At 68.5% G+C, this 57671-nt stretch carries 39 protein-coding genes (2 of these 39 only partly in view); 25 read left to right on the top strand and 14 right to left on the bottom strand.

Translation table 11 applies throughout. The features are described from left to right. The 6 genes from CD928_RS09775 to CD928_RS09800 all read right to left on the bottom strand — a co-directional run. Positions 1 to 361, bottom strand: the 5' end (the start) of a protein-coding gene (locus tag CD928_RS09775; RefSeq protein ID WP_255247099.1) for a TonB-dependent receptor. Its footprint begins 2489 nt before the window's first position; the window shows 361 of its 2850 coding nt (coding positions 1-361); its start codon is at positions 359 to 361; the stop codon falls past the left edge of the window. Between the two features lie 122 nt (positions 362 to 483). Continuing rightward, complete coding sequence (locus tag CD928_RS09780; protein WP_095386891.1) at positions 484 to 1326, bottom strand: rhamnogalacturonan acetylesterase; 843 nt, start codon at positions 1324 to 1326, stop codon at positions 484 to 486. A gap of 13 nt (positions 1327 to 1339) precedes the next feature. Beyond that, complete coding sequence (locus CD928_RS09785; RefSeq protein WP_095386892.1) at positions 1340 to 2092, bottom strand: SDR family NAD(P)-dependent oxidoreductase; 753 nt, start codon at positions 2090 to 2092, stop codon at positions 1340 to 1342. 13 nt (positions 2093 to 2105) lie between these two features. Beyond that, a complete protein-coding gene (locus CD928_RS09790; RefSeq protein ID WP_095386893.1) occupies positions 2106 to 3380 on the bottom strand; it encodes an MFS transporter in 1275 nt (424 codons plus the stop codon). Next, a complete protein-coding gene (locus CD928_RS09795; protein ID WP_095386894.1) occupies positions 3377 to 5536 on the bottom strand; it encodes a heparinase II/III family protein in 2160 nt (719 codons plus the stop codon). Before CD928_RS09795 ends, CD928_RS09790 begins: the two co-directional genes overlap by 4 nt. Then, positions 5533 to 7755, bottom strand: a complete 2223-nt coding sequence (locus tag CD928_RS09800; RefSeq protein WP_255247100.1) for a polysaccharide lyase 6 family protein — start codon at positions 7753 to 7755, stop codon at positions 5533 to 5535. Before CD928_RS09800 ends, CD928_RS09795 begins: the two co-directional genes overlap by 4 nt. Positions 7756 to 7996: 241 nt before the next feature. Between CD928_RS09800 and CD928_RS09805 the strand changes: the two genes are divergently transcribed. The 6 genes from CD928_RS09805 to CD928_RS09830 all read left to right on the top strand — a co-directional run bounded on the left by CD928_RS09805 (position 7997) and on the right by CD928_RS09830 (position 16960). Next, positions 7997 to 10276, top strand: a complete 2280-nt coding sequence (locus CD928_RS09805) for a TonB-dependent receptor (RefSeq protein ID WP_095386895.1) — start codon at positions 7997 to 7999, stop codon at positions 10274 to 10276. Between the two features lie 16 nt (positions 10277 to 10292). Continuing rightward, on the top strand, positions 10293 to 11930 hold the full coding sequence (locus CD928_RS09810; protein WP_095386896.1) for a carboxylesterase/lipase family protein: 1638 nt from the start codon (positions 10293 to 10295) through the stop codon (positions 11928 to 11930). Further along, a complete protein-coding gene (locus CD928_RS09815) occupies positions 11927 to 13486 on the top strand; it encodes an AMP-binding protein (RefSeq protein WP_095386897.1) in 1560 nt (519 codons plus the stop codon). Before CD928_RS09810 ends, CD928_RS09815 begins: the two co-directional genes overlap by 4 nt. A 52-nt stretch (positions 13487 to 13538) precedes the next feature. Beyond that, a complete protein-coding gene (locus tag CD928_RS09820) occupies positions 13539 to 14231 on the top strand; it encodes a TetR/AcrR family transcriptional regulator (protein ID WP_255247101.1) in 693 nt (230 codons plus the stop codon). Between the two features lie 101 nt (positions 14232 to 14332). Beyond that, positions 14333 to 15226 carry an SDR family NAD(P)-dependent oxidoreductase gene (locus CD928_RS09825; protein WP_095386899.1) on the top strand — a complete coding sequence of 298 codons (894 nt, stop codon included), beginning with the start codon at positions 14333 to 14335 and terminating at the stop codon, positions 15224 to 15226. A 69-nt stretch (positions 15227 to 15295) separates the two neighbouring features. Next, positions 15296 to 16960: an MFS transporter gene (locus CD928_RS09830; protein WP_095386900.1), complete on the top strand. Its 1665-nt coding sequence runs from the start codon at positions 15296 to 15298 to the stop codon at positions 16958 to 16960. An 18-nt stretch (positions 16961 to 16978) separates the two neighbouring features. Here the strand turns inward: CD928_RS09830 and CD928_RS09835 are convergent, their stop codons facing one another. Further along, the gene (locus tag CD928_RS09835; protein ID WP_255247102.1) at positions 16979 to 18277 is read right to left on the bottom strand and encodes a hypothetical protein; all 1299 of its coding nucleotides are present in this window, start codon (positions 18275 to 18277) and stop codon (positions 16979 to 16981) included. Positions 18278 to 18373: 96 nt separating this feature from the next. On the opposite strand from CD928_RS09835, the gene CD928_RS09840 reads away from it, so the two are divergent. The 5 genes from CD928_RS09840 to CD928_RS09860 all read left to right on the top strand — a co-directional run bounded on the left by CD928_RS09840 (position 18374) and on the right by CD928_RS09860 (position 27101). Continuing rightward, positions 18374 to 20014: a carboxylesterase/lipase family protein gene (locus tag CD928_RS09840; RefSeq protein ID WP_095386902.1), complete on the top strand. Its 1641-nt coding sequence runs from the start codon at positions 18374 to 18376 to the stop codon at positions 20012 to 20014. Between the two features lie 35 nt (positions 20015 to 20049). Further along, on the top strand, positions 20050 to 20661 hold the full coding sequence (locus tag CD928_RS09845; protein ID WP_095386903.1) for a TetR/AcrR family transcriptional regulator: 612 nt from the start codon (positions 20050 to 20052) through the stop codon (positions 20659 to 20661). 406 nt (positions 20662 to 21067) lie between these two features. Further along, entirely contained in the window at positions 21068 to 22336 is a 1269-nt protein-coding gene (locus CD928_RS09850) for an efflux RND transporter periplasmic adaptor subunit (RefSeq protein ID WP_095386904.1), read from the top strand. Between the two features lie 158 nt (positions 22337 to 22494). After that, the gene (locus tag CD928_RS09855) at positions 22495 to 25683 is read left to right on the top strand and encodes an efflux RND transporter permease subunit (RefSeq protein ID WP_095386905.1); all 3189 of its coding nucleotides are present in this window, start codon (positions 22495 to 22497) and stop codon (positions 25681 to 25683) included. Positions 25684 to 25694: 11 nt separating this feature from the next. Beyond that, on the top strand, positions 25695 to 27101 hold the full coding sequence (locus CD928_RS09860; protein ID WP_095386906.1) for an efflux transporter outer membrane subunit: 1407 nt from the start codon (positions 25695 to 25697) through the stop codon (positions 27099 to 27101). Here the strand turns inward: CD928_RS09860 and CD928_RS09865 are convergent. Both CD928_RS09865 and CD928_RS09870 read right to left on the bottom strand, forming a co-directional pair. Then, a complete protein-coding gene (locus CD928_RS09865) occupies positions 27098 to 28606 on the bottom strand; it encodes an MFS transporter (RefSeq protein WP_095386907.1) in 1509 nt (502 codons plus the stop codon). The genes CD928_RS09860 and CD928_RS09865 overlap by 4 nt on opposite strands. A gap of 276 nt (positions 28607 to 28882) precedes the next feature. Beyond that, complete coding sequence (locus tag CD928_RS09870) at positions 28883 to 29917, bottom strand: LacI family DNA-binding transcriptional regulator (RefSeq protein ID WP_095386908.1); 1035 nt, start codon at positions 29915 to 29917, stop codon at positions 28883 to 28885. A gap of 309 nt (positions 29918 to 30226) precedes the next feature. On the opposite strand from CD928_RS09870, the gene CD928_RS09875 reads away from it, so the two are divergent. From CD928_RS09875 to CD928_RS09895, 5 genes are all read left to right on the top strand, one after another. Beyond that, positions 30227 to 32980 carry a TonB-dependent receptor gene (locus CD928_RS09875; protein WP_095387368.1) on the top strand — a complete coding sequence of 918 codons (2754 nt, stop codon included), beginning with the start codon at positions 30227 to 30229 and terminating at the stop codon, positions 32978 to 32980. Between the two features lie 80 nt (positions 32981 to 33060). Continuing rightward, positions 33061 to 34578 carry a tryptophan halogenase family protein gene (locus CD928_RS09880; RefSeq protein WP_217983750.1) on the top strand — a complete coding sequence of 506 codons (1518 nt, stop codon included), beginning with the start codon at positions 33061 to 33063 and terminating at the stop codon, positions 34576 to 34578. Then, positions 34575 to 36371, top strand: coding sequence for an alpha-amylase family glycosyl hydrolase (locus tag CD928_RS09885; RefSeq protein ID WP_095386910.1), 1797 nt, complete (start codon positions 34575 to 34577; stop codon positions 36369 to 36371). The genes CD928_RS09880 and CD928_RS09885 overlap by 4 nt, the downstream gene beginning before the upstream one ends. Continuing rightward, the gene (locus CD928_RS09890) at positions 36368 to 37999 is read left to right on the top strand and encodes an alpha-amylase family glycosyl hydrolase (RefSeq protein WP_095386911.1); all 1632 of its coding nucleotides are present in this window, start codon (positions 36368 to 36370) and stop codon (positions 37997 to 37999) included. Before CD928_RS09885 ends, CD928_RS09890 begins: the two co-directional genes overlap by 4 nt. A gap of 5 nt (positions 38000 to 38004) precedes the next feature. Continuing rightward, complete coding sequence (locus tag CD928_RS09895) at positions 38005 to 40059, top strand: glycoside hydrolase family 97 protein (protein ID WP_095387369.1); 2055 nt, start codon at positions 38005 to 38007, stop codon at positions 40057 to 40059. Positions 40060 to 40068: 9 nt separating this feature from the next. Here the strand turns inward: CD928_RS09895 and CD928_RS09900 are convergent, their stop codons facing one another. Further along, positions 40069 to 42789 carry a winged helix-turn-helix domain-containing protein gene (locus CD928_RS09900; RefSeq protein WP_095386912.1) on the bottom strand — a complete coding sequence of 907 codons (2721 nt, stop codon included), beginning with the start codon at positions 42787 to 42789 and terminating at the stop codon, positions 40069 to 40071. Between the two features lie 127 nt (positions 42790 to 42916). On the opposite strand from CD928_RS09900, the gene CD928_RS09905 reads away from it, so the two are divergent. From CD928_RS09905 to CD928_RS09940, 8 genes are all read left to right on the top strand, one after another. Beyond that, positions 42917 to 43297, top strand: coding sequence for a hypothetical protein (locus CD928_RS09905; RefSeq protein ID WP_095386913.1), 381 nt, complete (start codon positions 42917 to 42919; stop codon positions 43295 to 43297). Between the two features lie 14 nt (positions 43298 to 43311). Next, on the top strand, positions 43312 to 44064 hold the full coding sequence (locus CD928_RS09910; protein WP_095386914.1) for a hypothetical protein: 753 nt from the start codon (positions 43312 to 43314) through the stop codon (positions 44062 to 44064). A gap of 28 nt (positions 44065 to 44092) precedes the next feature. Further along, complete coding sequence (locus CD928_RS09915) at positions 44093 to 44854, top strand: hypothetical protein (RefSeq protein ID WP_095386915.1); 762 nt, start codon at positions 44093 to 44095, stop codon at positions 44852 to 44854. 2 nt (positions 44855 to 44856) lie between these two features. Next, positions 44857 to 46200, top strand: a complete 1344-nt coding sequence (locus CD928_RS09920) for a hypothetical protein (RefSeq protein WP_095386916.1) — start codon at positions 44857 to 44859, stop codon at positions 46198 to 46200. Between the two features lie 252 nt (positions 46201 to 46452). Then, a complete protein-coding gene (locus CD928_RS09925; protein WP_095386917.1) occupies positions 46453 to 47778 on the top strand; it encodes a hypothetical protein in 1326 nt (441 codons plus the stop codon). A 168-nt stretch (positions 47779 to 47946) separates the two neighbouring features. Beyond that, positions 47947 to 52650 carry an NAD-glutamate dehydrogenase domain-containing protein gene (locus tag CD928_RS09930; protein WP_095386918.1) on the top strand — a complete coding sequence of 1568 codons (4704 nt, stop codon included), beginning with the start codon at positions 47947 to 47949 and terminating at the stop codon, positions 52648 to 52650. Between the two features lie 112 nt (positions 52651 to 52762). Beyond that, the gene (locus CD928_RS09935; protein WP_095386919.1) at positions 52763 to 53035 is read left to right on the top strand and encodes a hypothetical protein; all 273 of its coding nucleotides are present in this window, start codon (positions 52763 to 52765) and stop codon (positions 53033 to 53035) included. Positions 53036 to 53083: 48 nt separating this feature from the next. After that, positions 53084 to 53947: a RimK family alpha-L-glutamate ligase gene (locus tag CD928_RS09940; RefSeq protein ID WP_095386920.1), complete on the top strand. Its 864-nt coding sequence runs from the start codon at positions 53084 to 53086 to the stop codon at positions 53945 to 53947. On the opposite strand, the gene CD928_RS23010 is transcribed toward CD928_RS09940, so the two are convergent. Both CD928_RS23010 and CD928_RS09945 read right to left on the bottom strand, forming a co-directional pair. Continuing rightward, positions 53944 to 54153, bottom strand: a complete 210-nt coding sequence (locus tag CD928_RS23010) for a hypothetical protein (protein ID WP_141237130.1) — start codon at positions 54151 to 54153, stop codon at positions 53944 to 53946. The two genes, CD928_RS09940 and CD928_RS23010, sit on opposite strands and share 4 nt — an antisense overlap. Continuing rightward, positions 54135 to 54377, bottom strand: a complete 243-nt coding sequence (locus tag CD928_RS09945) for a ribbon-helix-helix domain-containing protein (protein ID WP_095386921.1) — start codon at positions 54375 to 54377, stop codon at positions 54135 to 54137. Before CD928_RS09945 ends, CD928_RS23010 begins: the two co-directional genes overlap by 19 nt. Before the next feature lie 115 nt (positions 54378 to 54492). Here CD928_RS09945 and CD928_RS09950 point away from each other — a divergent pair, with 115 nt between their 5' ends. Then, positions 54493 to 55233, top strand: a complete 741-nt coding sequence (locus CD928_RS09950; RefSeq protein ID WP_095386922.1) for a DUF4019 domain-containing protein — start codon at positions 54493 to 54495, stop codon at positions 55231 to 55233. 75 nt (positions 55234 to 55308) lie between these two features. Here the strand turns inward: CD928_RS09950 and phbB are convergent, their stop codons facing one another. Both phbB and CD928_RS09960 read right to left on the bottom strand, forming a co-directional pair. After that, the gene (gene phbB, locus CD928_RS09955; RefSeq protein ID WP_095386923.1) at positions 55309 to 56031 is read right to left on the bottom strand and encodes an acetoacetyl-CoA reductase; all 723 of its coding nucleotides are present in this window, start codon (positions 56029 to 56031) and stop codon (positions 55309 to 55311) included. Between the two features lie 110 nt (positions 56032 to 56141). After that, positions 56142 to 57671: the 3' portion of a DUF1963 domain-containing protein gene (locus CD928_RS09960; protein ID WP_095386924.1), read on the bottom strand. Its footprint extends 27 nt past the window's final position; 1530 of the gene's 1557 nt are visible here — the last part of the coding sequence; its start codon lies beyond the right edge, outside the window; its stop codon occupies positions 56142 to 56144.

Here is a 57671-nt window from a genome sequence, read left to right on the forward strand (position 1 = left end):
TGAAGGTCGCGTTCGACAGGAAGGGGCCAAGCCCGCGCAGCGCGATTTCGGAGGCATCGCCCTTTTCGCGGTGCGTCGTCGCGCCGGTGATCGTCTGGATCGCCTGGCCGACCGAGATGGCGGGAATGTCGCCGATGTCGTCGGCCTCCAGCGTGTCGACGATCGCGGTCTCGCGACGCTTCGCCTCGATCGAGCTCTGGATCGTTTCGCGAATGCCGGAGACGACGATCGCATCGGCATCGTCCTGCGTGGCGGCGCTGTCCTGCGCCGCGGCGGGCATGGCGAGCAGCAGCACGGGGCCGGTGCCGGCGAGAAGGGCGGCGCGGAGCGCGCGCGCGCGGATCGGATTGCGAGAATTCACTGTGTCTCTCCCCTTGGGCATGTCGAGTCTGTTCTGACCGGCTAAGTCGAACATGCAGACCAAATTGTCAACCATTGTGTCTATCAGATTGGACTAACCAGTAAGCAGGTCCAATCGCGGCTCTAGCGGACGAGCTGGCTCCGAAGATCGGGAACCGCCTGTGCCAGCGCCTGCGTAACGAGCTTTGCCACCACCTCCGCCCCGACGTCGCCGAGGTGGGTGTAATCGAACTTGCGCGTCACCTGGCCGCGCGCGCCCTGACCCTCGATCGGGGGCGGGGGCGGGGGGGCGGGGCGCGCCTTCAGCGTCGTCCCGGCCTTGGCGGCGGCGAGCTCCTCTGCCGTTGGCGGCTCCTGCGCGAGCTGGGTCGCGGTTTCGGCGCCCATCTTCTGCGTCTGCGCGGCGCTCAGCGCGTTGAGATCGACGAGCGCCACGCCCTCGGCCTTGGCGACCGCGCGCACCTGATCCGACCAGCTGGCGAGCGTGTTGTGGAGCTTGCCGTCCCGGAACTCGCGGCGGGTCAGCGGCGTGACGAGCACCGGAGTCGCGCCCGCGGCGCGCACCTCGGCGACGAAGCGCTTGAGGTTCGCCGGGAACTCGGTGGTCTCCTCGGTCCAGCGTTCGGACTTACTCGACTGGTCGTTGTGCCCGAACTGGATCAGCACCCAGGTGCCGCGATAGCCGGGGACCTTCGCCTCGGCGAGCGCGATGGCCCACGACCCTTCCTGGCGAAAGCTGCGCGTGCTGCGCCCGCCGCGCCCGGTGTTGAGGCAGGCGACCGACGATTTGACGTGCTTCGCGCAAAAGGCGCCGCCCCAGCCGCTGTGCGGCGCCATCGTCGAATCGCCGACAAGGATGATCTTGTAAGGCAGCAGCGGCGGCGCGTCGGTCCGCTCGCGGTCGGCCGCCTGCGCCCCGCCCGCGAGGGCGGTAGCGGCGATGAGAGTGGTGATCAGCCGGCGCATGTCGGTCTCCCGGTTACGAAAAGGCGAGGCCGCCGTTGATGTCGAGGCACACGCCGGTGAGGAAGCTCGCGGCGGGCGAGGCGAGATAGGCGATGGTGTCGGCAACCTCGTCGGGATGACCCTCGCGGCGGAGCGGGGTATTGCCAGCAGTCGCGGCGCGCCCCTCGGGCTTCGAGAAAATGTCGTGAAAGCTGGTGCCGATCAGGCCCGGGCAGACCGCGTTGACGCGGATGCCCTGCGGCCCGAGTTCCTTCGCCATCGACCGTGTCCACGTCATCATCGCGCCCTTCGCGGTCGCATAGACCGACGCGCCGGGCCCGCCGCCGTCGCGTCCCGCGAGGCTCGACACGTTCACCACCGCCGAACCTTCGCCGAGGAAGGGCAGTGCCCCGTGGAGGACGAGGAAGGCCGATTTGAGGTTGAGCGTCATCACATGGTCGAAGAAGGCCTCGTCCATCTCGCCGAGCGTCTTGCGCGCGACCATGCCGCCCGCGAGGTTGACGAGGATGTCGAGCCGCCCGCTGAACGCGATCCCGACCTCGTCGAGCATCGCCGCGACGGCGCCGCTGTCGGTGACGTCGGCCTGGATCAGGAAGGCTTCGCCGCCGGCGGCCTCGATGGCGGCGAGCGTGTCTTCGGCGGCTTCGCGGCCGCTGTTGTAATTGATCGCGACGCGCGCGCCGGCGCGGGCGAGAGCGATCGAGACCGATCGGCCGATGTCGCGGCCGCCGCCGGTGACGAGCGCGGTTTTGCCCTGGAGAGTCATGGGATTCTATTCCTTATTCTTGGGTGGATTGGGGTTGGGTGGCGACCGGTTCGACGCGGCCGCCGACCAGCCGGAAGGCCAGAAAGGAGAGCGGCACGATCGCCGCCGAAAGCGCGAAGATCGGCGCGTAGCTGGTCTTGGTCAGCACCGGCACGAGCCAGGTGGTGATCAGCGTGCCCGCGACCGCGGCGGTGCCGCTGATCCCGGCGAGGCTGCCGACCGCGCCGCCGCCGAACCAGTCGCTGGGCAGCGTCTGGATGTTGCCGATCGCCATCTGGAAGCCGAAGAGGATGCACGCGATCAGCAGCACTGCGGTCAGCGGATCGGCGGCGCGGATCGTGAAGAGCAAGGCGGGGAGCATGATCGCGCAGCCGATGCCGATCGCCAGCGTGCGCGCCTTGTGGACGCTGCCGCCGCGATCGATGATCCGCCCGGCGAACCAGCCGCCGAACAGGCTGCCGAGCATCGCGCCGACATAGGGCACCCAGGCGAAGAGGCCGATCTGCTTGACGTCGAAGCCGAAGGTTTCGGCGAGATAGATCGGCAGCCACGACACGAACAGCCACCAGACGGGGTCGAGGAAGAAGCGCGACAGGATGACCGCCCAGCTCTGGCGGTAGCGCAGCAGCTCGCCGAGCGGCATGCGGCGGTCGTCGCTCGCCCCCGTCTCGCTGCGCCCGGAGAGGATATAGGCGCGCTCTTCGGCGCCGAGGCGCGGGTTGGTTTCGGGATCGGCCTTGTAGAACCAGAGCCACGGAACGAGCCAGATGAAGCCCAAAATGCCGACGAAGAGGAAGGTGCCGCGCCAGCCGAACTGGATGAAGAGCAGCGCGACGAGCGGCGCCGAGACGATGCCGCCGAGTGACGCGCCGGCGTTGAAGATGCCCTGTGCCAGCGCGCGCTCGCGCGAGGGGAACCACAGCGCGTTGGCCTTGGCGGCGCCGGGCCAGTTGCCCGCCTCGCTGACGCCGAGGGTGGCGCGCAGGAAGCCGAGCAGCGGCATCGAGCGGACCAGCGCATGCGCGGCGATCGACAGCGACCAGAAGAAGATCGAGACGGTGAAGCCCATTCGCGTCCCGATCGCGTCGAACACACGCCCGAACAGCGACTGGCCGAAGGCGTAGGCGATCATGAAGATCGTCACCAGCAGCGCATAATCTTCCTTGGTCGCGCCGATATCCTTCGACACTTCGGGCCACATCACCGCGAGCGCGTTGCGGTCGATATAGTTGATCACGGTGGCGAGGCCGATCAGGCCGATCACGCACCAGCGCAAATGCCCTTTCATTGAGCGTCTCCCTTGGCGAGGTCGAGGCGGCCGACGGGGCCGGTCCAGGTGAAGCTGCGGCCGGCGACGGTCGCGCGATGGGTGGCGCCCGCGGCGGTGTCGCCCGCGACCGCGACCGCGAGGCGGCGGCCGTCGACGAAGGTCACCAGCACGATATCGGCATCGCCGTCACGCCGATGCTCGAGCGAGGCGATGCGCGAGCTGCTCGCGACGACGGCCTCGGATGAGGCGTCGTAGCGGCCGTGCGGTTCGAGCAGGCTGACGAAGGTCGCCGCACTCGCGCCGTCGACGCGCTGGATCAGCGCAGGTTCGCGGCGGAGGTTGAACTCGGGATCGTTCGCGCCGCTTTCGGCGAGGATGAAGCGCGCGCCCGCGGACGGCGCCATATGATAGGAATAGAAGCGGCTGCCCTGCATGAAGGTGAAGCGCGCCGGGCCGCTCCTGGTCCCTTCGCCGTCGACCCAAAGATGCTGGTAGCCGTTCGCCGTCCCCAGCACCGGCCGTTCGGCGAGATGCTGGTCGAACGCGATGTCGCTGTCGATGACATGTCCCGAAAAATGCAGCGGCAGGTCATAGCGATGCCTGCCGCTGCCAGTCCCGTGGAGGATGTCGAGGATCAGCGGATTCGAAAGGCCGTCGACGTCGAGCATGACGAGCGCGCGGCGGATGGAAACGTTCGGATAGGCGCCGTCGACTTCGGCGATCGACCAGCGGGTCGGGGCGTCGAGCCCGGCCGAAAGCTGGCGCGTCGGGATTTTCTCGCCGGCTTTCCAGTCGCCGCCGAACTGGCTTTGCTCGTCGACGACCAGCGTGTTGTGCGCGATGGTCGCGCTCGCCCAGCTGTCGTTTTCGGGAAGGTAACGCCCGCCGTGCTTCGCCTCGACGTTGAGGAAGCGCGCGGCGCCATAGTCGGTGACGACCGCGCCGGTCTCGTCATAATAGAGCCAGTTCAGCCGGTCGAAATGGCCGTGGCCCATGCCCTGCACTGTGTTCTTGGCGACGAGCAGCGGGCCGTCGGGATCGCTTCCTTCGCGGAGCAGGACGAGCGCGCCCTGCTTGCCGTCGGGGCCGTCGCCGAGCAGGCGCGATTCGAAGGGCCAGGGCTTCGCCTTGCCCGCGGCGACATCGGCGGCGAGCGCCTGTCCCGCCGGGGTCAGCACCGTATGGCCTTGCCACTTCGCGATCGACAGGAAGGCGGGATCGTGCGTCGCGCCATAGGCGATCGCGACCGCGTGATAGAGTTCCTCGGTGCGCAGACTCTTGTCGGGCATCGCATCGTTGATCGGGATGAAATATCCCGAATGGGTGACGTCGATCGCGGTGCGGATCGCCTTGAGCACGATGCCGCCCCGATAGTCGAAGATTTTGCGCTGCGGCTCGTGGGCGTCGATCGCGGCGGCGAAGACGACGAAGGGCTGGAGCGCGTAGCGCTGATAATAGGGCCCCTCGGCATAATAGCCGTCGGGCGAGAAGAGCAGGTCGAGCTGGCGCAGGAAGCCTGACTTGCCGCTCTTGTCGAGCCCCATCAGCGCCTTGTCGACCAGGTCGCGGTCGCCGAGCAGATAGCCCGCGAGCCCGACCCCGGCGCACGCCCAGGTCGCGTGATTGTGGATGCGATTGATCACCTGCGGCGAGCCGTCCGACAGGAAATGCGCCATCGGGCGGATCACGTCATCGTCGATGCGGCGGCGATCGGCGGCGGAGAGAGCATCGCGGATCTCGGCGTAGCCCTGCACCGCGTTGACGAGGAAGACGCTGTCGTTGAGGCTTTGCCAGAACAATCGGCCCGGAACCTGGTTCGCGGCGGCGGGGTGGGGGCCAAGCTTCGGATAGAGGTCGGCATAGGCGAGCAGCATGTCGCGGACATGATCGAGATAGCGGCGGTCGCCGGTGAGCCGGTAGAGCTGGCCGCCCTCGAAGATGATCCGGTAATTGCGCTTATGCTGCTCGTGGGTGAAGCCGCCACCCGGATCCTTGGGCACCGGCACGTTGATTCCGGCACGGATCGAGGCGTCGAGGTCGCGCTTCGCTTGCGTGACCTCGGCGGCGAAGAGCGGCGCATAGGCCGGCTCGGTCGACGCGGGCTGGGCGAGGGCGGGGACGACGGAAAGGGGCAGGGCGCTCGCTGCGAGGAGCAGCGCGAGGGTGCGGGTCATGGACGGCCTTCCGTGAAATTGCCCGCGAGCTTTGCGCGCGGCGGCCCCTTGTAGCTCAGTTCCTCGACGCGCGGCGCCGGGGTGGCGCGGAAGGCGTTGCCGACGATCCGCGTCTCGGGCTTGCCGACCGAATGGATGACGACGAGCGGCGCCGAATTTTCGAAGCTGTTGCCGAAAATCTCGCTGTGCTGGGCGCCCGAGAGGCGGAGCGAGGCGTCGCCCGCGCCGCTGTCCGACACGCTCGACCCGGTCATCGAGACATAGGGGCCGAAGGTGCTTTCGTCGGTGCCCTTGCGCAGGAGGTCGGCGACGAGGCCGACGCGGATGAAGCTGCTCCCCGCGATCTCGAGCCGTTCGACCGGATACCAGCCCTTGGGCTGCTGTTCGCCGGTGCCGAGGACGACCGCGCCGCTCATGTCGGCGAAGCTGCTGCCGAGCAGTTCGATCGCGTTCGCGAAGGTGCCGGGCGCCATGACGACGCCGTCGAGCCGCGCCGCCTGGCCGGGGCCGCGCACCGACACGCCCTTCATCTCGATCTCGTAATTGGGCGCGGCGCCCGCGCCGACCGCGATCAGCGCCGCGTCGGCGGCGGCCTTGCGCGCGTCGAGCGTCAGGTCGGCGAGGCGCAGTCCGCCGCCCGCCTCGATCCGCGCGAAGGCGCCGCTCGCGACATGGACGACCGGCGCGGCGCCCGCCTGCGCGGCGATCGTCAGCCGGTGGTGGATCGCGACCGGCGCCGCGACCTCGTAGGCGCCGGCAGCGAGCGCGATGGTGTCGCCGGCGCGCGAGGCACCGACCGCGTCGGCGAGCGACGCGCCCGCCGCGAGTTCGACGGTGCGCCCGGCGCCGAACGCCGCTTCGGCGGCGTCGGGGCGATACCAGGGCGCGCCGACCTCTTCACGCTTCACGGGGACGAGGTCGCGCGGCGCGCCGACTTCGGCGAGCGCGGGATCGGTGGGGTAGAGGAGGCCGTTGGCGGCGCGTTCGAGCTGGAGATCGCGCTGTGCGACGCCGTTCGTCAGCAGCGGTTGTTCGACCGCCGCCTCGACATTGCCCGCGAAGGCGATGCCGCCGATATCGTCCTCGGCGCGGAAGGGATCGGTGCCCTTGGCGCCGCTGACGAGGTTGCCCGTGAATTTGCTGGCGACCGGCGGCGCCGAGCGTTCGGCGTCGGCGCCCGCGGCGAGGGTGATGCGCGCGCTGTCCAGGATCGAGTTGCGCTCGATCACCGCGTTCGACACCTGATGATAGCGGTTGATCACCGAATTGGGCACGCCGTTCATCACGGTGATCGCGCTCTTGAAATCCTTGCCCGCGAGCCCTTCCATATAGTTGAAGCGCACGATCTGGTCGCGGTTGATGATGCGGACGCCGCCGCTGTCGGGCACATGGTTGCCGAGGAAGATGTTGCGCTCGACCAGATTGCCGTTGCCGTGGCGCAGCACGAAGGCGCCCTGCGACGACAGCACCAGATTCTCGCGGACGATATTGCCCCCCGACTTGACCGAGACGATCTCGACCTCGCCGCTGGTGCGGTCGAAGATGTTGCGCTCGACGACCGTGTGGCTGTCGGAGAGCGATTCCTCGCTGGTGCCGATGCGGATCGTCTCGCCGCCGTTCGAGCCCAAGGGCGGACGCGGGCCGAAATAATTATGGTCGATGCGGTGGCGGTTATCGAGCGGATCGCCCGCCTTGCGAATCACCGCGAGCGTGACGCCGGCGTTGGTCTTGCCCTCGAAATGCGAATGGTCGACGCGGTTGTTCGTGCCGTAGAGCGCGACCCAGATGTCCTCGGCACGGCGGTCGGGCTTGCTGAAGCCGTCGATGACGATTTCGGTGACGCGGGTGTCGCTCGCGAGCGTCTTCGAATCGCGGCGGAAGCTGATGACCTCGCGCGTCGGGCTGGCGCCGCGCTTGAAGACGAGCCCCGAGACCACGAGGTGGCTGCCGCCGAGGCGGAGGTTCGAGGCGCCGGTGAGCAGCACCTTGCCTTTGGTCTGGGCGGTGAGGGTGATCGGCGCGTCGGCGGTGCCGGCGCCGGTGAAAACGAGCTGGGCGTCGCGCCATTCGCCGTCGCGAAGGACGATCGAGTCGCCGGGCTTCGCGGCCTTGACCGCCGCCTTATATTCGACCTGGTCGGCGACCAATATATCGCGGGCCTGCGCGGCCTGCGCCGCCGAAACCCCGATCGCCCCCATCAAAACAGCCCGCAGCAGCATCGCGCCCTCTCTCCCGGTTCGTCTCTTGTGCGGATATTGGACTATACAACTGGTATGACGATTTCAACCCTCTTTGGCTGTCAATCTGTCAAACCACCTGATCGCGCCAGAAAGCGCCATGTTTCGAGCATGGATAAAGATATTCACGCTCGTGATAGTGAATATTGACTCGCGAGCGAATTCGACTCATACAAGGGGCGAAGGCGGCGCCGGAGAGCGACCGCCCGGGAGGGAGAGTCATATGAAGGTTCAGCTTCTCGCGTCCGCGTCGGCGGCCGCCCTGTTCGCGCTACCCGTTTCCGCCCTCGCGCAGACGAGCGAGGCCGATGCACCGGCCGGCACCGCCGCGCAGGATGCGCCCCGCGACAGCCACGACATCATCGTCACCGCGACGCGCCGCACCGCGCGGCTGCAGGACGTGCCGCTCAGCGTCACCGCCTTCGGGCAGGAGCAGCTCGATGACCTCGGCATCGTCGGCTATGAGGGCATCGCCCAGAACACGCCGGGCATCGTCGTCAACCGGCCGACGCAGAATTTCAACAATTTCACGGCGCGCGGCATCAACACCAACGGCTATAGCGCGGGGCTGCAGAGCGCGGTCGCCATCTATGTCGACGAGCTGCCGATCTCGGCGAACGGCAATTCGACGATCCTCGACCCCAATCTCTACGATGTCGAGCGCGTCGAATTCCTGCGCGGACCGCAGGGGACCCTGTTCGGGTCGAACTCGCTCGCCGGCGCGATGCGGATCATCACGAAAAGCCCCGACCTCGACGAGTTCGAGGCGTCGGCGAGCGCCGATCTCGGCCTCACCGGCTCGCATGCGCTGCGCCAGCGCTACAATGCGATGGTCAACGTGCCGATCATGACCGACGAACTGGGGCTGCGCGTCACCGGCTATTACCGCAACGAGGACGGCTGGGTCGACAATATCGGCACCGGCATCAAGGATTCGAACAGCATGGAGGCCTATGGCGGCCGCGCGATCCTGCTGATGCGGCCGAGCGACCGGATGACGGTGAAGCTGCTCGCCTCCTACGAGAACAGCAAGCCCGCCGATTCGGCGCTGACCAACCCCGCGCTCGGCAAATTCGTGCGCAATTCGGACCGCCCCGACCTGTTCCAGGGCAAGCTCACCAATTACAACGTCACGGTCAATTACGAGTTCGACTTCGCCGAGCTGATCAGCTCGACGACGCTGTCGGACTATGACGCCTCCTTCTACGTCGACCTCGCGGGGACCTTCGCGCAGGCCATTCCCTTCGCGCTCGACGCCTATGGCTATGACGATCTGTTCGTCCAGGAGACGCGGCTCGTCTCGCGCACCTCGGGGCCGATCGACTGGGTCGCGGGCTTCTTCTACTACGACAAGCGGCGCACGGTCGATTTCGCCTATCGCTCGACGCAGGAATTCCTCGACGCGCGCGGGCTGACCGGGCTGCCCGACGAATATTATCAGCGTTTCAACAGCTATACCGACCAGAAGGAAATCGCGGGCTTCGGCGAGGTGACCGCGCATCTCAGCGACAGCTTCTGGGTCACCGGCGGGCTGCGCTACGGCAGCACCGAGGTGCAGAGCTTCACGCGCGGCGGCGGCTACAATAGCAATTATCTGACCTTCGCGCTCTTCGGCGTGCAGAACGCCCCGCTGACGGTGACCGAGATACCCTATGCCGCGGGGCTGAAGGTCAAGGACGACCGGCTGTCGTGGAAGGCCAGCGTGTCGTGGAAGCCGGTGCCCGAGCTCACCACCTATGCGACGGTGTCGACGGGGTTCCGCACCCCGGTGGTCAACGCGCGCGCCGGGCTGGTCAGCGCGATCGATCCCAACGACCTCGTCATCCCCGACGGCGCGCGGTCGGACAGCGTGACCAACTACGAGGTCGGGCTGAAGGGGCGCTGGCTCGACGGGGACCTCACCGCCAATGTCGCGGCCTATTACATCGACTGGAAGAATATCCAGGTGCAGGCGAACCGCGTCTCGGATTCGATCCAGTTCGCGACCAACATCGGCGCGGCGGAGAGCTATGGCCTCGAATTCGAGTTCGTCGCGCGGCCGGTCGATGGGCTGAGCCTCGCGCTCAACGGGTCGTTCAATCGCGCCAAGGTGACCGACCTCACCGACAGCGAGGCGGCGATCTCGGGCGCCGAGCTCGGCACCCGGCTTGCTTCGCCGCATTTCCAGGGGTCGGGGACGCTGCGTTACGATTTCCCGATCGGCGACGGCAAGACCGCCTTCGCCTCGGTCAACGTGTCGCACGCCGGTTCCTTCCCGAACCAGTTCCCCAACGTGCCCGGCAACCCCAATGCGGTGAGCCCGACCTACGACTATACGCAGGCCTGGACCAACACGAACCTCTACGCCGGGACGAAGCTCGGGGCGCTGAACCTCACCGCCTATGTCGAGAATCTCTTCGATTCGAGCAAGATCACCTACGTCCATCCCGAAGCCTTCCTCGACGGCCGCTATGCGCGGATGCGGCCGCGGACGATCGGCCTGCGCGCCGATTATCGCTTCTGATCGGAAAGCCTGCCCGATGACCGCACGCTCCCCGCTCTTCGCCCTGATTCTGGCGGCGCTGCTTCCAGCGCCGACCGCCGCCGCACCGGGACCGGTGGTCGCGGCGCCGGCGGGCGAGGTGCGCGGCGAGGCGGCGGACGGCATCCGCGCCTTCAAGGGCATTCCCTATGCCGCGCCGCCGGTCGGCGCGGCGCGCTGGACCCCGCCGCGGCCGGCGCCCGAATGGCAGGGAGTGCGCGACGCGCGCGATTTCGGCCCCGCGTGCATGCAGCCGAAGCCGCGCGCCGCGAGCATCTACAGCTGGGACCTGCCGGCGATGAGCGAAGATTGCCTGTCGCTCAACGTCTGGGCACCCGAGGGGGCGAAGGATCTGCCGGTGTTCGTCTGGATCCACGGCGGCTCGCTGGTGAGCGGATCGGGGGGCGATCCGCTCTACGATGGCAGCGCGCTCGCGAAGCGCGGGATGATCGTCGTGTCGATCAACTACCGGCTCGGCATGTTCGGCTGGTTCGCGCATCCGGCACTCAGCGCCGAATCGCCCGACCGTCTGTCGGGCAATTACGGGCTGCTCGACCAGATCGCGGCGCTCGGGTGGGTGAAGCGCAATATCGGCGCCTTCGGCGGCAACGCGAAGAATGTGACGATCGCGGGCGAATCGGCGGGCGCGCTCAGCGTGATGTATCTGATGGCGGCGCCGCAGGCGCGCGGGCTGTTCGCCAAGGCGATCGCCGAGAGCGCCTATATGGTCTCCGCCCCCGGCCTTCGCGAACCGCTGAACGGCATGGTGCCCGCCGAGCAGCAGGGGGTGGCGCTCGCCGAAAAGCTCGGCGCGACCGACCTCGCGGCGCTGCGCGCGATGCCCGCCGAGGCGATCGCGGACAAGCCGCCGGTGGCCGGCTATTTCCCCTTCCCGGCGATCGACGGCAAGATCGTGCCGCGGCAGCTTGTCGAGACGTTCGACCGCGGCGAGCAGGCGCCCGTGCCGATCCTTGCGGGCTTCAACAGCGGCGAAATCCGGTCGCTCCGCTTCCTGCTGCCCAAGCCGCCCGCCGACGCGGCCGCCTATGAGGCGACGATCCGCGCCCAATATGGCGAGTTCGCCGACGCCTTCCTCGCGCGCTATCCGGCGAAGACGATAGAAGATTCGATGCTCGCGGCGACGCGCGACGCGATGTACGGCTGGACCGCCGAGCGGCTGGCGTCGGACCAGGCGGCGCTCGGCCAGCCCGCCTATTTCTATATCTTCGATCACGGCTATCCGGCGATGGAACAATGGAAGCTCCATGCCTTCCATGCGTCCGAGCTTCCCTATGTGTTCGGCACCGCGGGCAAGACCCCGGCGCTATGGCCGAAGATCCCCGACACGCTGACCGAGCGCAAGCTGGCGCAGGCGATGGGCGATTATTGGGCGAGCTTTGCGCGCAGTGCGAAACCGAAGGCGACGGGCGCGCCCGACTGGCCCGACTATGCCGACGACCACGGCTTCGTCCATTTCGCGGACGAGCCGCGCGCCGCGCACAATCTCTTCCCCGGCACCGCCGCGCTGCACGAAGCGGTGGTGTGCCGCCGACGCGCCGCGGGCGACATTCCCTGGAACTGGAACGTCGGCCTCGCCTCGCCGCCGCTGCCGCCCAAGGCCGAGGGATGCCAATGATCGACGGATCGATGCAATCCTACGGACTGACGCTCGACAAATTCCTCTCCCACGCCGCCAAATGGCACCCCGACGCCGAAGTCGTGTCGGGCGCGGCGGACGGAAGCATCCAGCGCATCTCCTATGCCGCGCTCGAGCGCCGGGCGCGCGGCGTGTCGGGCGCGCTGGCCGCGCTCGGCATCGGGCCGGGCGATCGCGTCGCGACGCTCGCGTGGAACACGCAGGGGCATGTGGAGGCGTGGTACGGCATCATGGGGATGGGCGCGGTGTGCCACACGCTGAACCCGCGCCTGACCGCGGCGCAGCTCGGGTCGATGCTCGCCCAGTCGGAGGCGCGGCTGCTGCTCGCGAGCCCCGACCTGTTGCCGCTGGCGCGCGCGGCGAGCGCGAACCTGCCCGCGCTGCGGCGCATCCTGCTGCTCGACACGCCGGACGGCGAGGAGGGCGCCGACCCGCTCGCGGCCGCGGCGCCGCAGGGCGGCGCCTGGGGCGATTTCGACGAGACCGCGCCGTCGGGCCTCTGCTTCACCTCGGGGAGCACCGGGGCGCCGAAGGGCGTGAGCTATACGCATCGCGGCTGCTATCTCCACACGATGCGTCAGCTTCAGGCCGACGTGCTCGGGCCGACCGCGCGCGACGCGATCCTCGCGGTGGTGCCGATGTTCCACGCCAACGCCTGGGGGCTGCCTTTCGCGGCGCCCGCGGTCGGCGCGAAGCTGGTGCTGCCCGGACGCCACAGCGACGGCGCGCATCTCGCGCGGCTGATCCGCTCGGAGGGCGTGACCGCGGCGGCGGGGGTGCCGACCGTCTGGCTCGGGCTTGTCGAGCATCTCGAGGTCGAAGGCGGCGAGGTGCCGACGCTGAAGCGCATCCTCGTCGGCGGGGCGTCGATGCCCCCCGCGCTGATGGAACGGATCGAGACGCGGCTGGGCGTCGAGGTGCAGACGAGCTGGGGGATGACCGAATTGTCGCCGCTCGGCACTGCGGCGGTGCCGGGCGATCCCGCGCGCCGCGCGTCGCTGTCGGGCAAGCCCGCGATCGGCATCGACCTGCTGATCACCGATGCCGAGGGGCGGCCGCTGCCCGATCAGCGCGACGCCGAGGGGCATTTGCGCGTGCGCGGCGGCACCGTGGTCGAGCGCTATTTCGGGCAGGGCGAACCCGCGACCGACGCCGACGGCTGGTTCGATACCGGCGACCTCGCGCGGATCGACGCCGACGGCAATCTGACGATCACCGGGCGCGCCAAGGACTTGATCAAGTCGGGCGGCGAATGGATCAACCCCGCCGAGATCGAGGCACTCGTCGGCGCGCTGCCGCAGGTGTCGCTGGCGGCGGTGATCGGGCGCGCCGACGCGAAATGGGGCGAGCGCCCGGTGCTGCTGGTCGAGGCGTGCGACCCGTCGGTCAGCGACGCCGATCTGCTCGAACCGCTCGCCGGACGCGTCGCGCCCTGGTGGATCCCCGACGCCGTGATCCGCCTCGACGCGATGCCGCTCGCACCCACGGGGAAGATCGACAAAATGCAATTGCGGGCGGAATATGGAGAGGTGTAGGCCCGAAGCGGCCGCGCGGCGTATCGAAGGGTCCGGAAGGGAAAAGATTTTGGTGTCCAAGGCGAAGACCGCGACAAAAAGGCTGACGAAAGCGGAACAGCGCGCCGAAACGATGGAACAGATACTCGACACCGCCGAGCATCTGTTTTCGAAGCACGGATTCTACGGCGTGACGCTGAAGGACGTCGCCAAGCAGGTCGGCGTCCACCACACGCTGCTCAACTATTATTTCGACGACAAGAAGACCCTGTTCGATGCGGTGTTCGCGCGGCGCGCGGTCGTCACGATCGAAAAGCGGATGAAGGCGCTCGACGACTATGATCGCTCCGCGAAGGGAAAGCCCACGGTCGAAGGCGCGCTCCACGCCTTCCTCGATACCGACCTCGATCTCTATATCCAGGGCGGCGAGGGCTGGAAGAATTACGGCGCGTTCGGCGCGCAGGCGTCGAACAGCCCCGAGGGCGCCGAATTCATGGACAAATATTTCGACCCCGTCGTGCTGCGGCTGATCGAGATATTGAAGAAGGCGCTGCCCGACGCCGACGAGGCCGACATCTTCTGGGGCTATCATTTCGTCACCGGCGCGCTGATGCTGACGCTGGCGCGCACCGGGCGCATCGACAAATTGTCGCACGGCCTCTGCCGGTCGGACGATTATGCCGCGGTCAAGGTGCGGATGGCGCGCTTCATGGCGGCGGGTTTCCGCGACATCTGCGAACAGCGACGGAGCGAAGGGCAGGGCTGAGGCTCGCGGCGGGCCGGAGCTCCGATGCCGGCCCTTTCGTCGCGAGAATATTATTCACTCACAAGTGAGTTATTGTTATGTTGAGCGAGGGAGAGACGGGAATGGATTTGGCGGGACGGGTCGCGATCGTCACCGGGGCCGGCGGAGGGCTCGGCCGCGCGCACGCGCTGATGCTCGCGCGCCACGGCGCGCGCGTCGTGGTCAACGATCAGCGGAGCGAGGCGGCCGAACGCGTCGCCGCCGAGATCGGCGCGGCGGGCGGCGAAGCGCTTGCGGCGCCCGCCTCGGTCACCGACGAGGCCGAGGTCGCGGCGATGGTTCATGCCGCGACCATGGCGTGGGGCGGGGTCGACATTCTCGTGAACAACGCCGGCATTCTGCGCGACCGGAGCTTCGCGAAAATGGACCTCGCGGACTTCCGCCTCGTCGTCGAGGTGCATCTGATGGGCGCCGTCCTCTGTTCGAAGGCGGTGTGGGACCAGATGCGCGCGCGGCGCTACGGCCGCATCGTGATGACGACCTCCTCGTCGGGGCTCTACGGCAATTTCGGGCAGGCCAATTACGGCGCGGCGAAGATGGCGCTCGTCGGGCTGATGCAGACGCTCGCGCTCGAGGGCGAGAAATATGGCGTCCGGGTCAATTGCCTCGCGCCCACCGCGGCGACCGCGATGACCGACGGCGTGCTCGCCCCCGACGCGCTGGCCCGGCTGGCGCCCGAGGCGGTAAGCCCCGGCCTGCTCGCGCTGGTCGGCGAGGATGCGCCGACGCGCGCGATCCTCTGCGCCGGCGCCGGGCATTTCGCGGCGGCGAACATCACCTTGACCGAAGGCGCCTATGTCGGGCGCGCCGCCGACGCCGGCGCGCGCGTCGCGGCCGAGTGGGAGCGGGTGACCGACCGCCGCGGCGAGATCGTCCCCGCCTATGGCTTTACGCAGGCCGAACGCGAACTGGCTAGCGCGGGCTTCACCGCGCCGACGATGGCGACCGCACGCTGAGATTCCCCGGGAGCGGGACGGACGGGCCGGTGAAGAGCCCGCCGCCGCCGGGACAAAAGGGAGAAGGATATGGCAACCGACAGCGAAGCCGCGCCCGCCGAAGGCAAGCGCCAGAACGAGACGCTCGTCATCACCGCCTCGTCGCTGGGGACGGTGTTCGAATGGTATGATTTCTACCTCTACGGGCTGCTCGCCAGCGCCCTGTCGCATCATTTCTTCTCGGGCGTGAACGAGACGACAGGGTTCATCCTCGCGCTGATGGCCTTTGCCGCGGGCTTCGCCGTGAGGCCGTTCGGCGCGCTCGTCTTCGGGCGCGTTGGCGACATCGTCGGGCGCAAGAACACCTTCCTCGTCACCATGGCGATCATGGGGCTTTCGACCTTCGCGGTCGGTTTCCTGCCCGGCTACGACACGATCGGGGTCGCGGCGCCGATCATCCTGATGCTGCTGCGGCTGCTCCAGGGGCTCGCCATCGGCGGCGAATACGGCGGCGCGGCGGTCTATATCGCCGAACATGCTCCACCCGGAAAGCGCGGCTTCTATACCAGCTTCATCCAGACGACCGCGATGATCGGGCTGATCCTCGCCTCGACCTTCGTCGTGTCGCTGCGCCTGTTCATGGACGAAGCGACGTTCAACGACTGGGGCTGGCGGCTTCCCTTCATCTTCTCGATCGTCCTGCTCTCGGTCGCGCTGTGGATCCGCCTCCAACTCGAGGAAAGTCCGGTCTTCCAGCGGATGAAGGCTGCGGGCGCCACGTCGAAGGCGCCGCTCAAGGAAGCCTTCGGCGAGTGGAAGAATCTGAAGATCGTGCTCCTAGCGCTGTTCGGGGCGGTCGCGGGGCAGGCGGTGATCGGTTTCGCCGCGCACCTCTATCCGCTCTTCTATCTCGAGCGGATCGCGCGGGTCGACGGAGCGACCGCGAACTTCCTCGTCGCCGCGGCGCTGACGATCATCATCCCGAGCTTCGTCTTCTTCGGCTGGCTCAGCGACCGGATCGGCCGCAAGCCGATCATGATGACCGCCTGCGTGATCGCGGTCTTCGTCTATTTCCCGCTCTACAAGGCGCTCGTCGTCGCGGCGAACCCGGCGATGGCGGCGGCGGTCGAACGCGCGCCGGTGACCGTCGTCGCGCACGCCGGCGAATGTTCGTTCCAGTTCGACCCCGTCGGCCGGAACAGCTTCGACACGACGCGCTGCGATATCGCCAAATCCTATCTCGCGAAGAACGGGATCAACTACGCCAATGTCGAGGCGCCCGCCGGTGCGGCGGCGTCGGTGCGCGTCGGCGAACGGGTGATCGCGGTTCCCGATCCGGCGGGGCTGGGCAAGGAGGCGCGCGCCGCGGCCGTCTCCTCGTTCGGGGCCGAGGCCAAGGCCGCGCTCGATGCCGCAGGCTATCCCGACAAGGCCGACCCGGCGCAGGTGAACAAGGGCAGGGTGATCCTGATCCTCTGCACCTTCGGCCTATTGGCGACGATGGTCTACGGCCCCCTCGCGGCGCTGCTCGTCGAGCTGTTTCCCGCGCGCATCCGCTACAGCTCGCTGTCGCTGCCCTATCATATCGGCAACGGCTGGATCGGGGGCTTCATGCCGACCATCGGCTTCGCGATGGTCGCGGCGACGGGGAATATCTATCAGGGGCTCTGGTATGCGGTGGTGATCGCCGCGGTCACCGCGGTGGTCGGCATCCTGTTCCTGCCCGAAACCTACAAGCGCGACATCGAGGCATGAGCGAGGGCAAATGATCGTCTAGGCGGAGGCCACCGCCGTCAGGAGCCGGCGGAAGGCGGCGATCGCCGCCGCGACCGGCTCGGGCGGGACGCAGCGCGCGTCGTCGCCTTCGACATGGTGGAAGCGGTGGACGCCGAACAGTCCCGCCACCGACGGATAGCCCGCCTTGATGATCGCCGTGAGTTCGCCCGCCGAAATGCGGTCGCTCGGATAGGGCGCCTCGAAGCCGACGAGTCCCGCGAACAGGCGCCGCGCGGCCGGAAGCAGGGGCGGGCTGACGACGAGGTAGCGCTGCGAATCGGTGCCGGGCAGGGGGGCGAGGCCGAACAGCCCCTCGTGCCAGTCGCGCGCCGCGAAATTGGCGCCGAGGTGGAGCCAGAAATGCGTCTCGGCGGGTTTCGGCGCGACGGCCTTGAGCGATTCCTCGGCGCCCAGATTTTCATATTCATGGCCGCTGTTGCAAAGGAAGGCGAGGTCGTGATCGGGGAGCGCTCCGGGCGCCCAGCGCGCGAGATCGAGCCAGGCGGCGATCCCGCCGCCACGCTCGCCGCCGCACGACGTCCAGCCCGAACGCGGCGTGGAGACGGTGATCCAGCGGCCCTTGCCGCGATCGAGGCGGCCGATGACGTTGAAGGCGGGACGGCGCCCGCCTTGCCCGCCGAGCGTGACGGTCGCCGGCGCGTGCGCCATCGCCGCAGCGAGGAAGGGCGTGGCGTCGGCGGGGGCGAGCAGCCCGACCGGCCCCGCGAACATCGGTTCGCGCCCGTCGGCGTTGAGCGCGATGACCCGTCCCGTCGGGCCGTTGGTCACCACCACCGCAGCCCGCGCGCCTGCCGAAAAGGCCGCGTCGATGGGGCCGCGGATCGGCTTGGCGAGCGCCGACGACCAGCGGCCGTAGGGAAGGTCGACGAGCGCGATCGCGCCCTCGAGCGGCGCGTCGGCCCGCCCCGCGCCATCGACGCGCACGAGCGGGCCGGAGACGCCGCCGGCGGGGGTCGGCACGACGATCGGCTGCGGCCACAGCGCGGCGCGCGCGTCGCCCGCGGCGATCGCGCAGTCGCCGGGCGCGAACCACGGCACCGAAATGGCCGGCTTGTCGACCGCGAATCCCGCGCGTTCGAGTTCGCTGGCGAGCCAGCGGCCGCAGGCGGTGTCGCCGTCACCGCCCGACTGCTTGTTGCCGAAGCCCAGATAGCGGTCGAGATCGCGGGCCACCGCGGCGGCTGTTTCGGCGCCTTCCGCATGTGCCGCGGCCGCAAGCGGCAGCGCCGCGCTCCCCGCCAGAAAGCCGCGCCGCGTCGGTTCGCTCGTGCCCAAGTTCCGCCTCCCGCTCATCTTGCTTGATATTCACTAGCGCGTGAGTTTAGGTCTTGCCGATGGCGCTGACAACCGCGCCGCGGCGGGAGAGACGATATGATGCGCATCGGCGCCTGGCTATGGGTCATGCTGATCGCTCTCGCGGCCGCGCCGCCGGCTGCTGCTGCGGATCGGCCGCAAGCGCGCGTCGCTGAGGGCCGGCTCGCGGGCGAATGGCAGGACGGCCTTCGCGTCTTTCGCGGCATCCCCTATGCGGCGCCCCCGGTCGGCGGGCGCCGCTGGCGCCCGCCCGCGGCGCCCGCGGCGTGGCGGGGCATGCGCGAGGCGGCGACCTTCGGCGCGGCGTGCGTCCAGCCCGCCTATCCTGCTGACAGCGTCTATTTCGAACCGCCGATGCCGATGAGCGAGGATTGCCTGACGCTCAACATCTGGGCACCGGCAAAGGCGAGGAAGGCGCCGGTGATCGTCTGGATCCACGGCGGCGCGCTGCTCCGGGGCTCGAGCGCGGGCCCGCTCTACGACGGCGGCGAATATGCGAAGCGCGGCATCGTCTTCGTCTCGATCAACTACCGGCTCGGCGTCCTCGGCTGGCTCGCGTATCCGGCGCTCAGCGCCGAATCGCCCGAGGGAGTGTCGGGTAATTACGGACTGCTAGACCAGGTCGCGGCGCTCGGATGGGTGAAGCGCAACATCGCGGCGTTCGGCGGCGACGCCACCAATGTCACGATCATGGGCGAATCGGCGGGCGCGCTCAGCGTCGCCTATTTGCTCGGTGTTCCGAGGGCGCGCGGGCTGTTCGCGAAGGCGATCGCCGAAAGCCCCAATATGCGCGCGGTGCCGCGGCTGCGCGAAGCGGCCTTTGGGCTTCCCGCCGCCGAGGCGACCGGATCGGCGCTCGCCGGCGCGGTCGGCGCGAAGGACCTGGCGGCGCTTCGCGCGGTCGATGCGGAGCGGCTCGTTCAGGCGGCGCTCGCCGCGCGCTTCGCGCCGCAGCCGACGGTCGACGGCGCGGTGCTGCCCGCCCAGCTCGTCGACATCCTCGACCGCGGCGAACAGGCGCGGGTGCCGCTGCTCGCGGGCTTCAACAGCGGCGAGGTGCGATCGCAGCGCGCGCTGGTGCCGAAGGCGCCCGCCGACGCCGCGACCTATGAAGCGGGGATCAGGCAGCGCTACGGCGACCTCGCGCCGGCCTGGCTGCGCCTCTATCCTGCGACCGATGGGGACGAGAGCCTCATCGCGGCGACGCGCGACGCCGTCTATGGATGGGCGAGCGAGCGGCTGGTGCGCGCGCAGGCGGCGACGGGATTGCCCGCCTATCTCTATCTGTTCGACCATTGCTATGCGGCGGCGCAGGCGCGCGATCTTTGCGCCTTCCATGCGAGCGAACTGCCCTTCGTCTTCGGCCGTGCCGACGCCGGTTTGCCGCCGAACTGGCCCGTGCCGGCGGACGCGACCGACCGGGCGCTCGCGGGGGCGATGATCGATTATTGGGCGGGCTTCGCGCGGAGCGGAGCGCCGGCCGCGGCCGGATCGCCGAACTGGCCCGCCTATGGGGGCGCCGAGGCCTATATGCGCTTTGGCGCGCGGCCCGTCGCCGGCCGCGACCCGCTGCCCGGCATGTTCGAGCTGCAGGAAGCGGTGATGCGGCGGCGCCGTGCCGCCGGCGAGCAATGGTTCCTCAATCTCGGCCCCGCGGCGCCGCCGCTCGCTCCGCCCGCGACCGGAGCCCGGCCCTAGACAAACGGCGCGCCTGCACATATATACCGGACGTTATGGAAGTCGAAGCTCCTCCTGCTCCCAAGGGCCGCCCGCGCGAATTCTGCGTCGACGCCGCGCTCGCGGCGGCGCTGCGCGTCTTCTGGAGCAAGGGTTATGAGGGCGCCTCGATGGCCGACCTCACCGAGGCGATGGGGATCACCAAGCCGAGCCTCTACGCTGCCTTCGGCAACAAGGAGGCGCTCTTCAGCAAGGCGCTCGACCTCTACGAACGCGAAAAGCTCGACTATATGCGCGAGGCGCTCGAAGCGCCGACCGCGCGCGGGGTCGCCGAGCGGCTGATGCGCGGCGCGCTCGAAATGCAGACCTGCCCCGACAATCCGCACGGCTGCCTCGGCGTCATCAGTTCGGTCGCGTGCGGGTCGGAGGCCGAGGGCATCCGCGAAGCGGTGCTCGAACGCAGCGCCGCGGCGAAGCGCGCGATGCTCGACCGTTTCGCGCGTGCGAAGGAGGAGGGCGATCTGCCGGGCGACGTCGACCCCGAAGGCCTCGCCGCGCTGCTGACCGCGATCAACCAGGGGCTCGCCGTCCAGGCGGGCGCGGGCGCGACGCGCGCCGAGCTCGAACGGCTGGTCGAGACCAGTCTAAAGCTGTGGCCGGGGCGCTGACAGAAAATTTTTACCGCCCGGTATAGAATGGTCTTGACGCGGCGCATATATACTTATATACCGCTTAGTACATAAGACATTCCCCTCTCTCCCCGATCGGCGTCCGCTTTGCGTTTGCCGAAGGAGTGCCGCCATGCCCAAACGACACAGATATCTCCCCCCGGCCGGCCGCCGCATGTCCCCTCTGCGGCGGCCGCGCCCCTGACCGCGCCGCTCCGGCGTTTTCGATAACAGACCAATAACAGACCAGATACCCGCGCCGCGCGCGCGGGCGCTCCCAGGGAGGGCGGCTCCGGCCGCTCTCTGACGACCCTTTCGTGACTCCCTAGGGCCGGCGGCCATGCTTCCGGCGCCGGCCCCCTTTTGCGCTCCGCGCGCAGCGACCGACCAGAGAAAAGGCCCAGCCATGACCGTCCACACTCCGATCGAGAAAATCGACCCCGCCGATGCCAAGGTCCGGCGCGAACTCGCCGACCTCCTCCACCCCCACCGGCGCCGGCGCGCCCTGTGGATCGCCGCGTTGCTGGTGATCGTGACCGGAGCCTGGTGGGTGCTGCGCGACGGCGCGCCGCAGGCCGCCGCCGCGCCGCCGCCGGTGCTGACCGTCGCGCCACCGCTGTCGCGCGAGGTGACCTTGTGGGATGAATATATCGGCCGCTTCGAGGCGAGCAGGTCGGTCGAGGTGCGCCCGCGCGTCTCGGGCGCGATCACCGCCGTGCATTTCACCGACGGCCAGATCGTCCGCAAGGGCCAGCCGCTTTTCACCATCGATCCGCGCCCCTATCGCGCCGCGCTCGCCGAGGCGCGCGCCGCCGCGGCAAGCGCGCGCAGCGACCTTGCGCTGGCGAGGCTCGAACTCGAGCGCGCCGGCCGGCTCGTCGACGTCGAGGCGGTGTCGGAGAGCGAGATCGACCGGCTGCGCGCCCGCGTCCGCGCGGCGTCGGCGGCGCTCGCCGGAGCCGAGGCGCGCATCGCGGCGCGCGCGCTCGACGTCGAATTCACCACCGTGCGCGCGCCGCAGAGCGGGCGCATCTCCGACCGGATGATCGATCCCGGCAATCTCGTGTCGGCGGGCGATGCCGGCGGCACCTTGCTCACCACGATCAACGCGATGGATCCGATCTACTTCACCTTCCAGGGCTCCGAAGCGCTGTTCCTCAAGACCAAGCGCGACGGTACCGGCAAGGGCGCGGCGGTCGAGGTGCGGCTGCAGGACGAAGGCGATTATCGCTGGAAGGGTCAGCTCGACTTCACCGATAATGGGCTCGACCCGCGCTCGGGAACGATCCGCGCCCGCGCCCGCTTCGCCAACCCGGAGATGTTCCTGACCCCAGGCATGTTCGGCAACATGCGGCTCGCGACCGGCGAGACGACCCGCGCGCTGCTCGTCCCCGCCGCCGCGGTGCAGACCGATCAGGCGCGCAAGATCGTCTATGTCGTCGGCCGGGACGGCACCGTCGCCGCGAAGCCGGTCGAGATCGGACCCGAGGTCGACGGGCTGCGCGTGATCCGCGCGGGGCTGGCCGCGGCCGACCGCGTCGTCATCACCGGATATCAGTTCGCACGGCCGGGCGAGAAGGCCTTCACCAAGGCGGGCCGCATCGCCGCGGAGCCCGAGAAGGCGACCGCGTCGGCAAGCGAGCCGCTGTCGGCGCAGGCGACTTTTGTGAAATAGCCTTTGTCTCCCCTCCCGCTTGCGGGAGGGGTCGGGGGTGGGCCGGCGACTGTTCGGCTGCCCACCCCGCTGCGACTAGGGAGCAAGCTCCCAAGTCTCACTGCCCCTCCCGCGGGCGGGAGGGGAGATTTCGGATCTCATAGAACAGGGGTTCTCCCATGCGCCTATCGCGTTTCTTCATCGACCGGCCGATCTTCGCGGCGGTCCTCGCGGTGATCATCACCATCGTCGGGGCGGTGGCCTATGTCGGCCTGCCTGTCTCGCAATATCCCGATATCGTCCCGCCGACGGTCACCGTCACGGCGAGCTATCCCGGCGCCTCGGCCGAAACCGTCGCCGACACGGTGGCGGCGCCGATCGAGCAGGAGATCAACGGGGTCGAGAATATGCTCTATATGAGCAGCCAGTCGACCGGCGACGGCGTCGTCACGATCACCGTGACCTTCGCGATCGGCACCGACCTCGATGCCGCGCAGGTGCTGGTGCAGAACCGCGTCGCGATCGCGACCCCGCGGCTACCCGAGACGGTGCAGCGGCTCGGCGTCGTGACGCGCAAGACCTCACCCGATTTTCTATTGATCGTGAACCTCGTATCGCCCGACAAATCGCTCGATCGCGCCTATATTTCCAACTATGCGCTGACCCAGCTGCGCGATCGCCTCAGCCGCATCGACGGCGTCGGCGACGTACGGCTGTTCGGCAACCGCGACTATGCGATGCGCGTGTGGATCGACCCTGGCCGCGCCGCCGCGCTCGACCTGACCGCGGGCGAGATCGTCGCCGCGCTGCGGCGCGAGAATGTGCAGGTTGCCGCCGGTTCGCTCGGCCAGCCGCCCTATGCCAATGGCAGCGATTTCCAGCTCAACGTCGAAACGCAGGGCCGGCTGACCGATCCCAAGGATTTCGCCAATATCGTCATCCGTAGCGATGCCGACGGGCGGCAGGTCCGTGTCGCCGACGTCGCGCGCGTCGAGCTGGGCGCGTCGGATTATAATTCGAATACCTATCTGTCGGGCGATCCGACGGTGATCCTTGCGACCTTTCAGCGCCCCGGATCGAACGCGCTCGCCGCCGCGCAGGCGGTCGAGGCCGAGATGCAGGCGGCGTCGAAGAGCTTTCCCAAGGGGCTCGAATATCGCGTCATCTACAACCCCACCGAATTTATCGCCCAGTCGATCGACGCGGTGATGGACACCTTGTTCGAAGCGGTGGTGCTCGTCGTGATCGTCATTCTGGTCTTCCTCCAGAAGTGGCGCGCGGCGATCATCCCGGTGCTCGCGATCCCCGTGTCGCTGGTCGGCACCTTCGCGGTGCTCGCCGCGCTCGGCTACAGCCTCAACAACCTCTCGCTGTTCGGCATGGTGCTCGCGATCGGGATCGTCGTCGACGACGCGATCGTCGTCGTCGAGAATGTCGAGCGCAATCTCGAAAAGGGGATGAGCGCGTTGGAGGCCGCGCGGACGTCGATGGACGAGGTGTCGGCGGCGCTGGTGGCAATCGTGCTCGTGCTCTGCGCGGTGTTCGTGCCGACGCTGTTCCTCACCGGGTTGTCGGGCGCCTTCTACCAGCAGTTCGCGGTGACGATCTCGACCGCGACGATCATCTCGCTGGTCCTTTCGCTCACCTTGTCGCCCGCGCTCGCGGCGATCCTGCTGCGGCCGCACGCGGCGCCCGCCGACGAAGGACGCGGCATGCGGATGGTTCGCCGCGCCGGCGACGCGTTCAACCGCGGCTTCGAACGGATGGGCGACGCCTATGCGGCGCTCACCGCGCGGCTGGTGCGCGCGCCGAAGAAAGTGATGGCGACCTATGCCGGGTTGATCGCGGCGACCGTCGCGCTGTTCTGGGCGACGCCGACGGGGTTCATCCCGGCGCAGGATCAGGGTTATTTCCTCGTCGTCGCCAAGCTGCCCTCGGGCGCCTCGGTCGAGCGTACCGACGCGGTGCTGCAGAAGGTCGCGGCGCGCGTGCTGCCGGTCGACGGCGTGCTCGGGTCGGTGATGCTCGCGGGCTTCGACGGTCCGTCGCAGACACTCGCGCCCAATTCGGCCGCCGCCTATTTCCCGCTTAAATCGTTCGAGGAGCGCAAGAAGCTGGGCGTCACGCTGCAGGACATCATGGGTGAGGCGCAGAAGCGCACCGCCGACATCACCGAGGCGCAGATCGTGATCATTCCGCCGCCGCTGATCCAGGGGATCGGTTCGGCGGGCGGCTACCGGATGATCGTGCAGGATCGGGGCGGGCACGGCTATGCCGAGCTGGCGAAGGAAGTGAACGGCCTGATCGGCAAGGCGAACCAGACGCAGGGCCTTGCCAACGTCTTCACCTTCTTCGATCCCACCAACCCGCGCGTCTTCGCCGACATCGACCGCGCCAAGGCGAACGCGCTCGGCGTCCCGCCCGACCGCGTGTTCGAAGCGCTGCAGGTCTATCTCGGCTCGGCCTTCGTCAACGACTTCAACCTGCTGGGGCGCACCTACCGCGTCACCGCGCAGGCCGACGCGCCCTATCGCCAGACGGTCGCCGACATCGCGAATCTTCGCACCCGGTCCAACTCGGGGGCGATGGTGCCGATCGGGTCGGTCGCCAATTTCGAGGACCGCACGGGGCCGTACCGCGTCACGCGCTACAACCTCTTCCCCGCGGTCGAGGTCGATGGCGACACCGCGCCGGGATCGTCATCGGGCGCTTCGCTGACGACGATGGAGAAGCTGGCGAGCACGGCGCTGCCCGCGGGCTATGGCACCGAATGGACGGGCATCGCCTTCCAGCAGAAGGCGGCGGCGAACACCGCGGGCATCGTCTTCGCGCTCGCGGTGGTCTTCGTCTTCCTGGTGCTCGCGGCGCAATATGAGAGCCTGACCTTGCCGCTCGCGATCATCCTGATCGTGCCGATGTGCCTGCTGGCGGCGATGATCGGGGTCAATCTGCGCGGCATGGACAATAATGTCCTGACGCAGATCGGGCTCGTCGTCCTGATCGCGCTCGCGGCGAAGAACGCGATCCTGATCGTCGAATTCGCCCGCCAGGCCGAGGAGCAGGACGGGCTGCCCCCCATCGAGGCGGCGGTGCGCGCCGCGCGCGACCGCCTGCGCCCGATCCTGATGACGAGTTTCGCCTTCATCCTCGGCGCGGTGCCGCTGCTGGTCGCGAGCGGGGCGGGGGCGGAGCTCCGCCAGGCGCTCGGCACGGCGGTGTTCTTCGGGATGCTCGGCGTGACCGCGTTCGGCCTCGTCTTCACCCCGACCTTCTACGTCGTCTGCCGCGCGCTCGGCGAGCGGCTGGCGCAGCGCCGCCAGCGCGGGGCGGGCGATCATGGCGCGCTCGCGCCGGTCCCGGCGGAATAAGGAGAAAGATCATGATGCTCCGCACTATCCTCACCGCCGCATCGGCGCTCGCGCTCGCCGCCTGCGCGGTCGGCCCCGACTACAAGGCGCCGCAATCGGCGTCCGCCCCCGCCGCGACCGGCGCGTTCGTGGCGGCGGACAGCAGCGCCGTCAGCCTCGATCCGGTCGCGGCCGACTGGTGGCGCCTCTATGACGACCCGGTGCTCGACGGGCTGGTCGGCGACGCGCTGAAGGCCAATAGCGACGTCCGCGTCGCGGTGGCCAACATCGCCAAGGCGCGCGCCGCGCTGCGCGGCGCGCGCGGCGACCGGCTGCCGCAGACCGGGATCGCCGCCGGCGCCGACTATGGCCGCAGCCCGGAAGGGCAGCGCCTGCCGGGCGGATCCCGCGAAGACTGGTCGGTCGATGCCGGGCTGAACATCGCCTATGAGGTCGACCTGTTCGGCCGCGTCGCGCGCTCGGTCGAGGCGGCGCGCGGCGACGTAGCGGCGGCCGAAGCCGATGCCGAGGCGGTGCGCGTGATCGTCGTGTCCGACACGACGCTCGCCTATGCCGATGCCGCCTCGGGCGCCGCGCGACTCGACGTCGCGCGGCATATCGTCGAGCTGCTCGATCGGCAGGTGATGCTGACCGGGCGGCGCAAGGAGGCGGGACTCGCGACCGGGCTCGACCTCGCGCGGATCACGACGCTGCGCGACCAGCGCGCCGCCGACATTCCGGCGCTCGAGGCCGAGCGGCAGGCGGCGCTGTTCCGCCTCGCGACGCTGACCGGCCGCGCGCCCGCGGCGCTGCCCGCCATTGCGACCGATCGCAATATCAGCCTCGAGATCACCGATCCCATCCCGGTCGGTGACGGGGCGGCGCTTTTGAAGCGTCGCCCCGACGTCCGCGCCGCCGAGCGCCGTCTCGCCGCCGACACCGCGCGGATCGGGGTCGCGACCGCCGACCTCTATCCGCGCATCACGCTCGGCGGGTCGGTCGGGTCGACGGGCACCGGCTTCGGCGACATCTTCGGCGGCGGGCCGCTGCGCTGGCTGCTGGGGCCGCTGATCAACTGGGCCTTCCCCAATCAGGAGCCGGCGCGGGCGCGCATCGCGGCGGCCGAGGCCGAGACGCAGGCATCGCTCGCGCGCTTCGACGGCACGATGCTGCGCGCGCTAGAGGAAACCGAAACCGCGCTCTCCGGCTATGCGCGCGCGCTCGAACAGCGGCAGGCGCTCCGCGCGGCGCGCGAGCAGTCGGCGAAGGCGGCGCGGATCGTGCGCGCCCAGCGCGAGGAAGGCGCCGCGGACTCGCTCGCCTGGCTCGACGCCGAACGCACCGCCGCCGAGGCCGAAGCGGCGCTCGCGGCGCAGGACGCGGCGATCTCGCGCCGCCAGATCGCGCTGTTCCGCGCGCTGGCGGGCGGCTGGTCCTAGGAAGCCGGCTTGCTGGCCGGAGCCAGCGGCACGACGCGCGCCATCGCGGCGGCGGCGAGGATTAGCGTCGCCGCCGCGAAGGCCATCGTCCAGATCGGCTCACCGGGGAAAAAGGCCTGCATCACCTGTCCCATCACCGTCGCGACGAGCAATTGCGGCACGACGATGAAGATGTTGAACAGCCCCATGTAGATGCCGAGCTTCGCCTGCGGCAGGCTGGAGGCGAGAATCGCATAGGGCATGGCGAGCACCGAGGCCCAGAAGATGCCGATGAAGACCTCGCTGAGGATGAGCTGGGTCGGATCGCGCAGCACGAAGACGCTCGCATAGCCGATCGCGCCGCACAGCAGCCCGACGATATGGGTGCGCGCCGCGCCGATCCGCGCCGCGAGCCACGGCAGCAGCGTCAGCGCCGCGATCGCCGCGACGCCGTTGTAGATCGCGAACAGTTCGCCGACCCAGTTGGCGCCGTCCTGGTAGGCCGCCGAAGCGGGGTCGGTGGAATGGAAATGATATTGGGTGACGATCGGCGTCGTGTTGATCCACATGATGAACAGCGCCGACCAGCTGAAGAACTGGACGAGCGCGAGCCGCTTCATCAGCGCGGGCATGCCTGCGAAATCACCGACGATGCTCGACAGCATATTCGCCGTGTTGCCGCGGCGCGCGAGCGCGATCGCGAGCATCGAGGCGAGGCCGTAGCCCGCGAGCAGCGCGCCGAGCAGCAAGATCTCGCGCAGCAGCGCGAAGCGCATCTGGACGAAGGCGACGATGAGGCCGCCCGCGATCCAGGCGAGGCTGGCGCCATATCCGCGCGAGGCGAGCGCGCGCTGCGCGGGCGCCGCTTCCTCGGTGCGCGCGGCCTCGAACGCCGCCATCTGTTCGGGGCTGTATTCGCCCGTGGTGACGACGGTCCACAGCACCGCGAGGAAGAGCGCGACCCCGCCGAACCAGAAGGCATAACGCACCGTGTCGGGAATCTGCCCCGGCGGCGCGACATTGGCGACCCCCATCGCCTCCATCAGCGCGGGAAACAGCGAACCGACGACCGCGCCCGCGCCGATGAAGGCGGTCTGCACCGCATAGCCTGCGCTGTGCTGGTCCTTGCGCAGCATGTCGCCGACGAAGGCGCGGAACGGCTCCATCGAGATGTTGAGCGAGGCGTCGAGGATCCACAGCATCACCGCCGCGAACCAGACCGCGGGGCTTTCGGGCATGACGAACAGCGCGATCGCGGCAAGGATCGCGCCGGCGAGAAAATAGGGACGCCGGCGGCCGAGACGGCCGAGCCAGGTGCGGTCGCTCATATGGCCGATCACCGGCTGGACGAGCAGCCCGGTCAGCGGCGCCGCGACCCACAGGCCGGGCAGTTTCTCGATATCCTCGCCGAGCGACTGGAAGATGCGGCTCATATTGGCGTTCTGCAGCGCGAAGCCGATCTGGATGCCGAAAAAGCCGAAGCTGATGTTCCACAGGCCGGCGAGGCCCTGCCGCGGCTTCTCCATCGCGTCTCTCCCCTTCTGGCCGCTTGCCGGCTCTCGTCGGGTGAGGGTGTCGCAGCGTGGAGGGGAGAGAGCAAGCGCGGCGGGTTACGTATACGAATACGTGGGAGGTCGGCTTCCGGCCGAAATCGACGCTTGGCATATCACTAACGCGTCATTCCCGCGAAAGCGGGAACCCAGTGTGGAATCAGCCGACGCACGCTCTGGGTTCCCGCTTTCGCGGGAATGACGAAGGTGGGGTATGGCGGCAACTCACCCCAAAGCGGGTGCGGGATTTTCCTAAACCGCCGTGCTCTGCCGCTTGATCAGCCGGGCGGGCAGCATGGTACGGTCGGCCGCCTCGCCGTCGATGCGGCGGAGCAGCGCGTCGACGAGCAGTTCGCCCGCGCCCTTCATGTCCTGCATCACCGTGGTCAGCGTCGGCGAGGTCTGGCTGGCGGCGGGGATATCGTCGAAGCCGATCAGCGCGACGTCCTGCGGGCAGCGGAGCTTCGCTTCGGCGAGGGCGCGCATCGCGCCGATCGCGATCAGGTCGCTGCCCGCGAAGATCGCGTCGAACGCCTGTCCGCGCGCGAGGAGCGCCTTCGCGGCGGCATAGCCCGATTCCTCGGAGGAGACGGCGTCCTGCTGAAGCACCGGATCGGCGGTCAGTCCCGCCGCCGTCATCGCGCGGCAGAGCCCGGTGTAGCGGTCCTGGAATTCGGGCGCATGATCCGACGCATCGCCGAGGAAGGCGATGCGCCGCCGCCCGATCTCGATCAGATGCGCGCCCGCCGCTTCGCCCGCGCCGACATTGTCCGATCCGACGGTCAGCCCGATGCTGTCGTCCGACACCGATCCCCAGCGCACGAATTTGGTCCCCATCTCGACCAGATGCTCGAGCTTCGCGCGGTAGAGCTGATAGTCGCCATAGCCCAGGAGGATGATGCCGTCCGAGCGGTGGCTGTCCTGATAGGCGACGTGCCAGTCGTTGTGCATCTGCTGGAAACTGATGAGCAGGTCATAGCCCCTCAGCGCGCATTGCCGCGTGATCGACCCCAGCATCGACAGGAAGAAGGGGTTGATCATCGATTCGTCGGGGGTCGGATCCTCGAAGAAGAGCAGGGCGAGCGTGTGGGTGCGCTGCGAGCGCAGGCTCGAGGCGTTCTTGTCGACCGTATAGTTGAGCTCGCGCGCGATGCGCTCGATGTTGGCGCGGGTCGCGGCGCTGACCGATTTGCTGCCGCGCAGCGCGCGCGACACCGTCGGCTGCGACACGCCCGCCAGATAGGCGATGTCGAACGACGTCGGCTTGGACGAGGGCTGCCGCCCCATGTTCCTCTCCTGCCCCCGCGGCCGCCTGCTCTGGTGCGGCTGATCGCGAAGATTAACGGCTGGGCGAAGCCGTGCAAGGATTTGCATCGCCGCCGGCCCATCCGCTTCTTCGCTGTGGCCTTTTAGCGACAGCCGCCGCTGCTGCATAATATGCGTATACGTATACCCTATGGTCGCCGCCGCCGATTGGCTTCAATTGCGGGGCGAAGACGGGAACACCCGCGTGTCGGAGAGGAGCCTGGCGGACGCAACGCCGTCCCCGGACCGATGCGCGGCAAGACCGCCCGTCCGAGCCAGGGGAGCCTTTTCATGACCATGCCGACCACATTCCGCCGCGGTGCCAGCGCCATCGCGCTCGGCCTTGCCTTGACCGTCATCCTGCCGGGCGCCGCGATGGCGCAGGACGCGGGCACCGCGCCCGTCGACGACGCCGCGGCCGTCGAGGGCGAGATCGTCGTCACCGGCATTCGTGGCGCCATCAACAATTCGGTCCAGGCGAAGAAGGAAAACACCTCGATCGTCGAGGTCGTCTCGGCCGAGGATATCGGCAAGCTGCCCGACCTGTCGATCGCCGAATCGCTGTCGCGCCTTCCCGGTCTCGCGACGCAGCGCCTCGACGGCCGCGCCAATGTCGTGTCGATCCGCGGCCTCGCGCCCGATTTCACCACGACCCTGCTCAACGGTCGCGAGCAGGTGTCGGCTAGCAACAACCGCGGCGTCGAGCTTGACCAATATCCGTCCGAGCTTTTGAATGGCGCGATTGTCTACAAGACCCCCGACGCCTCGCTGATCGGGCAGGCGCTCGGCGGCACGATCGACATGCGGACGGTGCGCCCGCTCGCCTATGGCAAGCGCGCCATCGCCGTCGGCGCCCGCTTCGAAATGAACGACCTCGGCAAGCTCAACCCCGATATTTCGGACAAGGGCTATCGCGCCAACATCTCCTATATCGACCAGAATGCCGACGGCACGCTCGGCTGGGCGATCGGCTATGCGCGCATGCAGTCGCCGACCGCCGAGGAGCGGTTCAACGCCTGGGGCTATCCCGAGCTGGCCGACGGCACGAACACCGCCTTCCTGATCGGCGGCGCCAAGCCCTATGTGAAATCGAACGAATTGAAGCGCGACGGCGTGATGGCCGTCGTCGAATGGGAGCCCAGCGACAGGTTCCACACGACGATCGACGGCTATTGGTCGAAGTTCAAGGACGTCCAGCGCCTGCGCGGTATCGAGCTTCCCCTGGCGTGGGGCAATTCGACGCTGCTGCCCGGCTTCACCATCGAAAACGGGCTGGTGACGAAGGGCACCTGGTCGGGAACCGAGGCGGTGATGCGCAACGACGTCGTCCATCGCGATTCGACGATCATCGCCGGCGGGTGGAACAGCCAGTTCAAGCCCAACGAAAAGCTGACGCTCGAACTCGACCTTGGCTATTCGCGGCTCAAGAAGACCGAGGAAAACCTGGAGATCTACCTCGGCACCGGACGCGGCGCGGGCGTCGGCGCGCGCGAAACCGCGCTGGGGTTCGAACTGCGCCCGAACGGCGGCATCATCCTCGACCCCTCGCTCGACTATGCCGATCCCAATCTGTTCGTGATCACCGATCCGCAGGGCTGGAACAGCTGCGGCGGCGCGGTGCCCAACTGCCAGGACGGTTTCGTCAACACCCCGAAGATCAAGGATGAACTGAAATCGCTGCGCCTGCAGGCGACGCAGGAACTCGACGGCGCGTTCAGCAGCCTGCGCGTCGGCGCCAATTATTCGGATCGCAAGAAGAGCCTCGACGACCGCGGCTTCGTGCTGACCAGCAACGATTATCCGGCCAATACCGCGGTGCCCTCCGACTATCTCTTCGACCCGGTCTCGCTCGATTTCATCGGCATTCCCGGCATGGTCGCGTTCGACAGCTGGCGTTATTACAACGACGGCAACTATGCGCTGACCGACGAAGCCGGCTGGACCCCGGGGCGCATCTTCAACGACTATACGGTTCGTGAAAAGGTGCTGACCGGCTTCGTCCAGGCCAATTTCGACGCCGATGCCGGCGGCACGCCGGTTCGCGGCAATGTCGGCGTCCAGATCGTCCACACCGACCAGTCGGCGTCGAGCTTCTATGCGCAGGTCGTCGGCGGGCAGACCCAGTCGACGCCGGTGACCGACGGCGTAAAATATACCGAAATCCTGCCCAGCCTGAACCTGACGGTCGAATTCGCCGACAACAGCTTCCTGCGCTTCGGCGCGGCGCGCATGCTGGCGCGGGCGCGGATGGACCAATTGAAGCCGGGTGGCGGCGTCAATTTCGATTCATCGAAGCGCAACAACACCGACATCGACGCCTCGCCCTGGTCGCTCGACCTCGGCAATGCCAAGCTGCGGCCGCTGATGGCGGACTCGGTCGATGTCGCGGTCGAGAAATATTTCGGCCAGGGCGCCTATGTGTCGCTGGGCGGCTTCTACAAATATCTCGAAAACTACATCTATCGCCAGAACGACGCGTTCGACTTCACCGGCTTCGAGATTCCCGACGGCGGAACGGTCGCGACCTATCAGGGCATCGCCAAGCAATGGCGGAACGGGAACGGCGGCCATCTCTATGGTGCCGAAGCCTCGCTTTCGCTGCCCTTCGCGACCTTCTCCAACTCGCTCGACGGGTTCGGCGTGCTGGCCAGCGGTTCCTATACCAAGAGCCGCGTCCGCGAAGGCGCCGCCGACCCGATCGCCATGCCCGGCCTGTCGCGCTGGGTCGTGAACGGGACCGCCTATTTCGAAAAGGCGGGTTTCCAGGCGCGCGTGTCAGGCCGCTATCGCTCCAAGTTCCTCGCCGAGGTTTCGGGGCTCAGCCTCGTCCGCGACAAGGTGATGGCGAAGAGTGAATTCGTGGTCGACGCGCAGATCGGCTATACTTTCCAGAGCGGTACGCTCGAAGGGCTGGGCATCCTGCTCCAGGCGTCGAACCTGACGAACGAGCCGTTCGTGACCTATTACAACAACGATCCGCGCCAGATTCGCGACTATCAGAATTATGGCCGCAACTTCATGGCGGGCATCACCTACAAGTTCTGACATGACAGGCGGGCCGGGCGACAAGTCCGGCCCGCTTGTTACGGAACAGACCGTCCTCTGGCGGCGCTGCACGAGAGGAAATGGATAGAGTGGGCGACAGTCGCATCACGAAGGTGGTGATCGTCGGGGGTGGCACCGCGGGCTGGATGGCGGCCGCGGCGCTGTCCCGCACGATGGGCGGCCTGTCGATCCGGCTCGTCGAAAGCGAGGAAATCGGCACGGTCGGGGTCGGCGAGGCGACCATCCCGTCGATCCGGCTGTTCAATGCGCTGATCGGTATCGACGAGGATGATTTCGTCTGCGAGACGCGGGGATCGTTCAAGCTGGGGGTCCAGTTCCACGACTGGGGCCGGATCGGCGACGTCTATATGCACGCCTTCGGGCAGATCGGGCGTAGCCTCGGCATGCTGCCGTTCCAGCAATATTGGCTTCGCGGGCGGGCGGAGGGTGTCGCGGGCCGCGTCGGCGACTATTCGCTGAACGAGACCGCGGCGCACCAGAACCGCTTCGGGCGGCTGCCTCATATCCCGAACACCAGCCTCGACGGCATCGCCTATGCCTTTCATTTCGACGCTGCGCTTTACGCGGCCTATCTCCGCCGGATCGCCGAGGCCGCCGGCGTCGAACGCAGCGAGGGCAAGATCGCCGAGGTCAGGCGGAACGGCGAGACCGGCCATGTCGAGGCGCTCGTGCTGGAAAATGGCACCGCGATCGACGGCGAACTCTTCATCGACTGCTCGGGCTTCCGCGCGCTGCTGATCGAGGAGGCGCTCGGAACGGGCTTCGAGGATTGGACGCACTGGCTCCCCTGCGACCGCGCGATCGCGGTGCCGAGCGAGAATGCCGGCCCGGCGCGGCCTTATACGCAGGCGATCGCGCATCAGAGCGGCTGGCAATGGCGCATCCCGCTCCAGCACCGCACGGGCAACGGGCATGTCTTTTGCAGCGACTTCATCAGCGAGGACGAAGCGGCGGCGGTGCTGCTCGCCAACATCGAAGGCCGGCCGCTCGCCGAGCCGCGGACGCTGCGCTTCAGGACGGGGATGCGGCAGCGGGCGTGGAGCGGCAATGTCGTCGCGCTGGGCCTCGCCTCGGGTTTCCTCGAACCGATCGAATCGACCAGCATCCACCTGATCCAGAACGGCATCGCCCGGCTGCTGGCGCATTTTCCGGGCCGCGATTTCGATGCCGCCAATATCGACGCCTATAACCGCCGGATCCGCTTCGATCACGAACGCATCCGCGACTTCATCATCCTCCACTATCACGCCAATCAGCGAACCGATTCGCCCTTCTGGACGCGGTGCCGCGAGATGGCGATCCCGGAGACGCTGGCGCAGAAGATCGCGCTGTTCCGAAGCCAGGGCCAGCTTGTCCGCGAGGGCGACGAGCTGTTCGTCGAAATCGGCTGGTTCCAGGTGCTGACGGGGCAGAATATCGTGCCGCGCGGTTATCACCCGATGGCCGACCAGCTGAGCCGCGAGGAGCTGTCGGGCTTTTTCGGCGACATCGAAACGATCGTCGCGGGCGCCGCGTCGCGCCTCCCCACCCATGACGATTTCATCGCGCAGCATTGCGCGGCAGGAGTGCCCGCATGAGCCTTTTCGCATCCATCGCCGCGCTGAGCATGGCGGGCGCCGCGCCCGCCGCCGTTCCCGCCGACGACTATCGCCAGCGGCGGCCCGAGGATGAGATCGTCTATTTCCTGTTGCCCGACCGGTTCGAGAATGGCGATCCCGGAAACGACAAGGGCGGGCTCGAAGGCGACCGGCTCGCGACCGGCTATGACCCGGCCGCCAAGGGCTTTTTCCACGGCGGCGATCTCAAAGGCGTGATCCGGCGGCTCGATTATATCCAGTCGCTCGGCGCGACGGCGATCTGGCTGTCGCCGGTGTTCAAGAACAAGGTCGTGCAGGGGCCGAAGGGGCAGGAGAGCGCGGGCTATCACGGCTATTGGGTGACCGATTTCACGCAGGTCGACCCGCATCTTGGCACCAATGCGGATTTCAAGGCGCTGGTCGATGCCGCGCATGCGCGCGGGATGAAGGTCTATATGGACATCCTCATCAACCATACCGCCGACGTTATCGAGATGGCCGAATGCGACGGCTATGACTGCCCCTATCGCAGCCGCGCCGACTATCCCTATTCGCGCCGCGCCGCCGACGGGGCGCCGATCAACGACGGTTTTGCCGGCGACGCCTCCTCCTCGGCGGAGAATTTCGCCCGGCTGACCGATCCGAACTATGCCTATACGGTCAAGGTCGCGCCGCAGGAAAAGGACATCAAGGTCCCGGCGTGGCTCAACGACCCGATCTATTACCACAATCGCGGCAATTCGACCTTCACCGGCGAAAGCGCGACGATGGGCGATTTCGTCGGGCTCGACGATCTGATGACCGAAAATCCGCGCGTCGTTCAGGGGTTCATCGACATCTATGGCGACTGGATCGACCGCTACAAGGTCGACGGATTCCGCATCGACACGGCCAAGCATGTGAACCCCGAATTCTGGCGGGTCTTCGCGCCCGCGATGCTCGACCGCGCGGCGAAGAACGGCATCCCCCATTTCCATATCTTCGGCGAATATGCGACGGGCGACATGGACCCGGTGATCACCGCGCAGGGCACGCGGGTCGCGGGGCTGCCCGCGAGCCTCGATTTCCCCTTCTTCGCGGCGATCCGCGACGTCGTTGGCGGGCCCAAGGCGCCCGACTGGCTGGAAAAGCTGTTCTCGGCCGACCCGCTCTACGGCGACGACGGGGTCGCGCTCCAGCTTCCGACTTTCACCGGCAACCATGATTTCGGCCGCTTCGCGCATTATGCGCGCAAGGCATTCCCGGGCGCCAGCGACGAAGAGATGCTGCGCCGCGTCGAACTCGCGCATGCGATGCTGTTGGGGCTGCGCGGCGTGCCGGTCCTCTATTCGGGCGACGAACAGGGGTTCACCGGCGACGGCGGCGACCAGGATGCGCGCGAGGACATGTTCGCGTCGAAGGTCGCGATCTACAACGACAACGACCTGATCGGCACCGACGCGACGACCGCCGAGAGCAATTTCGACCCGAACCATCCGCTCTATCGCGCCTTCGCGCGGCTCGCGAAGCTGCGGCAGGATCATGTCGCGCTCCGCCGCGGCCGGCAGCTCATCCGCAGCTATGCCGAAAAGCCGGGGCTGTTCGCCGTGTCGCGCATCGATGCGGCGTCGGGGGAGGAAATTGTCCTGGCGTTCAACACCTCGAACGCGCCGCTGAGCGTCAACGTCGCCGTCGATCCCGCCAAGAACCGCTACACGTCGCTCCATGGCGACTGCCCGGCCGCGACCGCCGCGCCGGGGCAACTCGCCATCAACCTGCCACCGCTCGGATATATGATCTGCGAAGCCCGATGAACGAACTCTCTCCCCTGCCATCGTCCGCCCGCCAGTCGCCGCATCCCTGGTGGAAGGGCGCGGCGATCTACCAGATCTATCCGCGCAGCTTCGCCGATTCGAACGGCGACGGCATCGGCGACCTCGCGGGCATCACCGCGCGGCTCGACCATGTCGCGTCGCTGGGCGTCGACGCGATCTGGCTGTCGCCTTTCTATCCGTCGCCGATGGACGATTTCGGCTACGACATCGCCGATTATGAGGGCGTCGACCCGATTTTCGGCACGCTGGCCGATTTCGACGCGCTCGTGGCGCGCGCGCATGCGCTGGGGCTGAAGGTCACGACCGATCTCGTCTTCGCGCACACCTCCGACCGGCACGCCTGGTTCGCGGAAAGCCGCGCGAGCAAGGACAATCCCAGGGCCGACTGGTATGTCTGGGCCGATGCCAAGCCCGACGGATCGCCGCCGACCAACTGGCAATCGGTGTTCGGCGGCCCCGCCTGGACGTGGGACGCGCGGCGCGGCCAATATTATCTCCATAATTTCCTCGGCTCGCAGCCGCAGCTCAACGTCCACAACCGCGACGTGCAGGACGCGCTGCTGGGTGTCGTGCGCTTCTGGCTCGACCGCGGGGTCGACGGATTCCGCATCGACGCGATCAACTTCTCGATGCACGACCCTGAGCTTCGCGACAATCCGCCGGCGCCGCCGTCGAACAAGCCGCGCACCCGGCCGTTCGATTTCCAGCAGAAGATCTACAACCAGTCGCACCCCGACATCCCGCTGTTCCTCGAACGCATCCGTGCGCTGACCGACCAATATGACGGCCGTTTTACCGTCGCCGAGGTCGGCGGCGACGACGCGGCGCGCGAGATGAAGCTGTTCACCGCGGGCGAACGGCGGCTGGACAGCGCCTATGGCTTCGATTTCCTCTACGCCGATCGCCTGACGCCGCAGCTCGTGCGCGAGGCGGCCGAGGGCTGGCCCGACGCGCCGGGGGTCGGCTGGCCGAGCTGGGCGTTCGAGAATCACGACGCGCCGCGCGCGCTGTCGCGCTGGACCCCCGAGGACGTCGACCCCGCGGCTTATGCGCGGATGAAGATGGCGCTGCTCTGCGCGCTGCGCGGCAACATCATCCTCTATAATGGCGAGGAGCTTGGGCTCGACCAGGTGGAGATCCCCTTCGAACTGGTCAAGGATCCCGAAGCGCGCAAGAACTGGCCGCTGACCCTGTCGCGCGACGGCGCACGCACGCCCTTGCCGTGGGCGGCGGAGGCGATGCACGCCGGTTTTTCCGACGCCGATCCCTGGCTGCCGCTGGGCGCGGACCATGCCGCGCTCGCGGTCGACCGGCAGGAAGCCGATCCCGCGTCGATGCTCGCACTGACCCGCCGCCTCGTCGCGCTGCGCGCCGCGCATCCGGCGCTGCGTCGCGGCCGCAACGCGCATTGGATCGCCGAGGGCGACCTGCTCGCGTTCGACCGGATCGCGGATGGGGAGACGATCCGCTGTCTCTTCAACCTCGGCGGCGCTACGATCGACCTGGCCGCGCGCGGCGCGGACGGCACCCCGCTTGTGGCGCTGAACGGCGCCGATCCCACCCTGCTGCCGCCCTGCGGCGCGCTCTGGCTCCCGATGGAAGGATGATTTCGATGTTCCGCCCCGCTCTCCCCGTGCTTCTGGCCCCCTTCGCGCTTCTCGCCGCGACGCCCGCGCTCGCGCAGGAGGCGCGCCCGCAGCAGACGCTCGCCTCGCCCGACGGCAGCATCGTGCTGACCGTATCGACCGACAATGACGCGCGCCCGACCTGGTCGCTGTCGCGCAAGGGCAAGCTGCTGATCGCGCCGTCGAAGCTCGGCTTCCTGCTGACCGACGGCGTCGGGCTCCAGCGCGGTTTTGCGATCGAAGGCGCCGAGCGCGCGAGCGGCGACGACACGTGGGAGCAGCCGTGGGGCGAGCGCCGCTACGTCCGCGACCATTATAACGAGCTGCTCATCCGCTTCCGCCAGGACGAAAGCTGGGGCGGCCACGCGATGAACCTGCGCTTCCGTCTGTTCGATAACGGCATCGGCTTCCGCTACGAACTGCCCGAGCAGGCGGGGTTCAAGACCGCGAAGATCGCCGACGAGATCACCGAATTCGACATCGCGCCCGAGGGCAGCGCCTGGTGGATCACCGGCGGCGAGTGGAACCGTTACGAGCAGATCTATCAAAAGACGCCGATCGATGCGGTCGCGACCGCGCACACGCCGATCACGATGCGCCTCGACGACGGCACGCATCTGGCGTTCCACGAGGCCGCGCTCGTCGACTATTCGGGCATGTGGCTGAAGCGCGTCGAGGGGCGCAAGTTCCGCGCGACGCTGGCGCCCTCGTCGCGTGGGCCGCGGGTGGTGCGTGATCTGCCCTTCCATACGCCGTGGCGGACGATCCGCATCGCCGACGATGCCGCGGGGCTGGTCGAGAACGACCTCGAACTCAACCTCAACGAACCCAACAAGCTCGGCGACGTCAGCTGGTTCAAGCCGATGAAATATATCGGCATCTGGTGGGGGATGATCCGGGGGCCGTGGAGCTGGGCCGAAGGGCCTAACCACGGCGCGACGACCGAGCGGACCAAACAATATATCGACTTCGCGGCGAAGAACGGCTTCGGCGGCGTGCTCGTCGAAGGGTGGAACAAGGGCTGGAACGGCAATTGGTTCGGCCATGGCGACGAGTTCAGCTTCACGGAGGCAACCCCCGATTTCGACCTGAAGGCGGTCACCGACTATGCGCGGAAGAAAGGCGTGACGCTGATCGGTCATCACGAGACCGGCGGCAATATCGCGCACTACGAAGCGCAGCTCGAGGACGCGATGGCGCTCTACGGCAAGCTCGGCGTCAAGGCGGTGAAGACCGGCTATGTCGCCGACGCGGGCGGCATCATCGCGCCGGGCGCGACACCGGGGACGACCGCGATGGAATGGCACGACGGCCAGCGGCAGGTCGAACACCATCTGAAGGTCGTCGAGACCGCCGCCAGATATCATATAGCGGTCAACGCGCACGAACCGGTCAAGGACACGGGGCTGCGCCGCACCTATCCCAACTGGGTCGCGCGCGAGGGCGCGCGGGGGATGGAATATAACGCCTGGGGCGCCTTCGCGAACGGGCCCGACCATGTGCCGACGCTGGTCTATACGCGGATGCTGTCGGGGCCGATGGACTATACGCCCGGCGTGCTGAGCCTGAAGGGCGCGCAGGACGTGCCGCTCGCCTCGACGCTGGCCAAGCAGCTCGGTCTCTATCTCGCCATCTATTCGCCGATCCAGATGGCGGCCGACTTCATCGAGAATCTGGAAGCGCACCCGCGCGAGCTCGAATTCATCAAGGCGGTGCCCGCCGACTGGGCGGAGAGTCATCTGATCGCGGGCGAGGTCGGCGACTATGCGATCTTCGCGCGCAAGGACCGCAATAGCGCCGACTGGTATGTCGGCGGGGTCAACGATGCGACCGAGCGCACGCTGACGCTCGATTTCGATTTCCTCGATCCGGGCAAGAGCTACACCGCGACGATCTGGAAGGACGGCGAGGGCGCGACCTATCTGACCGAGGCGCGGCACAAGATCGCCTATGAGACGATCAAGGTGAAGAAGGGCGACACCTACAAGCTGTGGCTCGCCCCCGGCGGCGGCGCGGCCATCCGCCTCACCCCGGGGAAATAGGCGGAGGCGTCAGGACGTCAGCCGCGCTTCGAGCGCCTTGATCCGGTCCTGGACGAAGCGATCCTGCGTGTCCTTGAGGTCGGGACCGGCCTTGGCGAACAGGCGCCGCGCCTCGGCGGGGTTTCGCTCGCCCAGCGCGATCTCGGCGAACGCCAGGTCGACCAGCGCGTCATAATGGGGGTCGCCAACGAGTTGCGCGACCTTCGCGGGGTCGACCGTCCGCAGCAGCGCCTTGGCCTCGGCATAGCGATGCGCCTGGATCAGGCAGTCGGCGAGCGCGGCGTCGATCGCCTGGGCGAGCGCTTCGCCGCGAGTCATCGCGGCGCGCGCGGCGCGGATATTCGCGATGCCCTGATCGAGCTTGCCCGCGCGGCATTGCGAAATGCCTATGTCGGTGCGCCCCGCGACCGCGGCGAAGGAGGAGGGGCCGTCCTTGGCCGCCGCGGCGCGCCAGACGCGCTCGCCATCGGCCGCCGCATCGGCATAGCGGCCGACGCCGCCCAATGACTGCTGGCGCGCCGCGAGCAGCAGCAGCGTATAGCGATGGTTCGGACCCAGCCGCCTTTCCATGACCGGCAGCAGCGCGTCGAAGACCGCGATCGCCTCGGGAAAACGCTGCTGCACCATCAGCGCCTGCCCGACGTTGAGCCGCAGGAACAGCGTGTCGGGATGGTCGCGGCCGACGAGCTTCGTCATCTCGGCGACGAGCGGCCGGAACGCCTTTTCGGCCGCCGCGCCTTCGCCGAGGCGGATCAGCGCGAAGGCGTGGCGCTGGCCGAAATTGACGATCTGACGCGGTGAGAACAGCTCGGGCTGCGTCCGCGCGGCCTGCCACGCGCGGCCGAAATGATCGCGCGAGCCAGGGACGTCCTCGCCTGCGAGCGCGGCCATGCCGCGCGCCGATTCGAGCCAGACGGTCGTTTCGGGACTGTCGATGCCTTTCGCGGCGATCGTCCTGGCGGCGGCGGCGATCATGCCGCGCGCGGCGTCGAGGCTGCCCGGCTGGGTCGACAGCGCGAGCGCCGACGCATGCTGCAGCCGCACGTTCACGCCTTCGGCCGCTCCGGCCGACCCGGCGCGGTCGTAGCTGCGCTCGGCCGCCTCATAATAGCGGAAGGCGTCGGCATAGTCGGAGCGGAGATCGAAAGCGCGCGCGAGCGTCGCGTAGAGATAGCCCGCGATGCGCGGCTGATCCTCGAAGCGCTGCCCGATCGTGCCGCCCGCCCGGTTGACCGCGGCGACCAGCGTTTCCCCGGCGGCGTCGGCATGGGCGGGGTCGACGCTGGCGAGCACATCCTCGGCGAGGAAGCGATAGCTCGCTTCGGAGATCTGCTGCGCGGCGCGCGCTTCGTTGCGCTGCTTCACCGCATAGGCGGCGAAAGCCGAGGTGCCGACGAGCCCGACGATCAGGCTGGCGGCGGCGGCGCGCACCCAAGGGCGGCGGGCGACGCGGCGCTCCTCCTGCCGCTTCTGCTCGGCGAGGAAGGCGGTCTGCTCGGCCGCGCGCGCGGCGATGGTGCGGCGCTCGTCCAGACGGCCCAGCCGGTCGGCGAGTTCGCTCGCGCTGCCGAGCCGCGCGTCGGGCGCGCCCGCGGCGGCGCGGCCGATATCGTCCTCGATCAGCGGATCGGCGACCTTGCCTTCCCACCCCGGTGCGAGCGCGGCCGAGAAATCGCCGGCGACGAGTTGATAGAGGATCAGCCCGAGCGCATAGATGTCGCTCTTCACCGTCGGCACCGCGTCGCCGACCAGTTCGGGCGCGCGATAGGCGAGGGTGCCCGACCGCGGCTCGTCCTTGCCGAGATCGGCGTCGAGCGAGCCGGGGTCGGTGATGTCGAAGCTCGCGAGCAGCGCCTCGTCGAGCAGCCGGCCGCTGCCGAAATCGACGAGACGGACGACGCGGCTGCCGTCGACTTCGTCGATCAGGATATTGGCGGGCTTCAGATCCTTGTGGAGGATGCCGACGCCGTGGATGCCCGCGACCGCGCGCGCGATCATCGCGGCGACCGCGAGCCGGTCCTCAAGCGGGATCGCGGCGAGGCCGCCGGATTCCTCCGCCCATGCAAGGAGGTCGCGCCCGCCCCACGCATATTCGAGGAAGAAGGGCGGCGCGTCGAAATTCCATTCGTGAAGCGTCGGCAGCGGCGCCGCCTTGCCGAGCGCGGCGAAGACGAGCCGCGACAGCGCCGCCTCGCGCTTCAGCGCGCGCAGCCGGTCGGGCGCGTCGGCGAATTTGAAGATGCGGGCCTCTCCGGTCTTGGTCTGGCGCGCGAGCCAGACGTCCTCGCTGCCGCTGTCGCCGAGCGGGCGTTCGAGCTGCCACGCCTTGCGCGCCGGAACGGCGTCACCCGAGGCAAAGGCGAAGCGCGGCGCGAGCGGGGTGTCGATGCTCGTCACCTCGACCGGCGCGACGAAGCGATAGCCGACGCGCGAGACGGTGGCGATGACGCTCTGGCTGTCGGTGGCGCCGAGCGCCTTGCGCAGTTTCGAGATGGCGGTGGCGAGCGAGCCTTCGACGACGGTGACCCCCGGCCAGACCGCATCGAGAATCTCGTCCTTGGTCACGACCTCGCCCGCGCGCAGCAGCAGTTCGTGCAGCACTTCGAGCGGCTTGCCCTCGACCGCGGCCGGCGCGCCGCCGACGCGCAGCACCCAGCTCGCCTCGTCGAACTCCGCGCTCGCAAAGCGCCAAAGGCGCCGTCGCCGCCGCGACGAATGGGTACTCGACATGCCCTGCAACCCCCCGGTGAAATGCGACTTTAGAAATTCTTGAGAATCCTATCAAGACTTTGAGGATGGGCTCGAATTAGCTTTCCCCTGTTCAGCCGGCGGTGGCCGGATTTGGGGAGGTTCGACGATGAAACGGCACCACATTCTCTTTTCGCTGCTGCTCGCGGGAGGCGCGGGCGTGGCGCTGGCCGGATGCGGCCAGTCCGATTTCGCGAAGATGGTCGAGGCCGAATGCGCGCAGGATGGCGACCCGGGCAAGGATTGCTCGTGCATCGCCTCGCAGCTCGACGACGGGCTCCCCGACCGGGTCAAGGTCGCCTTCCCGGCGCTGCGCTGGCCGATGAAGCCCGCGCCGCAGGACCGCGAGGCGGTGAACAACCAGCTCTTGCGCGCGGCCGGGGTCGATCCTGCCGATCGGCAGGCGGTCGAGTCGATCCGCCAGGAATATGAGGACAGCTATTACCCGCTGCGCAACGCGGTGCGCGCGGCGTGCGGCGGTTCGGTCTGAGGGAGGGCGGAACGATGAAAGGCAAGATCCTGGGATATAGCGAAGCCGACGGCAGCGGGGCGATCTCCGCCGAGGACGGCTCGCGCCACCGCTTCACTCGCGCCGATTGGCGCGGCGACAAGCCGCCCGCGACCGGGATGGTCGTCGATTTCGAAAGCGAGGGCGGCGCCGCGAAGGAGATTTATCCGGTCGGCGGTGCGGCGCTCGCCGCGCTCGGCAACATCAATGTCGATCTGTCGGGCCTGTCGGGCTCCGCGGGCGGGGCGCGGGCGACCGAGCTGTTCACCAAATCGCTCGCGGTACCGTTCGCGCTCGTCATATTGCTCGCCTGCTTTTTGAACGCGCTGGGCTCGCCGATGAAGAGCGTCAGCCTGATCGGCCTCGGTGATGCGGTGGCCGAACTCGAAGGTGCCGCGCGGATGGCGAGCATGATGGGCGGCGGCGGCGATTCGGGGCTCGGCGGATTGAGCGCGCTGCTCATCCTGCGCTTCGCCGCGCCGCTCACCGCACTGTGGCTCTGCTGGGCGGCGTGGGCGGGCAAGCCCGAGCGGCTGCCGATGCTGGTCACGGGGGCCGCGGCCATCGTCGCGGCGCTGCTCGTCTTCCTCGTCAAGTCGGCGATCCTGTCAGCGGTGCCCGAGATGGCGCGCGACATGATGGCGAGCCAGATCCACATCGGCCTCGGCGTCTGGCTGCTGCTGCTCGCCGGAGCGGGGCTGATCGCCGCCGGGCTCGGCTTCATCCGCAATCCGCTCGCCAAGAGCTGAGCGCCCCTCGGACAATGGGAGGCACGAGATGAGCGACGACACCCCACCTATCCGCAGCATCGAGGAGGTGCATGGCTGCTATCGCACGGGCACCGTCTGCGGCGTCGGCAACTGGTCCGAGACGCGCGTCCACGCGTCGAGCAGCGGCGGCGGCGGCTATCTCCACAATGGCAGCGGCCATGTCTCCGCGCCGACGGTCAGCGTCTCCTCGACGAGCACCGAGGTGCTGCGCTTCTTCATGGAATATGACGACGACGACGAGGAGGAGGTGACGATCAAGGGGGGCGGCTTCGCGGTGCGCGAGGGGCAGCGCGTCTCGGTGATCCGCGTCAGTTCGCGGCCGAACTGGGGCTATAATATCGCCTATCACAACCACAAGACGGGCACGACCTACGCGCCCGACTATCGGCTCGAATGGCCGCTCGACAAGAAACCGTCGCGCAAGCCGGCGCTGTTCGCCGCGATCCTGATCGCGACGCTCGGCAGCTTCGTGCTGTTCTTCCTCGCGCCGGTTATCGCCTTGGGCGTCTTCATCTGGGGGCTCTATTCCTATGGCCAGAAGATGCGCGGGCACCGCGAGCTGACGGCCGCGGTGCGCCGCAAGGCCGACGAAATGATCGCCGAAGCGAAAGCCGGGCATGCGCGCTCGCGCGACGGCGCGGCGATCGAAGGAGCTTCCGTGGGGGGCGAGGGGCCTGCGATCGCAGCGCCCGTCGTCGCGGCCGCGGCCGGATCCGGGGCCGCGACCCCCTCGGGTCCGGCCGCGGCCAATCATTCGGGGAGATCATAGCCATGCGCAGCCTGTTCGCTTTTCTGTCGCTCGCCGCCTGGTCGGTTCAGGCGGCCGCCGCGCCCGCCGCGGCCCCGGCGAAAGCCTGGCCGCGCGAGGTGCAGGCGGCCTATGACGACCTGAAGGCCGAATGCCGCGCGAGCGGCGGCAAGTTCATCACCGACCGCGCCGCCTTCGCCATCGAGACCGAGCTCACCAATGACGGCAAATCCGACTGGGTGCTCGAATTTGCCGCGACGCGCTGCTCGAACGCCGGCTATTCGGCGTGGTGCGGCACCGCGGGCTGCATGATCTCGATCCTCGGGTCGGGCCCCAACGGGCTGCGCGAGATTTTCGGCGACAATGTGCGCGGATGGAGCGCGACCGATCTCGGGCGCGGGCGCAAGGGGCTGGAAATACCCATCCACGGAACCGCCTGCGGCGGTGCGGGTGCCGAAGCCTGCGTCGAGACGCTCGCCTGGAACGGGCGCAAATGGGATCTCGTCAAGCGCTACCGCTGGACCGACGCCGACTATGCGGCCGAGCAGCGTCGGCAGGCCGCGGCGGGCAGTCCGGACATGCCGCCACAGCACGAGGCGCGCTGGCAGTTCGGGGGGAGCGGCGCCGGTGCGGTCGCGGCGACGACCGGCCATCCCGAATTCGCGGCGCTCGGGCTGCGCTGCCAGCCGGGCGGCGGAGTCTACATGACGCTCGTGCCCAAGCCGGGGCTGTCGCTGCCGCCCGCCGGCCGGCCGCTGCTCGTCAACTTCACCGGCAGCGAGGGGGGCTATGACGCGACGCAGACGCTGATGCAGGAACCGGGAAAGAGCGATTTCAGCGGCACGATTGATCCCGGCGTCGAAGGGCTGCTGATCGGCGCCGACACCGGGCTCGACCTGATCGCGAGCGCCGGCGGCGGCGACGAGTGGCAGGAGCTGAGCTATCTATCGCTCGCCGGATCGACCGCGGCGATCCGTTCGCTCCGCCAGCAATGCGACGGCGCCGCGGGGGCGGAGTCGAGCGCGCAGGCGGCGGGCCGGAAACCGCTCGCCCCGCTTGGCATCCTTCCCGGCTATTATGTGTCCGAAAGCGAGCCCTGCGCGCAGCCGAGCTTCGAGGCGCTCTTCTATGACGGCAAGCGGCTGGGGCTGGTCCGCGGCGGCGGCGCGCCGGGCAGCGACGAGGAAAATTTCATCGGCCCGCTCGGCAAGGTCGAACGGTCGGGCAAGGCCCTTCTTCTTCCGGAATGGGGAATGGAGATGAGCATCCTGTCGCCGACGCGCATCCAGCTCACGATTCAGGACACAGAGGCGCCGCGGCGCTGGTGCCCGGCGGAGCAGATGCCGGCGAAATGGCGGGTGCGCTGAGGCTCGGGTCGATGCGATGCGCTTTAAGCCCCTCCTCTTCAGAGGAGGGGTTGGGGTGGTGGCGCGCGCCAGCGCGCAAGGGCCAGGCACCACCCCGCTGCGACTAACGCGCAAGCGCGTAAGTCTCGCTGCCCCTCCTTTGAAGAGGAGGGGGCATACCGGCTCCGCATTTGGCCGAAACCACATCGTTTACGCCGCCTTTACCACTCCTGGGGCATGACATCGTCCGATGTTTGCCACTGGGGATGATTGATGGACAGCATGCGCGGACTGCTTTCGGGCAGCCACGGCCAGGATGACGGCGGCATCGACGCACCCGTGGCGGTGGGCGTCGACGAACGGCGGATGCAGGTCCGGGCCTATAATTATTGGGCCTCGCTGCTCGCCGACCGCGCCTATCCCTCGGTCGAGGATCTCGACCTCGACCGCGCCGGCGACTTCGGCCCGCATTCGGTGCTGCTCGATTTCACCGCGGGGATCGAAAACCCCGCGATCGCCTTTCTCGGCGATCGGCTGCGCGCCGAATCGCAGATCGACGAAGATGTCCATTATATCAGCCAGATTCCGGGCCGCTCGCTGCTGTCGCGGCTGACCGACCATTATCTTCAGATCATCGCCAACCGCGCGCCGATCGGTTTCGAGGCCGAGTTCGTCAACGACCGCGGCGTGACGATCATGTATCGCGGCATCTTGCTGCCCTTTTCGTCAGACGACGACACGATCGATTTCATCCTGGGCGTCATCAACTGGAAGGAGGCGGCTCCCGCCGACGAGGAAGCGGAGCTGCAACTGTCGGTCGACCAGGCGCTGCGCAGCGCCGCGCCGCTGACAGCGCCGATGCCGCTGTGGGCCGACGGCCCCGATTCGAGGCATATCGATGCCGACGCGGCGCCGGGCTTCGCGTCGCTCGAAGCGCCGCTCGACGATCTCGAAACCGAAAGCGTCGCCGCGCTGTCGTCCGAGGAACCGGACGAAGAGGCCGAACTCGCCGACTGGCTCGCCGCCGCACGCGAAACCGCCGAACGCGCGATCGCCGCCGACAGCCGCAGCCGCAGCGCGCTCTATCAGGCGGTCGGCAAGGCCTGGGATTTCGCGCTGGTCGCCGAGGCACAGCCCGAGGCGTTCGCGGCGCTGCTCGAAGACGCGGGGCTGAGCGCGCAGGAGCGCGCGCCGATGACGCCGGTGGTCAAGCTGGTCTTCGGCGCGAATTACGACAAGACGCGGCTCGCCGAATATGCGTGCGTGCTCGGCCATGCGCGCGCGGAAGGGGTGGGGCGCGGCCAGCTCGCCGCCTATCTCGACGGCTATCCCGGCGGCCTCAAGGGGCTGGTCAAGGACGCGCGCGCGCGCCGCAAGCCCGCCGCCGAGGAAGATGCCGCCGGTACCACGCTCGACGCGTTGCGCAGCGCGCATCCGGCGGTGATCCTGGAGCATGACGCGGGCGACGCCGAGTTCGTCGTGCTGATCGCGCGCGCGATGCCCGGCGGGCATATCGGTATCGTCGCCAAGGCGGCCGACGACGCGGCGCTCGTCGCGCGGCTGGCGAAGAAGGCGATTTCGATCAGCCCGGGCGGCTGAAGCGCTTTCGCTGCAACGCAACAGAAAATCCGAAATTTGAAATATTTTTACGCGGAACGGCGTGCGAGGTCTTGAGCCGCGCGCGCCGCGGGCGCATAGGGGCGGGAGCGAACGGCCCGCCGATCGTCGGTGACAGGCCCGCTTTTTTGGACCGGGATGCTGCACCCTATGCCTACTCGATCGGACTCGGACGCTCCTGCCGCCTCCGTCCCCGCCGTTCCCAAGAAAATCCAGACCGCTTATCTCGCCGCGCTGCGCGGCAGCGCCCTGCCCGGCGAAGGCGACGACATGGACGAAGCCGCGCTCGCCGACGCGAGCCGGTTCATCGCCGCCGCGGCGCTCGACCGCCCGCCGGGCACGCCGGTGCTCGCGCTCGAACCGATGGCCGCCGACGGCACCGACCGGCGGATGCGCCTCGCGATCGTCAACGACGACATGCCCTTCCTTGTCGACTCGACCTCGCAGGTCGCGGCGGCGCAGGGGCTGGTGGTCCATCGCATTCTCCATCCCGTGGTCGCGGCGACCCGGGACGCCAAGGGGCATCTGACCGAGGCGGGCGCGCCGCAAAAGGGCGGCAAGGACCGCGAATCGGTCATCTATATGGAGCTCGAACGCGGCGACGCGCGCGCGCGCCGCCGCCTGCTCGACGCGATCGAAGCGGCGCTCGCCGACGTGCGCGCCGCGGTGACCGACTGGAAGGCGATGCGCGCCGCGATGCTCGCCGACGCCGCGATGCGCACCGACGACGAGGGCGCCGAACTGCTGCGCTGGTTCGAGGGTGGTGCGATGACCCAGCTCGGCCACGAATGGCGTGGCCGGAACGGCAAGGCGAGCGACGCGCTCGGCATCTGCGCCGCGAGTTCGAACCCGCTGCTGTCGCCCGCGGCCCTCGACGCGGCCTTCGCCTGGTTCGACAGGAATGAAGGGCGCGGGCCGTTGCTGATCAAATCGAACCGGCTGTCGGCGGTCCATCGCCGCGTGCTGCTCGACCTCGTCATCGTTCCCGAGCTGAAGGGCAAGACCGTCGAACGGCTGTCGATCCACGCCGGCCTGTGGACAAGCGCCGCGCTGTCGGCGCGTCCCGGCCAGGTGCCGGTGCTGCGCGCGCAGCTCGCGGCGCTGATGGACAAATTCGGCTTCGATCCGGCGGGTCACGCCGGCAAGGCGCTCGCGCACGCGCTGACCGCGTTGCCGCACGACCTGTTGATTTCGTTCGACGCCGACTCGCTCGAACGGCTGGCGCTGACCTCGATGTCGATCACCGACCGGCCGCGGCCGAAGCTGGTGATGATCGAAGGCGCGCTGGGGCGGCATTTGTTCGCCTTCGTCTGGCTGCCGCGCGACGAGGTGTCGACCGGCCGCCGGCTGGCGATCGAGGGCATGCTGGCACGCGAGGCGCGCGCTGGCGTGATCGGCTGGACGATGGTGCTCGAGGACGGCGGCGCGGCGCTGCTTCGCTACACGCTCGACCTTAGGAGCGGCGGGGTGATTCCCGATGCCGAGGCGCTGGGCACCATGCTCGAACAGATGGTGCGCGGCTGGCAGCCCGAGGTCGAGGCGGCGCTGGCGAAGCGCGGCGACGCGGGCCGCGCGGCGGCGCTCGCCTCGCGCTTCGCGCCGCTCTTCCCGCCCAATTACCGCAACCTTTATGACCCCGAAGAGGCGGCGCGCGACATCTTGCGGCTGCGCGACCTCGACGCCGACCATCCGCGCGGCGTACGGCTTGCGCTCAAGAGCCTCGACGGCGACGACCGGCTGCGGCTCAAGGTCTACAGTGCGGCCGGAGCGCTCGCGCTGTCCGACGTTGTCCCGGCGCTCGAACATTTCGGCTTCGAGGTGCTCGAAGAGATTCCGACTGCCTTGAGCTATGGCCGGCCGGCCACGGGAGACGACGAACAGCCCGCCTTCATCCACGATTTCACGCTGCGCGTGCCGCCTGCGGTCGACGAGACCGCGCTGCTGCCGCACGCGCCGGTGATCGAGGCCGCGATCACCGCGGTGCTCGAAGGCTCGGCGGAGAACGACGCGTTCAACGAGCTGGTGCTGGTGACTCAGACCGATCCGCAGGCGATCGTCTGGCTGCGCGCCTGGTTCCGCTATCTGCGCCAGGGCGGGTCGAGCTATGGCATGGACACCGTCGTCGCGGCGCTGCGCCACGCGCCCGCGCTGACCGCGGCGATGGTCGAGCGTTTCCGCGCGCTCCACGACCCGGCCGCGCGCGACGCGAAGCGCGCCGCGGCGCTCGAAGCCGAAATCCTGGCGGGCTTCGCCGGTATCAAGTCGATCGACGACGACCGTATCCTGCGCCTGTTCAACGCGGTGATCGGCGCGACGCTGCGCACCAACGCCTTCGCGCCCGCCGCCGAGGAGGCGCTGGCGTTCAAGATCGACAGCAGCAAGGTGCCGGGGCTGCCCAAGCCGCTGCCGTGGCGCGAGGTGTGGGTCTATTCGCCGCGCGTCGAGGGCATCCACCTGCGCGCCGGCCCGGTCGCGCGCGGCGGGCTGCGCTGGTCCGACCGGCGCGACGACTTCCGCACCGAAATCCTCGGGCTGATGAAGGCGCAGCGCGTCAAGAACGCCGTGATCGTGCCGACCGGCGCGAAGGGCGGCTTCTATCCCAAGGCGCTCCCCGACGCGTCGCTCGACCGCGACGCCTGGTTCGCGGAAGGGACCGAATGCTATCGCATCTTCATCCGCTCGCTGCTGTCGATCACCGACAATATCGTTGCGGGCAAGGTCGTGCATCCGAAGGGCGTGGTGATCCACGACGGCGAGGACCCCTATTTCGTCGTTGCGGCGGACAAGGGCACCGCGACCTTCTCCGACGTCGCCAATGGCCTCGCGATGGAGCGCGACTTCTGGCTCGGCGACGCGTTCGCGAGCGGCGGGTCGCACGGCTATGACCACAAGGCGATGGGCATCACCGCCAAGGGCGCGTGGGTTTCGGTCCAGCGCCACTTCGCCGAAATGGGCGTCGACGTGCAGACCGACACGATCCGCGTCGCGGGCTGCGGTGACATGTCGGGCGACGTGTTCGGCAACGGCATGCTGCTTTCGAAGGCGATTCAGCTCGTCGCGGCGTTCGACCATCGCCACATCTTCCTCGATCCGCACCCCGATCCGGCGAAAAGCTGGAAGGAACGCGAACGGCTGTTCCATCTGCCGCGGTCGAGCTGGGACGATTATGACAAGAAGCTGATCTCGAAAGGCGGCGGGGTGTTCCCGCGCAGCCAGAAGAGCATCCCGCTCACCGCCGAGATCAAGGCGATGCTCGACCTCAATGTCGACGAGATCGACCCCGCGGGGCTGATCTCGGCGATCCTCAAGGCGCCGGTCGACCTCCTCTGGTTCGGCGGCATCGGCACCTATCTGAAGGCAGCGAGCCAGAACAACGCCGAGGTCGGCGACCCCGCCAACGACGCGCTGCGCGTCGATGCCGAGGATCTGCGCGTCAAGGTGGTGGGCGAGGGCGCGAACCTCGGCGTCACCCAAGCGGCGCGCATCGCCTTCTCGCAGGGCGGCGGGCGGATCAACGCCGACTTCATCGACAACAGCGCGGGCGTCGATTGTTCGGATAATGAGGTCAACATCAAGATCGCGCTCAATCGCGAGATGATCGAGGGCCGGCTGGCGCAAGACGATCGCGACGCGCTGCTCGTCCGCATGACCGACGATGTCGCGGCGCTGGTGCTCGAGGACAACCGCCTCCAGGCGCTCGCGCTGTCGATCGCCGAAAAGGGCGGCGCGGGTGCGGTGCCGTCGCTGGTGCGGCTGATGGAGACGTTCGAGGGCAGCGGCCGGCTCGACCGCAAGGTCGAGGGGCTCGCGGTCAACGACGAGCTGCTGCGCCGCGCGCAGGAAGGGCGCGGGCTCGCGCGGCCCGAGCTCGCGGTGCTGCTGTCGACCGCGAAGCTCGCGCTGCAGGACGCGATCGAGGCGAGCGACCTGCCCGACGATCCGATGCTCGGCGGCGACCTTGCCGCGGCCTTCCCGGCCGAGATGCAGAAGGATTATGCGAAGGCGATCGCCGAGCATCAGCTGCGCCGCGAGATCATCGCGACGAAGCTCGCCAACCGCATCATAAACCGCATGGGCGTGGTCCATCCCTTCGAACTCGTCGAAGAGGAGGGCTGCGCGCTCGCCGACGTCGCCGCGGCGTTCGTCGCGGTCGAAAAACTGCTCGAGATGCGCGCGATATGGGACGCGCTCGACACCGCGAAGATCGACGAGGCGATCCGCCTGTCGCTGTTCAGCCAGGCGGCGTCGGCGATGGCCTCGCAAATGGCCGACCTGCTCCGCGTCGCGCCGACCCAGGCGCAGCCAGGGCCGCTCGTCGCGCGGCTCGAACCCGGTGTCGACCGGCTGACCGCGCGCGTCGACAGCCTGCTCAGCGATTCGGTGCGGCGCCAGTGGGACATGCTGAGCCAGCAATTGCTCGACGCCGGCGCGCCCGAGGCGCTGGCCGCGGCGGTGGTGCGCCTGTTCAAGCTCGATGGCGCGATCGGCATCGTCGACCTCGCCGAACGGCGCGGCGACGACGAGGTCGCGGTGACCCACGCCTTCACCCATCTCGGCGAGGCGCTGGGGCTCGACTGGGCGCAGACGCTCGCCGCGCACATGAGCCCGACCGACCCGTGGGAGCGGCTGCTGGTCAACAGCCTCGCGCGCGATTTCCAGCAGATGCGGCTGGGCTTCCTTGCCGGACTGAAGGGTGAGAATCTCGACAAGGCGGTGACCGCATGGCTCGGCGAACAGGCGCCGCGCGTCGCGCAGTTCCGTACCACCGTCGACCGCGCGCGGACGATTCCGACCCCCAATGGCGCGATGCTGTCGCACCTTGCGGGACAGGCCCGCGGGCTGCTGGGACGCTGACGGCCCGGCCCTCTCCCCTTCGGGGAGGGGGTGGGGGCGTCCGCCGCCGATTAACCTCTTGCCAGTCCCTTTCTGGCATTCTCCGCCCGTTTCGTGACGAAAGGGGGCGGACATGGGCGGATTGACGAGCGCGATTCCGCTGGCGCTGATCGCGGGCTGGCTGGCGCTGCAGATTGCCGCGCTGATCCGTTTCCGGGGTGGCTGGCAGGTCGCGGCGCGGGTGCCCGCCTTCGCGATGGGTGCGGCGATCGCCGTCGCGCTGCTGGGCGTCGCCGCCGGATCCAACCTCGCGCCGATCTGGGTGTTCCTGGCCTTTCCGCTCTGTCTCGGCTGGCTGTTGCTGCTCTGGGCTGCGCGCGGTCTCGCCCTTGTCGCGACGCGTTGAGCGGAGTATCGGCGCTCCGATTTCCCCCCTTCGCCGAAAGCTTCCGTCATGCCCTATCAGCCGCGCGTCGCGATCCTCGTTCCGGCGCCGGGCTATCACGAGACATGGCAGCCCGCCTTCGCGCGCAAGGCGGCGGCGCTGGCGGGCGCCGGGCTCGCGGTCGAGCAGCGGGCGTGGATCGATCCCGGCGACCTGACCGGCTTCGACCTGATCCTGCCGCTGTTCGCCTGGGGCTATCAGCGCGATCCGGCGCGCTGGTATGCGCTGCTCGACCGGCTGGAGGCCGAAGCGCTGCCCGTGGTCAACCCGGTGCCGGTGCTGCGCTGGAACAGCGACAAGGCCTATCTCGCCGAACTGGGCGCCGGCGGCGTCGCGGTCGTGCCGACGATTGAGGTCGCGGCGCTCGACGACGCGAGCCTCGCAGAGGCGCGCGGGAAACTCGGCGTCGAAGAGGTGGTGATCAAGCCCGCCATCTCGGGCGGCGCCGACGGCACGCACCGCATCGCGCCGGATGCGCCGGTTCCCGCCGATGCGGTCGGCCGGCGCCGGCTAGTCCAGCCGCTGATGCCGGGCATATTGACCGAAGGCGAAGTCTCGCTCTTCTTCTTCGCCGACCGCTTCAGCCACGCCATCGTCAAGCGCCCCGCCGCGGGCGATTTCCGCGTCCAGACGCAATTCGGCGGGCGCGAAGCGGCATGGGAGGCGAGCGGCGAGGCGCAGGCGCTCGCCGCCGCCGCGCTGGCGGCCGCGCCCGCGCCGCCCGTCTATGCGCGCGTCGACATGGTCGGCGACGCGGCGGGTCGCCTGCACATCATGGAACTCGAACTGATCGAGCCCTCGCTCTTCCTGAACTTCGCGCCCGACGGCGGTGCGGCGTTCGGGTGGGCGATCATGAGCGCATTGCCTCGTTAATCTGCGGATTCGATCTGCAGGATAGTCGCGTGCCAGATGAAGGCGATGAACGCGAGGAAGGCCAGCCATCCCGCGACATTTGTCAGCAGATTATCGGTGGCTCCCGATGCTATTTGCGATCCGATGTCTACAGTCATTCCGATCGTCGCGCCGCCTGCGACGATGGGTGCAAGGATTCGCGTGCTTCTTAAGACAAGCTTTTGCATCGGTTCTGCCACAACCACTGCCGGATCGCCGAGGTCAGGTTCGGCGGATCGTCGGCGTCCATCCGCTCGACGTCGATGCGCGCGACGAGGGCGTTGACCGGAAGATCCAGCCGCGCCGCCTCGGCCTCGAGCGCATCCCAAAAGACGGGCTCGAGGCTGATCGAGGTCGGGTGGCCGGCGATGGTCACCGAGCGTTTTACCGGGGGATCATAAGGGGCGGTCATCGCGGCAGCATAGCTCCTCTGCCGCCAATCGAGGTACGAATTATTTGGGGGTGACCGCGATTCGGGCGGCGCCTAGATTGTTTGCGTGGAGCGAGGTGCGGACGGCGTGACGACAATGGGAATCCAGGCGCTCACCGAAAAGGAGAAGGAGACGCTACGCTTGCTGGTCAGCGGCTATGACGCCAAGTCGATGGCGCGGCACCTGGGACTGTCGGTGCATACGGTCAACGAGCGGCTGCGCGATGCGCGGCGCAAGATGGCAGTGTCGAGCAGTCGCGAGGCGGCGCGGCAGCTACGCGAGAGCGAACGCCGGACCCCCGAAACCCTTGGGGACGAGCTTTTGGGGGGAGCCGGGGTGGCCCCGGGCGTGGAAGAGATGACGGCACCCGCCGGGACGCGCCGCATAGGGCGGCCGTCCGGCTGGATTGCAGGAGCTATCTTGATGTCGCTTGGTCTTGCCTTGCTCGCTTTCGCTTCGATGACTGGAAGCGCTGATACACCCGCCGCGGCGCCCTCGACCGCACCCGCCGAAAGCGCCGCGGTTGCGGCGGCGCGCGGCTGGCTGGCTTTGGTCGACCGCGGTGACTGGAACGCGAGCTGGGGGGCGACGGGGCAGGCGTTCAAGGCGCTCAACACGCCGGAGACCTGGGCCAGGGTGGCGCAGCAGGTGCAGGGACCGCTGGGCGCTGTGAAGTCGCGGGTGCTGGTCAGTGAGGAGACGGTGCCCGCGCCGCCCTATGGCTACCAGATGGTCAAGTTCCGCACCGATTATGCGAACAAGACGGGAGCGATCGAAACGCTGTCGCTGGTGCGCGAGGGCGGGGCTTGGCGCGTCGTGGGCGTGACGATCGAATAAACCCGTCGTCATTCTCGCCTTCGCGGGGACGACGATGCAAGGGCAATGGCGAGGGAGGCGTGGCGCCTCCCTTGCTTAATACATATGCTGCCCGCCGTTGATCGACATCGTCGACCCGGTCACGAACCCGGCATTCTCGCTGCACAGGAAGGCGACCCCGCGCGCGATTTCGTCGGCCTGGCCCAGCCGTCCTACCGGGATTTTGGCGACGATCTTTTCGAGCACCGGCGCGGGGACCGCGGCGACCATGTCAGTGTCGATATAGCCCGGCGCGATCGCGTTCACGGTGACGCCCTTCTTGGCGCCTTCCTGCGCCAGCGCCTTGGTGAAGCCGTGGATGCCCGATTTGGCGGCGGCGTAATTGACCTGGCCGTACTGCCCTGCCTGCCCGTTGATCGACCCGATGTTGACGATGCGGCCCCAGCCGCGCTCGACCATGCCGGGGAAGCAGGCTTTCGCCATGTTGAAGCAGCCGCCGAGGTTGATGCGCATCACGTCGTGCCAGTCGTCGTAGGTCATCCGCGCGAGCGTGCCGTCGCGGGTGATGCCGGCGTTGTTGACGACGATGTCGACCGGGCCGATCTCCGCGGCGACGCGCGCGCAGCCGTCGAGGCACGCCTGATGGTCGCCGACGTCCCATTTATACGCCGGGATGCCGGTGCGATCGGTGAAGGCCTTCGCTTTTTCGTCGTTGCCGGCATAGTTGGCGACGACGGTGACGCCGTCCGCCTGAAGCCTCAGCGAGATCGCTTCCCCGATGCCGCGGCTGCCGCCGGTGACGATTGCGATGCGTGCCATGTCTGCTGCTCTCCCACACGAGTCTATTGGCTCATGATTAGGATGCGCCGCATGGCCCCGCAAGTTGACCGTTACGTCAATCGCAAAGCTATTCAGGACCCTATCGCGCGTCAGCTCATCCGCTGCGCGCGGAGGCGCGAAAAGTCGCCGGCGGCGAGGTCGGCCTTGCGGATGATCAGCGCGACGCTGCCCGCGTCGCCCGCCCGGCGGCTCATCAGTCCGCTGGTCGGCAGCTCGATCAGCACCGCGTCGCGCTCGTCGTCGAAATCGGCGAGATAGCGCGAGGGGATATGCCCCATCATCGCGGCCTCGCGCGCGGCGAGCGTTCGCCACAGCGGCTCGAACCAGGCGCGCGCGGGGGCCGACAGCCGGTCGGGGTCGGCGCACCATGCATGCTTCGCATGATCGAACAGCAGTGCGCGATAATCCTCGACCCACAATGGCGCGCCGGGATGGTGGCGGGTCAGCGGCAGTTCGAGCGTCTCGACATGGTCCTCGCCGGTTTCGGGATCGGGGTCGCATCCGACATGGACCCAGCGGATCGCGTGGAGCGCCGCCATCACCGCGGTCGCATCGCTGGCGGTGAAGGGGTGCGCGTTCGCGCTTTCGCGGATGATGCCGATGATCTCGGCGGCGCCCGCCGCCGCCTCGCGATTGGCTTCGACGGCGTCGGCGAGCGCGAGCGCCAGTTCGTCGCTGGCGTCGGCGGGCGCGCCTGCATCGGTCGCGAGCTGCGCCACGCGGCGTTCGAGGACCGCTGCCATCGCGATCATCGTGTCCCAGTCGAACGGGTGGAAAGCCGGGTCGGCGATGTCGTAATCGCGATCCGCAAGCGGGTCTGCGGCCGCATCCAGCCCCGCTTCGTCCGCGGGGACGAGGTCGACCGGCCATTCGGGAAAGGCGCGCACTGCGAGCGCTCCGAGATCGCCGAAGCGCAGCATTCCATAGGGAGCGAACCAGGCGTCGCCCGGCGCGTGCGGCGGCTCGCGCGGCGGACCCGCCTCGGGCAGGTGCAGCGCGGTCGCGGCGCCGGTGTCGGGATGGCCGAAGACGGCGAGCCAGCCGTCGCGCGGACCGAGACCGTCCCACAGGCCGGCGGGCAGGTCGGCGCAGGATATCTGGGCCAGGAAGTCGGCGCGCGCGCCGTCGATACGCGGCCAGTCGGCCGCCTCGGGAAGCCGCGGCCGGCCGCCGAGCCAGCTTCGGGTATGGATCGCGTCGCGCGGCGGGATGTGCGGGATGAGCCGCACGCCGCGAGCGACGTCGGGCGCGGAGGCTTGTCGCTCGACCGCCGTCGCTGCGGCTTCGAGGCTGGCTTCGAGCGAGGGCGCGGGCGAAGCCTCGATCGGCGGCGGCGCGATGGAGGCGACGGGTGCTGGTGCGTCCGGCTCGGCGGGCTGCGGCGCAGGCTCTCCGGGCGGGTCGAGCACCGGCCGGGCGCTGATCCGCGCGAGGCGCGACGGGGCGATTTCGACCGGCGGTTCGGGATCGCGGGCCTTGCGCGCCAGCTTGGGGAGCCTGCTTTCGCGGGGTAGTCTGGGGGCCTTGGGCATGCGCGGCACGGGCTCGGCGCGCGGGCGGCGCAGCCACCAGATCGCGAAAACCGCGAGCAGGAACAGGGCCGTGACGCCGGCCAGCGT

Origin of the sequence: Sphingopyxis sp. GW247-27LB (genome assembly GCF_002277025.1) — a bacterium.
Lineage (GTDB): Bacteria > Pseudomonadota > Alphaproteobacteria > Sphingomonadales > Sphingomonadaceae > Sphingopyxis.

What these genes read in the sequence shown, in the direction of transcription:
- CD928_RS09875 (WP_095387368.1), top strand. Translation starts at nt 30,227, where the DNA reads ATGACCATGCCGACCACATTCCGCCGCGGTGCCAGCGCCATCGCGCTC.
- CD928_RS09895 (WP_095387369.1), top strand. Translation starts at nt 38,005, where the DNA reads ATGTTCCGCCCCGCTCTCCCCGTGCTTCTGGCCCCCTTCGCGCTTCTC.
- CD928_RS09915 (WP_095386915.1), top strand. Translation starts at nt 44,093, where the DNA reads ATGAGCGACGACACCCCACCTATCCGCAGCATCGAGGAGGTGCATGGC.
- CD928_RS09830 (WP_095386900.1), top strand. Translation starts at nt 15,296, where the DNA reads ATGGCAACCGACAGCGAAGCCGCGCCCGCCGAAGGCAAGCGCCAGAAC.
- CD928_RS09930 (WP_095386918.1), top strand. Translation starts at nt 47,947, where the DNA reads ATGCCTACTCGATCGGACTCGGACGCTCCTGCCGCCTCCGTCCCCGCC.
- CD928_RS09855 (WP_095386905.1), top strand. Translation starts at nt 22,495, where the DNA reads ATGCGCCTATCGCGTTTCTTCATCGACCGGCCGATCTTCGCGGCGGTC.
- CD928_RS09885 (WP_095386910.1), top strand. Translation starts at nt 34,575, where the DNA reads ATGAGCCTTTTCGCATCCATCGCCGCGCTGAGCATGGCGGGCGCCGCG.
- CD928_RS09805 (WP_095386895.1), top strand. Translation starts at nt 7,997, where the DNA reads ATGAAGGTTCAGCTTCTCGCGTCCGCGTCGGCGGCCGCCCTGTTCGCG.
- CD928_RS09815 (WP_095386897.1), top strand. Translation starts at nt 11,927, where the DNA reads ATGATCGACGGATCGATGCAATCCTACGGACTGACGCTCGACAAATTC.
- CD928_RS09845 (WP_095386903.1), top strand. Translation starts at nt 20,050, where the DNA reads ATGGAAGTCGAAGCTCCTCCTGCTCCCAAGGGCCGCCCGCGCGAATTC.
- CD928_RS09790 (WP_095386893.1), bottom strand. Translation starts at nt 3,380, where the DNA reads ATGAAAGGGCATTTGCGCTGGTGCGTGATCGGCCTGATCGGCCTCGCC.
- CD928_RS09950 (WP_095386922.1), top strand. Translation starts at nt 54,493, where the DNA reads ATGGGAATCCAGGCGCTCACCGAAAAGGAGAAGGAGACGCTACGCTTG.
- CD928_RS09900 (WP_095386912.1), bottom strand. Translation starts at nt 42,789, where the DNA reads ATGTCGAGTACCCATTCGTCGCGGCGGCGACGGCGCCTTTGGCGCTTT.
- CD928_RS09925 (WP_095386917.1), top strand. Translation starts at nt 46,453, where the DNA reads ATGGACAGCATGCGCGGACTGCTTTCGGGCAGCCACGGCCAGGATGAC.
- CD928_RS09865 (WP_095386907.1), bottom strand. Translation starts at nt 28,606, where the DNA reads ATGGAGAAGCCGCGGCAGGGCCTCGCCGGCCTGTGGAACATCAGCTTC.
- CD928_RS09945 (WP_095386921.1), bottom strand. Translation starts at nt 54,377, where the DNA reads ATGACCGCCCCTTATGATCCCCCGGTAAAACGCTCGGTGACCATCGCC.
- CD928_RS09810 (WP_095386896.1), top strand. Translation starts at nt 10,293, where the DNA reads ATGACCGCACGCTCCCCGCTCTTCGCCCTGATTCTGGCGGCGCTGCTT.
- CD928_RS09795 (WP_095386894.1), bottom strand. Translation starts at nt 5,536, where the DNA reads ATGACCCGCACCCTCGCGCTGCTCCTCGCAGCGAGCGCCCTGCCCCTT.
- phbB (WP_095386923.1), bottom strand. Translation starts at nt 56,031, where the DNA reads ATGGCACGCATCGCAATCGTCACCGGCGGCAGCCGCGGCATCGGGGAA.
- CD928_RS09940 (WP_095386920.1), top strand. Translation starts at nt 53,084, where the DNA reads ATGCCCTATCAGCCGCGCGTCGCGATCCTCGTTCCGGCGCCGGGCTAT.
- CD928_RS09890 (WP_095386911.1), top strand. Translation starts at nt 36,368, where the DNA reads ATGAACGAACTCTCTCCCCTGCCATCGTCCGCCCGCCAGTCGCCGCAT.
- CD928_RS09850 (WP_095386904.1), top strand. Translation starts at nt 21,068, where the DNA reads ATGACCGTCCACACTCCGATCGAGAAAATCGACCCCGCCGATGCCAAG.
- CD928_RS09825 (WP_095386899.1), top strand. Translation starts at nt 14,333, where the DNA reads ATGGATTTGGCGGGACGGGTCGCGATCGTCACCGGGGCCGGCGGAGGG.
- CD928_RS09870 (WP_095386908.1), bottom strand. Translation starts at nt 29,917, where the DNA reads ATGGGGCGGCAGCCCTCGTCCAAGCCGACGTCGTTCGACATCGCCTAT.
- CD928_RS09800 (WP_255247100.1), bottom strand. Translation starts at nt 7,755, where the DNA reads ATGCTGCTGCGGGCTGTTTTGATGGGGGCGATCGGGGTTTCGGCGGCG.
- CD928_RS09880 (WP_217983750.1), top strand. Translation starts at nt 33,061, where the DNA reads ATGGATAGAGTGGGCGACAGTCGCATCACGAAGGTGGTGATCGTCGGG.
- CD928_RS09905 (WP_095386913.1), top strand. Translation starts at nt 42,917, where the DNA reads ATGAAACGGCACCACATTCTCTTTTCGCTGCTGCTCGCGGGAGGCGCG.
- CD928_RS09935 (WP_095386919.1), top strand. Translation starts at nt 52,763, where the DNA reads ATGGGCGGATTGACGAGCGCGATTCCGCTGGCGCTGATCGCGGGCTGG.
- CD928_RS09860 (WP_095386906.1), top strand. Translation starts at nt 25,695, where the DNA reads ATGATGCTCCGCACTATCCTCACCGCCGCATCGGCGCTCGCGCTCGCC.
- CD928_RS09780 (WP_095386891.1), bottom strand. Translation starts at nt 1,326, where the DNA reads ATGCGCCGGCTGATCACCACTCTCATCGCCGCTACCGCCCTCGCGGGC.
- CD928_RS09785 (WP_095386892.1), bottom strand. Translation starts at nt 2,092, where the DNA reads ATGACTCTCCAGGGCAAAACCGCGCTCGTCACCGGCGGCGGCCGCGAC.
- CD928_RS09920 (WP_095386916.1), top strand. Translation starts at nt 44,857, where the DNA reads ATGCGCAGCCTGTTCGCTTTTCTGTCGCTCGCCGCCTGGTCGGTTCAG.
- CD928_RS09910 (WP_095386914.1), top strand. Translation starts at nt 43,312, where the DNA reads ATGAAAGGCAAGATCCTGGGATATAGCGAAGCCGACGGCAGCGGGGCG.
- CD928_RS09840 (WP_095386902.1), top strand. Translation starts at nt 18,374, where the DNA reads ATGATGCGCATCGGCGCCTGGCTATGGGTCATGCTGATCGCTCTCGCG.
- CD928_RS23010 (WP_141237130.1), bottom strand. Translation starts at nt 54,153, where the DNA reads ATGCAAAAGCTTGTCTTAAGAAGCACGCGAATCCTTGCACCCATCGTC.